The sequence below is a fragment of the Clostridium omnivorum genome (assembly GCF_026012015.1).
GTDB lineage: Bacteria > Bacillota > Clostridia > Clostridiales > Clostridiaceae > Clostridium_AX > Clostridium_AX omnivorum.
Genome location: NZ_BRXR01000001.1, coordinates 1,829,236 through 1,886,906 on the forward strand (window position 1 = coordinate 1,829,236; position 57,671 = coordinate 1,886,906).

The window sequence follows — 57,671 nt, forward strand, 5'->3', positions numbered from 1 at the left end:
TATGAACTAGCTCATGGTCAATGTAGTGCCCTACCTCTACCAAATCCCCATCAGGTATTGGATTTAAAATATTCTTTCCATCCATTCCTCTCAAAGTCTTATATCCTAAATATGAGGAAGGTGTCTGTACTGTATGAATTGATCCCTCAGATAAATGCAGTGCCATTGGCCAGTTGTCAGGAATTGCATTTACAACCTTTGTAAGACCTGCATGCACCGCAGCTTGTGCAGGCCATACATGAGTTGCGACAAAAGGAATATCCTTAGGAAGCTCTCTATATACTGGTGTCATTAACTCTGATACCTTTTGATCTGAAGAATTATAAGTAAGTTTTCTAAAGCCCTCAGAATTTAAAGGCTCCCAAAAGTATTTGTTAAAAAGTGAATACTTCTGCGACCACCTGGAACCCATAGAATACATAGAATTTAAATGGTCTATAACCTTTCCCCCTGTGGTTTGTTTAAAGGAATTTAAATCAAACCAATAAGGAGTATACCCCATGGCATGTGCTGCTGAAGCCATAGCCATAGAAATTCTATAGTGCCCAAAGCCCATTCTAATATTGCCTATTACAATTCCTTTTTCTCTATCTATTGGCTCACTCGTATCTCCAATTACTATATTTTTTACACCTAAAAAGGAGCCTATAGTATCATTATCCTTTACTGAAAGATGATATAAAGTATTAGAATCATCTCCAAACTTTTTCATATGCTTCTTTTTAGCCTTAACTGCTTTATTATATGCCTTTTCAGAAATCTCATTTCCGAAAATAACCTTTGCACGATCCATTATATTTCCCCCTACATTCTTACGCTACTATTACTTGCGTTTACAAACTTGTTAAATTTGCTGGAGAATACTACTATAGCTGCTATAAACATAATTACTGCAGCAACAGGGAAGAAGTACTTAAAGCCTGCAGTATCAAGTATCCATCCCATTACAAGAGTGGCTATCCATTGGCTTAATGAAATAAATAGATTCATTATACCCATAAACTCCCCTAATCTTTCTGGTGGAACTATTTCCGCTAAAATTGCGTATATAGTTACTTGAATACAAATAAAGCCGATTCCTATTAATGAAAGTAATAAATATAAACTTAAAACACTTGTTGCAAAAGCAGCTAAACCAAGTCCTACTGTAAAAATTACAGTTCCAGCAAGTAAAACTACTTTTCTGTTTATTTTATCTGATACAATACCAGCTGGTACCGCAAATAGAGCTCCTACAATAGTTAAAACAAATAGTCCATTGCTTGCTGTAGCATTTGAAAAGTTCAGCTGTTGTGCACAATACTTAACAAAGTAAGGTGTAATACATCCGTAGCTTAAGAATATAAAAAACACTGATGCAAAAAGCATTAAAACTGAAGGATATTTAATAAAATCAAAGGAAATCTTAGTAGGCTTAGTGTACTTTTCTTTATTTTCTTTAATTGGCAGGGTACCTATCATAACTGATATAATTCCTAAAACCGCTGCAGCTAGGAAAGGAAAACTGTGATTCTTGTCCCAAAGCATTGGTCCTGTAACCAAAATAACTCCGCTGCCTAATACGCTTATAATCTTTGAAAATCCATTAGCCAAGCCTAATTGATTGTCATCTACAACTTCTGGAATTAATGTATAATATGGTCCTTGGAAGAAATTCAAACTAAAGTAAAATAAAAAGGCACACACAAACATAAGCACATAACTTTTTGAAAAAGGCAATATCATGATAAATATTGCTGCTATAATTGCTCCACCTAAAATAAAAGGTTTTCTTTTACCCATCTTAAAGTTACTTCTATCACTTATTATTCCAGCTAGATATTGAACAAAAATTCCTGTGAACGCCCCCATTGAAACCAATAATCCTAGCATCCTATTGCTGTCAGTTACAGTACCTACCAGCATAGGTATTAGAGACATGTTCATAGCCCATAAGAGACCTACACTTAAATTAGGAATTCCCACTACATAAGGAACAAACTTTTTTTTCATATTATTTTTACCCCCATTAATAAAATACGGTACTTTTTAATTTATGCCGATATATGATAGTTAAACTATCACCTTAATATATATTATATCATTTTCAGTTTTCATGTCAATAAACGTTTTCAGTTTTTACAAAGCATTTTCTATAAATTTCCTTATAATTAAAATAAAAATACCCCGTAGATAGATTATTCATCACTTAGATGAATTAGAAACCTATTTACGAGGCACTCCATATTTACATAAGCTTAAAAGCTCATACTTTATTCAGCTTTTATTTTTCTATATTCAGAGGGCGAATATACCATATGCTTTTTAAACATTCTTCCAAAATGAGTTATGTCATTAAAGCCTACCCTATAAGCTATTTCAGATATTGAAAGCATAGTATCCCTGAGCATTATTGCTGCCATCCTTACTCTCAATTTAATCAGATATTCCATAACTGACATACCAGTACAGTGGCTAAATTTATCTGTAAGCGTTGTCCTGTTCATATGAAACTCTTCTGTTAACTCTTCAATAGTAATTTTTCTTTCATAATGAGTATGCAAATATAAAATAATTTCATTAACTTCATTTGTGCTCTTCATAACTTCAAATTTAGTTTCATTTTCAGAATCAGTATATATATACTGAAGCAAAAATAAAACTTCTAAAAAGAAAGATCTACTTCTACATCTCCAAAAGTTACTATTAAGTGTGGTTATTTCTTCATCTAAAGAATCAAATAACTTTGATATACGCTTAGCAGTTGCTGGCCCTACTTCAAACTGTCCGTATCCATGTTCTTCATTATAAAGAAATGGCTGCAGAGAAAAATAATCTCTATATTCTGATTCAGATAAATCTTGGCCATCATTTTTCAATTTTTCCTCTGTTAAAGCGTCATTTACTAATGTTGGACTAAAGTAAATTGCTCTAGCACTTAATTCACTTTCCTTATTAAGTTCTATTTTGTCATCAGAATTAAAGCAAAAAATTGTAGGTGCTGAAAACACAATAATATTTTCATTAACACTTACAATACCTCCGCCGTTTTCAACAAGAATTAGTCTAAACATTGAATGATTATCTGAGGAAAAGGGTTCTTTAGTTTCCATATATACCGGCAGCTTTATCTCTCTTTTATCATCAAATGTAAACAACTCCATAACAAAAAAACTCCAATCATCTAAAATATTACTAAATATATTCTAGATGATTGGAAAAATACCTTTAAATTTTCAAATATTTTACTTGTTATAATTTAAAACAACTATTTTTTTCTGACTTGATTTCATTAAATCAGCTTTATTGAAGGCAAAAGTATCAACTTTAGATACTTGCCAGCCTGACATTTTTGCTATGAAATTGTCTACTGGTGCTACATCTCCAAAGTCAGGAATAAGCACTTCTGTTTTATAATGCATAGGTATAACTACTTTAGGATTCAATTGATTTACAACTTTTGCAGCAGCTTCTGCATCTATAGTGTATAAACCACCTACTGGAATCATTAATACATCTACCTTGCCAATGCTCTTAAGCTGTTCTTGTGTTAGTTCATGTCCTAAATCCCCTAAGTGACATACATTTACACCATCAATATTATAGGTATATACAGTGTTTTCCCCTCTTAATGCTCCACCTTCTGTATCATGATAAGTTTTTGTACCTTTTATTTTTATTCCATCAATGTTAAATTGTCCTCTTTCTCTTACAGCTGTAAAATTGCTTTTAACTGCTGCTAGATTATTGTGGTCGAAATGATCATGGCTAACGGTAACTATGTCCGCACGTAGCTCTGGAACTGTGTAGCCTATACCATCTGGAAAAGGATCTGTTACAACTTTAGTTCCCCTTTCGCTAGTAATAGTAAAGCAAGAATGTCCACTCCATTGAATTGTAGCACTCTTCTTCCAGAAGCTGCTGCTTGAATCCCCAGCAAAAGCCACGCCGCCCATCATCATAATAGTTAGTGCAAAGCTTAAAATGAATAAATAACCTTTCTTAAAAGCTTTTTTCATTTTACATCCCCCTTTTATCTAAGCCTCTTGGCTTTTCTTTATAATACTATTTTACTAACTTCTCACATTTCTAAACATAGAGTATTTGCAGCGATTATCAGCTTATTATCAATAATTTTTCATAGAGCATTAAAATATACGTACAAAAAAACTCTTGCCTATAATACACAAGCAAGAGCTTCTAACACTTTTCATATCTTATTTTTATTAATAATGTTCAATATATTTTTATTGCTTATTATAACTCTAGGAACCTTAATTTGACTTTTGGACACTCCTTTAGTAAACAAGGTTTCCTTTATAATATTAAAAGTATTTGGAGCCAAAAGTGTTACTTTTACAGCTCCTAATTTCTTATTATTTCTCGCCCTGTCATAAGCTAAATTTGAATTTCTAATTTCACTATCTAAAGTTTTCTCTAATAAATCAACTTTATACTTTGGCATTTCATCTTTAAACTCAAAATAAAAGACATATCTTCCAGGTGTAATTGAATTATCAGGCAGTGTAGTATAATCTATCAGATTTAAATTCAACTTTTTCATAGTATTCTTTATGGCATTAGTTAAATGCTCTTCATTAGTCTTTTCAGCTACCATATTTAATACTTGATTCTTTCTATATAAAAATTCAATTTCGGGGCAATTATTATAAAAGTCAACCACCCTAATAACATCTCCAAGCCTATATCTATAAAGACCAGCATAATTAGTAATAACTACTTCATATTTTTGTCCTTTTTTTAGTTCATCCAAACAAAGGGTATGTTCACTATATTTGTCTCCTTCATTCACAGGAATAAATTCATAAAAAACAGTGTCAGGAATAATTACATATCTTATCTTATTTGCATAGGGATTAATTCCAATCATAGCCTCAGTAGAGGCATAGGCTGGAGAATAAATAGGCATTGAATCAGTATAATAATTTACCTTATCATCGTATATAGAAAAGTTGGCTCCTGTTACTGTTGCAATATAAGTTAAACTCGTCCATATCCTTCTAGCTATACCTTCAAACCCTCTATTAAACTCTCGTTCTAGCATATCTGCTCTGCTAGCATTTGGAGATAGATGCTTGTTTAAGCTTTTTTTAGTATTATCATCAATATTAATATTGTTATTAATTCTCCCTCTACGTATATCTCTCACCAAATCCTCATGCTTAATCTCTAAAACTCTAAATAAATCTAATATATTAGAAATAAAAACACCACTAATGTACATAAGATTAGTCTCTTTTAATGCAAATAACAAATGAAGGTATAAAGCTGCTTCTTTGTCCTTTATTTTCATAACCTCTATTGGTGAAGTATATAAGTATGGCAGTATGTGCCTTATTCCGTTCATCCCCCCAGAGGTAGCAGCGCATATTGGGATTCCTCCTTTAGTATAAGTTGTCACTACTATATCTGCTATTATCAATCCCTTTCCATAATTCCAATTTTCTTTAAAGTTTTCGTATGAAAATTTATTCATTAAAAGCGCCATGTACTTCGAGGCAATCTTTCTGCTAGCTTTCGTAGCAGGAATCAGCTTTTGTTTACCTGTAGTTCCTGATGTATGTCCAAAATATTCTACCTCATCACAGATTAAAACATTTTTTTCTCCATTTGCCATTCGATTTATATAATCTTCGTAATACTTATATTCTGTTAATGGAACTTGTCTTTTAAAATCCTCTATAGACTTTATATCTGTAAAATTATACTTATTTCCAATTTCACTTTTGCTATTCTCTTTCAATATTTTGAATAGCACTTCCTCATTTACTGCTTTGCAATTTTTAGTTTCTCTAATAAAACTTTTTTCAATTATACCTCCGCTTTCTATTATAATCTTATAAAGTATTTTACTTATTACACCCGTAGCAACGCACTCCTTCGGCAGTTCTTCATATCCAATATATGAAGTTTACCTAGCTGTTGTTCTATTTTGATTAAAGAAAATGCTATAACAAAAGATATTGCTCATTATAAAGCAAAAAATAGTTCGCTACTTAAAACTTTGATTTACAAATAATAAATCCGTAAATGAAACATAATGCCCCCAATATTTCATTTACGGATTTCTATAAGTTTTTTTTATTTATATTAGCATTAATTTAACACAAAACAATTATCTTATACGGTGTGGTTTGTGCTGGTATACTCATAGTAGAAGCCCCATAAGTAACAATTAAATATCTGTTTGAAGGATTATGAGTAAACACCTGCCCAAAAATCATCAATTTTAGTGACGATACCATGAAAAGATTGAAATTTTATCATCTCTACCTCCACACATGTTGACGTTTCTAATGGCATCTGAATCTTCTTATTTCTCTTAGACTCATTCCAAAATATCTCCAAGATCTTCCGTTCCACCTGAAGCCAGCTATAGACCTTCTACCTACAAATGTGAGCCATGCCCAGAATCCAGGACCTCTTCTTGGCCAAATATAAACAAATCTAAAAACACAATGTCTAATTGCACCTTGGTCTATGGCAAAAGGAGCAGCGCCAAATTGCTGTGCCTCAGTCTCCTTTGGTGTATAGCTTGGTGGTGGAGATGGAGGTCTTTGTGGTCCTTGTCTAAAGTCTGGTAAAGGAACCATTTGTCTGTATGGACACTGTAAAGGTAAATCTTCAGTTTCTAGTTCATAGATATCATTTGGATCATAAAAATTGGAATCGTCATCAAAATTAGCGTCGTCATTAATATCTCTAAAGTCATTAATATACATTGAATACACTCCTGTAAAGTAATAACAATATATTATATTAAATTTCATAACCTTTTGCTACATCAATTGAATCTATTTCGTATTAAACATTATATAAAATTATAAATCTTAATAGATACTTATTTGCTTTATTATTATAAAAATCCGTAAATGAAATTTAGGATGGTCTCCTAAATTTCATTTACGGATTTTATAAACCTCTTACATCATTACTTCTTCTATAAAAAGTGTCAAGTTTTTTGGTTCCATTAAATTGCAAAACTTATAACTGTTATTAGTTTCAACAGCTAAAACAGGCCTCGTAGTAAATCCACTATTTTGCATAACCACTACTGCCTTTTGCTTATTATTTAATCTCACTTGCAGTCCATTTGGGTAACAGTACACTGAATCAAGAAAATCTTTGTACACTTCACTACCATACTTACTAATAGCCTCCGCTGTTATTTTTTCTATTGCTACATGAGGGAGCGTTAATTTTTGTCCACTTCCACTTATCTCATTTATATATTCATTACATATTCCAAGAATCTTGGCAAACTCATGTACATTCTCAGCAGGAGTCTTAAACAGGCCATCTCCATCTTCTCTTTCATACATATAATATACAGCCATGTATGTTGTTGACATGATTGCAGAATTTGCCTTTAATAATGCCCTGCCTTTTTTTACATGGGCTTTATCATTAGTAAATAGCTTGCCTATGTCATGCAGTAAAGCAGCCATCCCCAGTCTCATCAATTTCTTTTCATCATATTTTTTACGAATACCTACCATCAAGGTTAACATAGTTACGTCTAAGGAATGTACTGCTAATTTTGATATGTCATCATTCGGCGCTAGGTTGCTTATCATTGTAGCATTCTCGGATAAATTTATATTACTCATAACATCAGCTACAATAGCAGCAGCTTTTTTGTCATCCACATACTCTCTCTTTTGCACTTCTTCAAATATTTCCTTCAGAGCCTTTATTGCACGAAGCTTTATAGGAGCAGGTAACACTTCCTGCAGAGTAATTTCATCATTGCCATCTTCTATATATAAAGTGGTAACATTCATCCTTTTTAATCTAGTTACTACGGACTCAGTTATTTTATTTCCCCTATTTAAGAACATTATTCCATTTTCCATATAAATAGGGTTAGCTAAAACCGCACCTATTATCTTATTACTGGTCATAACTAGCTTCATTTTATCACCCCGTTATCATTATCCGCCCATATATTAATAAAAATAGATTGTAAATCAAACCTTTATAATTATCCCTATTAATTAATAGTACGTTACTTATTCATTTTTTTGTAGGTATTATAAAAATTTTCATATTTCTACAATTTATCTCTTTAATATATATTTTACTTAAATAACAGGTGTTTTGTAAATGGCAAACCAGTAATAAAAAACTATTTTTTAATTAAAATTATAAAACAATTAAAATATTGCTATAAAAAAGGCTCTGCAACACTATTTTTTAGCAATTTGCAGCGCCTTCAAAACTATTCTTTTTTTCCTATTCTAAATCTTTACCATTTGTCTCAATGACTTTCTTATACCAATAGAAGCTCTTTTTTAAGGTCCTTTTTAAAGTTCCGTTACCTTCATTATCTTTATCAACGTATATAAAGCCATATCGCTTTTTCATCTCGCCAGTTGATGCACTTACTAAATCTACACAGCCCCAGGTTGTATATCCCATAAGCTCTACACCATCTTCATTAATAGCATCTCTAATTGCCTCAACGTGCGCTCTTAAATAATCTATACGATAATCATCTTCTACATAATCCTTTTCATCTGGAGTATCTACAGCACCTAGACCGTTTTCTACTATAAACAGTGGTTTTTGATATCTGTCATATAATGCATTCAAAGTAATTCTAAGTCCAAGTGGGTCAATCTGCCATCCCCATTCACTTGCTTTTAGGTATGGATTTCTTAATGTGGGAAATACATTGCCTGAAGTTTGACTATTTACCTTTGGATCAGCACTAGCTAATCTTGAAGCATAGTAGCTAAAGGAAACAAAGTCTACAGTGTTATTCCTTAGAAGTTCTTCATCTCCCTGTTCCATCCTAATGTTAATGTTCAATCTTTCAAACATTTTCTTCGCATAATTTGGATATTCTCCACGAGACTGAACATCAATAAAGAAATAATTATCCCTGTCTCTTGTCATTGCCTTCCATACATCTTCTGGAGCACAGGTATTTGGATAAGTACTAGCACCTGCAAGCATGCACCCAATTTTGAATTCAGGATTTATTCTGCGAGCTATCTCAGTTGCTTTTGCACTGGCAAGCAATTGGTGGTGTGCTGCCTGATACTTTACAGCTTCTTCATTTTCTCCTTCTTCAAACACTAGGCCTGCACCTATGAATGGCAAGTGCAGCAGCATATTAATCTCATTAAAGGTTAGCCAATACTTTACTTTATCTTTATACCTTTCAAAGATTACTTCACAAAGCCTCTCATAATAATCTACCATCTTGCGGCTTCTCCAGGAACCGATGGTTTTTACAAGATGCATTGGTACGTCAAAGTGAGTTATAGTTACTAATGGCTCAATACCATATCTATGGCACTCATCAAAAACTCTATCATAAAACTTTAATCCTTCCTCATTTGGAGTTTCATCATCTCCATTAGGGAATATACGCGCCCAGGAAAGAGAAAGCCTAAAAGTCTTAAAGCCCATTTCAGCAAATAATGCTATATCTTCTTCAAAGTAATGATAAAAATCAATAGCTTCATGACTTGGGTAATAATGCTCCTTGTCACAATTAAGCATCTTCATTTTTCCCTTCATAACAGGAAGGCGATCTTTCCCTGCAGGAATTACATCTACTGTTGACAATCCCTTATTTCCTTCTAAATAGCCGCCTTCGCATTGGTTAGCAGCGGTAGCTCCTCCCCATAAAAATCCTTCTGGGAATCCTTTTATTTTCTCCATATTTACTTTCTCCTTCTTTTATATTAACCAAGTAACCAAGCTAGGTGAAAGCTAGCTTGGTTATTTTAATACTATATTTCAATGATATTTAGTTTGCCTTTTCAGCGGCTATTTCATCTGCTTGAGCTTTTTTATCTATAGCTCTAAAGAATGGAATATAGATTACAGCAGATATAGCTACCATAACTATTTGGAATAAAGCTACTCTCCAAGAAGCTGTTCCTGATGCCATAAAGCCTGACATTACAATTGGTGTTCCTAATGGAATTATAGTTGTAAGTCTAGGAAGGATATTCATTGCAGTTAAAATATAAGCTAATAAACCGGAAGCCATTGGTGCTACAATCCATGGAATTGCCATGTAAGGATTAAGAACCATAGGAGTTCCAAATACTAATGGCTCATTAATACCACAAATATTTGATAGGAATGCAAGCTTTCCTAGTGTTTTATATTGTTTACTTCTTGCTCTTAGCATCATATAGATACATAGTCCTAACGTTAATCCTGAACCACCAGCTACTCCATATACATTAAAGAAGGATCTGTTTATTATATTTGGAAGTGCAAATGCTGATACTCCTGCGTTTGCAGCTGTTAAATTGGCAGTTGTTAAGGATGTCCATAGTGGATAGAATATTGGAAGTATAACTGCTGTTACACCGTGAATACCAAATAACCAAAGAAGCTGAGCAATGAAAATTGCAAATAAGTATGAACCTACATTATTTCCTAAGAATGCTTCCATAGGTGCTTGCACTAGCGTATAAACCATTGAATGTATTCCTGTAATGCCTTTTAAAGGTAATAGTGTTACAGCTCTATCAGCTAGCATGAACAGAATTATAATTACAAAACCAGGCATTAATGCTGCAAAAGACTTTGAAATTGTTGGTGGTACTCCATCAGGCATTTTGATAGCTAAACCTCTATCTAACAATTTGCTGTAAAGTACAGTGGAAACTAGAGCAACTATAATAGCAACAAATAGACCCTTTGCACCTATCCAATCATAAGGTATAACATTAGCTGCTGGAACAGTAACCCCTTTAGCAAGCTCAAGCTTATTAGTTTTTAAGAAGCCTCCTATAATACTTGAAGTATTATTAATTGGAGTAATAGCAAAGAAAGTAATTAAAGCTATAAGTCCTGCACTGGCTTGATCCTTATCATAGTGTTTAGCTAGATTATATGCTATAAAGAATACTGCATAGATTGCAAGAATATCATTTGTTATTGCATTAGGTATTGCTAGTAGTGGTTTTAATCCTATAGATGTTATAAACTTTTGATAAGGTGCTATAGATAATGTATTAAATAGTGAAAAAATGGCACCTATTATTATTACTGGCATTAAAGACATAAATCCATCGCTTACTGCCTTTAAAAATTTATTTGAAGCTATTTTATTAGCAACTGGTAGAACCTTTTCCTGAACAGTTTGTTGGAAACTCATTTATATACCCCTTCTTTCCTAATCGTTTTCACAAAATTTATAATAATTTCAAATTGAATTAAGTCATCATATTAGTTATAATGTACCTGGTACCCCTTTTGCATATATTATTAAGTAGCTCTGGACGGTTGCTATTAATATTAATTGGGGTACTTTATTTATTTTCCTGCTAATTTTAAAGCTAGTGCTAGAACCTTTTCCCCATTCATCATTCCGTAATCTACCATTGGAATTACTTCAACTGGTACTCCTTTTGCATCGCATACCTTTTTTACCTTTGGTAAGGCAAATCCAATCTGTGGTCCAAGTAAAGCTACATCAACTTCATCTAAGCTCTTTTCTAAGGAACTTTCTGGTAGCGCCTCTATATCTACCTCTATTCCCTTGACTTCAGCAGCTTTTTTCATCTTAGTTACTAGGAAACTTGTAGACATACCTGCTGCACAAAACAATCTGATTTTTAACACTGTAAACGCCCTCCTCTAATTTATTAATTCTTATATTATTAAGTGTAAAACACTATTGATGATTAAATATTACTATCAACTGCTGTTATTTTTTCAATAAAGTATTAACTACTTTTCTTAGTTCAATAATTTGCTCTATCAAATTCTTTTCTGATATGGCAGTCATTAAGTGATCTTGTGCATGTACGAATAAAACTCCTATATCCACCTTTTCTCCACTTGCTTCCTTTTGTATAAAGGATGTTTGAAAATTATGAGCTACTTCTAATGCATCATTAGATTTCTTCATTTCTTCATCTGCTGCATCATATTCACCCTCATTTACTTTTCTAAGTGCTTCATAAGCATGAGTCTTAGCCTCACCAGCATTTATTATTATATTCATAATTGATAATTCGATTTCTTCCATCTTTTCTACCTCCATTACTAGCTCTTATTTTAATCTGCTAATTACTATTGTTAATGTATTATAGAGCAACTTTCGTGCCAAACACTAAAGAGTGGTTTGTTTTTTATTAGAATAATAAGAAATTAAATTTATTATTACCTTTACACTTATATAATTAGCAAGTTGTATGCCAAAACACTAAAAATAAAAGCTAAACTATAATGTTTTTTATTATTTTGTGCCATAATTACAGTAAATAAGCTATTCATGGTTTTATATTTTTTTCACAATAATTATTAACTGAAGCTCAGAAAAAAACTAAAGCTGATAATGTTTACACGAATTCATTAGTGTTTGCTTTTACCACACTAGTGTTTGAACTATATTCAATGAAATTTAGTGTTTGACTATAGTGTTTATTTATATTAAACTCTAGGTAGTTGTTATTCTAGAATTAATTTATAATATAATTAATTTATTCGAGGTGAACTTCATGAATAAGAAGGATTTAATATATAACAAACTGCTGGAATTAAACGATGATAAAGGCATTGACGCTCAAACACTAGCTCCACTTCTTAATATGACTAGAGCAAATGTAAGTCATGAATTAAATACCCTATGCAAAGAAGGAAAGGTACAAAAGTCTTCTGGAAGGCCCGTACTGTTTTTTATTTCAAACACTAAAAACAGCATAAGTAAGGAAAGTAAGCTAGATGAATTAGCAAAGCATAACATCAGTTTAAAAAAGGCAATAGAACAGATTAAAGCAGCTATATTATATCCTCCAAAAGGATTGCCATCCTTATTACTTGGGGATACAGGCGTCGGGAAATCTATGATTGCCTCCTTAATGTATGACTATGCTGTAGAGATGAAAGTAAAATCGGAAAATTCACCTTTTATAGTGTTTAACTGTGCTGATTATAGTAATAACCCTCAACTGCTTACTTCACAGCTTTTCGGTGTAAAAAAAGGAACCTATACAGGAGCGGAAGCAGATAGAGTTGGATTAATAGAAAAGGCTGACGGAGGAATACTTTTTCTTGATGAGGTACACAGGCTTCCACCAGAAGGACAAGAAATATTGTTTACTTTCCTAGATACCGGCTGTTTTAGACGAATGGGTGATTTTGAAACAAGAAAATCGGATGTGCTTATAGTTTCTGCTACTACTGAAGACCCAAATTCGTCACTTTTAAAAACCTTCGTCAGAAGAATACCTATGATGATTAAAATTCCATCCTTAAAAGAAAGATCTCTAGAGGAAAGGCTTTATATGGTTAGAAGCTTTTTTAAGCAAGAGAGTGTGCGTCTTAACAAGGATATCTATGTATCATTAAACACTATAAGAGCATTTTTGTCTTATGACTGTCCTAATAATATAGGTCAGCTAAAAAGTGATGTACAGCTGATCTGCGCAAAAGCCTATTCTGAATTACTAACAAATATTAAGTCTGATGTAAGAATAAATAGTTCTAACCTTCCGCTGTATATAAAGGAAGGACTTTATAAGGAAAAGGAACATAGAGTTCTTTGGAATAAACTAGTGGGAGAAGAGATAGAGTATTTCAAGTTCTCAAACTCTATTGAATTTAATAATGAAGAAGCTTATAGCAAGAGAAATAGTATATATGAAATAATAGAGCATAAGCTTGAAAACTTGAAAGCTCAAGGCATATCAGATATAGCTATAGAAAACATTTTAGAAAAAGATATAATACGATATTTTGACAAGAATATTAGCGGAGTATCTGAGGAAGTAACTAAAAGAAATCTGCTCAGTATTATAGATGAGCATACCCTAGACTGCATAGATAAAGTCATCTACTATATGGCTTCTGAGTTAAAAAGAAACTTTAGTAATAATATATACACTGCTTTGGCCCTTCATATAAACACTCTTATTAACAGGGTTCACAGCAACGAATCAATTACTAATCCTAAACTAGACAAAATAAAAGAGCTATATCCTAAGGAATTTAATATAGCACTTAAAGGAAAGGAAATTATAGAAAAGTATATACATCACTCTATACCAGAGGATGAAGCTGCTTATTTAACTATCTTCCTTCTTCCCGAAGAGCATAGAACTAATAAAAATGATGATAAAGTAAAAGTTATATTAATTGCACATGGGGATTCTACCGCAACCTCAATGGCGGATGTTGCAAATAAACTTTTGGGTGAAACCTATGTTATTGGCATAAATGCGCCTATTGACGTAAAACCTTCTATAGTTTTAGATGAACTAAGAAAATTAGTAGCTGAGGATACAAGTGCTGGAGATTACCTTTTACTTGTTGACATGGGTTCTCTTACTACCTTCGCAGATACAATAGTCAAGGAATTTAATATTAAGGCAAAAGTAATACCTCTTGTGTCAACCCTTCATGTGCTTGAAGCAGCTAGAAAGGCTTTACTGGGTCTTCCTTTAGATGACATTTACAGAGAAGTACTTGCCGTAAATTCATACTTTGAAGCGAACCGTACCTTAAAAGAGCCAATTATAGATAATGACAAAAAGAAGGTTGTAATAGTCACCGCCTGTCTTACTGGTGAAGGTGGTTCTGTGGCATTGAAAAGCTTCCTGAATAATAATCTAAAATATGATAAAGACATATTTGAAATAGTTGCTCTTAATTGTTTAGATAAAAATTATTTCAAACAGAGACTGGCAAAAATTCAAGAAGATAAAGAAATCTTGTTTATAGTTACTTCCTTCCCTATTGATATAGATATAAAGCAGTACAGCATGTACGACGTAGTAAACATGAGAGTAATAAATGAACTGCAAGAAAGCATAGATATAAAAACTACCTTAATAAAAATGCCTTTAATATTAAAAGAAAATATAGTTAATGTAGATGGAATCGAACTATATAACGACCTATCTTACACTTTAGACAGATTAGAAAACAAATTATCCATCAAACTAAAAAATGAAAAGCTAATTGGATTAACTCTTCATCTTGCCTTTATGATAAGCAAGCTCATATCTGGTGATAGCTTAATTGAGTATCCTGAAAAGAAGGATTTTATTGCTGAAAATCTAAAACTTTATACTTTAGTAAAAGAATGCTTTATTTTCTTATGCAGCAAATATTCTGCAGAAATATCTGATGATGAAATCTGCTATGTGATGAAATTCTTTTTAGATTAAAAAAGCTGCGTACAGTGCTGGTTAGCTCCTCTAATATGATATAATTATTTATTATTAGAAATTGATGTTTATGGGGGTAATGCTATGAAGATTGGTAAATTTGCCGAAATCAATAGTTTGACTATAGACACTGTACGCCATTATATGGACATGGGCCTGATAATACCTGAAAAACAAGGTGGCCAATATGATTTTGATGACAAATGCGTAAGGGATTTGCAGGATATCCTGTCGCTAAAGGGGATGGGATTTTCTTTAAGTGAGATCAAATCGATTTTTCTGTTTAAAAGATTTGGCAAACTCACCAAGTATCAAGAAAACCAATGCTTTAAAACACTTTTTATAAATAAGGCTAAGCAGCTTGAATTTCAAATGAAAGAAATTACTGATATGCAGCAAAAGCTAAAGGAAAAATTAAGCAGCCTTTCAGATAACGAAACCAGCAATACATTTATTATAGGTGTAGATCTAAAGGCATTAGAGCTTTTAAAATGCTTAAAATGTGAAAATGACTTAGTGCTTAGCGAAGGAACCATAGTAAACAATCAAATTATAAACGGAAAGTTGACCTGTGCCTGTGGTGAGGAATACCTCATTGAAGATGGAATATTGAAGGTAATAAACGAAGCCCCAAATAATGATATTAGCATTAATTTTGATTTTAACTATATAACTGACTACATAACCTCTACTAACATGGATTATTTAGATAATGTCTATCGCGGAATAGATTGGCTTCATAAAAAGATTGATTTTGATAGTTTTAAAAACAAGACAATATTAGAATTAGGTTCTGGAATAGGATTTTTTTTAAGAAGTATATATGAGGATTTGCCTGATAATTCCCTATACATTGCAGTAGATTATGATATAAGCAGACACATATTTTTAAAAAATATATTGCAAACTGCAAGCTGTAAGAAAAATGTGCTTTTTATTTGTTCAGATTTTAAACAAATTCCAATAAAAAATAAATCCATAGATGTGCTTATGGATATTTCAGGAACAAGTAATTTCAGTTTTGATAACGAGGAATTTCTATTAAAATTGGTAGACAATTATATTAAAGAAAAAGCCTATTTAGTAGGTACCTATATTTTGTTTAAAAACTTTGCATTTAACAGTTTAATACAAAATATATATAGAAAGAATTTTATGCTAGAGGAAGTTAAGAAGCAGCTTCTAGAGCTTAAGTACACTATAACTGAAGAAAGCATATCAAAGTACGTAGAAAAAGGCGGAAAGTACGAAAGTTATTTTAAAGATGGAGAAAAGGTCCATTCTTATTTAGCACTTGGAAAAAGATAGGGTTAACCCTATCTTCTTCTCATTTTTATAGTAAAATTCTATATATTCATGTATTGATGTGGTGATAAGGCTACAGCTTATACTAAGGCTATAATATAAAAAAAGCGACATCCTAAAGGAGGGAATTAAAATGTTACTGTCATCCTTATCACCGAAGCGTTCTTTAATAAATAAAGAAATATCAAATATAGTGTTACTTTCAACAGCAAGCTGTATTTCATTAATTGGTACTTCCATATACAATTTTGCCATTGGACTGTATGTGTTAAGGCTCACTGGCTCTGGCTTGAGTTTTGCAACAACACTTGTACTTGGTATTATATCTGCAATCCTTGTAAATCCTTTTGCTGGTGCACTTGCTGACAGGCTTAACAAAAAAATTCTTACCATAGTTACAGATACCTTAAATGGCCTTTTGCTCATAGGAATATATTTACTAACTACTAAATACACTTTAAATCTTCCAATGATTTATGTAAGTACACTTTTCTTGAATATTTTTACTACTATTTACGGTATTAGTATTGAAACAGCAAAACCAAATCTAGTATCCTCTGAAAAACTACTTTCTATGAATTCTATAAGCAAAATCATTGATGCCTCTTCTTCAATAATAGGTCCAATGCTTGGTGGAATAGTATTTGCCTTTTTTAATATAAGAGTATTTATCCTTATTAACGGCTTCTCCTTTATACTATCAGCACTGCTTCATTTATTTATTGATTTTAAATTCAACTATAATAACTGTGAGGTGAAAGATAAGCTTAATTTATTTGCAGATATATTAGAAGGCATTAAATATTTAAAAGATAAAAAGAATATTATAAGTATGTTTGGAATTTATATTGCATTGAACTTCTTCCTTGGACTTTCAATAAGTGTTCCTATGCCCTATATAATAAATAATGTTTTAAAATTAAATGCTAAGTTCTTTGGAATAATAGAGGCTGCTTTTCCCGTTGGTATGATCTGCGGTGCTCTTATAATTAAAAAGATAATGGGAAAATACTCTTATACGAAAATAATAAAATTCAGCAGTATATTACTATCCGCCTGTATGGCAGCAATAGGCATTTCGGTTATTCTAAATTATAAAATTCACATTGCTAGCTTTTATTTAATATATTATATCTTAATTACTATATCAGCAGGCACTGCAATATCCTTTATTGATATCCCAATTTTTTATATACTACAGCAAACCATACCCGATAATTTCAGAGGTAGAGTACTAAGCCTTGGTATTAGCATTGCGAAAATGGTTCTTCCATTTGCACTTATTATGGCAGGCGCCTTGATAAACATTGTACCTACTTATACCTTATCAATAGTAGGCGGTGTTGGTCTTTGTATTTTCAGTATACTATATATTAAATAGAAAAAAGGCCTCAGTGCCAAGATATTTATTAAGCACAATGAGACCTTTTTTAATTGCTGTTTTTGTACACTAATTTAATTCTTATTTTCAGCTATACTTATTTATAATACTATTCTGCGCTCTTAAGTGATTCTATCATATCAATCTTATCAAACCTCTTATACATAGCTAGATTTACCACTACAGAAAATAGTATTGTAAGTAAAACAGAATATAAAAAGTATTTGGGACTGATTTTCTGCAAAAACATTATAACATTTGTTTCTGCAGTTGATAAAACGTATTTATTAAGAAGTATTCCAAAGAGTATCCCTGTTAAACTTCCTATCACAGTTAATATCATGTTTTCTCTGTATATATAAGCAGCTAATTCATGGTCATAAAATCCCAATAGCTTTATTGTGGCAAGTTCCCTTCTTCTCTCTGTAATATTAATATTAGTAAGATTATATATTACAACGAAGGCAAGAACACCCGCTGATACTATTAGCACCAGCACTACTGAATTAACACTGTCAATGCTTTTATTATAATCAACATGTACATTGTTTTTAAAGCCTATAGAATTTATATTATTAATACTCTTTAACATATTTGATGTATTATTCTCATCTGCCTCAGCTTTATTATTGAGTAGTCCGTAAAAGCCATTATAGGCTATAGTACTGCCTGTTATCTTTTCATAATAAGCTGGACTCATATAAATATAATGCTGAATATAATGTTCGGTTATAGCAGAAACCTTAGCCTCTACCACCTTATCATTTAGAGTAATTTCTACTGTATCTCCTACTTTTTTATTAATTAGCTTAGAGTACTTTTTAGTTAAGATTACCCCATTATCATCAAGCTTTAGTTCCTTACCATTCATTGTAAGATTTATATAGCTGTTAAGAGCATCCTTATCTTCAGGAACTATGATATAAGCATCTTCACTTTTTGAGTTTCCTACCTTTACAGAGCTATTTTTTGAATAGATAAATAGCATGGATTTTATATTGGAGTTTTTCAAAGCTTTTTCTTTTATATCGTTCTTATCAGCTTCGTTTATATTTTTGCTGAGATTCCCCTGCATGTCATATCTATAGATACTGCTGAACTGGGTTTCTGTTGCCCCAATTATTCCTTCTTTTAGACCAAAGCCTGTTATCATAAGTCCAGTGCAGGCGGCAATACCTATTACCGTCATAAAGAGCCTTTGCTTGTATCTAAATATATTTCTTGCAGTAACCTTTTCTGTAAAACTGAGTCTCTTCCATATGAAACCAACTCTCTCCAGCCATATCTTTTTACCAGCCTTAGGTGGCTTTGGTCTCATAAGTGACGCTGGTACCTCTCTTAATTCCTCCAAGGTTGCTGCAACTGCTGCTGTAGCTGTAAATAATACAGCAATTATTGATGCTTGAAGTGCAAGCCCTGAATTAAAAGGCGTTACCGAGTTAGGAATTGCATAAAGAGAACCATAAGCATTTATTATAAGAGGAGGAAACAATCTAAACCCAATTGAAATACCAATAATACTTCCAATTACACTGGCAGAAAGAGCATAAATAAGATAATGGGATACTATTGAAGCCCTGGAATATCCTAAAGCCTTAAAGGTTCCTATCTCAATTCTCTTCTCCTGCACCATTCTTGTCATTGTAGTAAGACTTACTAATGATGCTACTAGGAAAAATATTAGCGGGAAGGCCTTTCCTATATTATCAATTCTGTCACTATCCTGTCTATAGGTTTCGTAGCCTACATTTGCAGACCTCCCAAGAACATACCAGTCAGGCTTTTTAATATCATTAAGCTTATCCCTGTTTTTCTGTATTTCTGCCTCAGCATCTTTAATTTGAGTCTTTGCCTTTTCTTCTTCTGATTTTAACTTTTCAGTATTTTCATCAACTTCCTTCTGCCCTTCCTCAAGCTGTTCTCTTCCACTGCTTAGCTTTGCTAACCCTTCTGCTCTACCCTTGTTTAACTGAGCTTCTGCCTCAGTAATTTTTTTCTTGCTTGCTTCAAGTTGTGCTGTGCCGTTATTAAGCTGTACTTCTCCATCCTGAAGCTTTTTCTCATTTATGGAAAGCTGCTCTCTTCCAGTGCTTATTTCAGCAGCTGACTTGTCAAAACTATTTTTTAAGGCTTCAATATCAAAATAAGCCTTTATATTATCTAACAAATTATCACTTTTAAGGGAGCTATACATATCATCGAAGCTTTTTCCCTTGATATCTTTCTCATACATTTGATTAATAGCATTGTACTGATAAATATATACTGGATTTGCGGGAGAAGACTCCATTAGCTTTTTTGCTTTTTCTACCTCAGTTGATATTGCCAAGGAAATCTTTTCTGCTGCTTGCTGCTTGCCAGCATTCAGCTGTGTTTCACCTTCATCAAGCTTTTTCTTTCCCTCTGCAAGCTGAAGCTTTCCATTTTCGATTTCACTCTTCTTACTATTTATTTCATTTTCTCCAGACACAATTTGGCTCTTTCCATCTTCAATCTGCTTTTTACCTTCTGACATCTTTTGATTGAAAAGTGCCTCATTCTTTTTAAGCTCTTCTTTGCCTTTAGTTATTTTATCTTGAGCTGTTGCTAGCTGCTTGTAGCCGTCAGTAAATTTTTCATCAGCTTCTTTTTTAGAGCTGTCTAATTTTGCTTGTGCTTCACTTAATTTATCATTTCCACTTTTTAGGACCTCAGTATATCTTATTTCATTTCTTGATATTCCAATATCCTTAAGTGACTTTTCTATATTCTGAACATAATTCTTATAGTCTGTATTATTTAAGAGGCTGCTGTCAGATTTAGCTCCCGCGGTTCTTACATATGCTTCTGTATAAACTTCACTTTTGAAAACTTCAGGAAGTATATACACAAAGCCTCTTACAGAACCGTTACCAACTGAGCTAAGCTGCCTTTGTGCAGATACATACAGTGGAGACTCTGCAGTTCCCACGATTGTAAACTCCGTATTTTTAAGATTATCCTCTATATTGGTGTCATTTCCAGACTTAAGTACAATTTTATCATTAAGCTTTAGCTTGTTTTGCTCTAAAAACTTTTCTTCTACTATTGCTTCATTAGCCTTTTCTGGCTTTCTGCCCTGTGTAACATTAATACTGTTAATGCCATTTTCTTTTGGCAGCGAGTTAATATTAAGCACCAATTGCCGCTTATTCATCTCTATTACAGCATCTATCGAGTAAGCTCCCTCTGTCTGTGTTACTCCGCCTTGCTTTTCAATTTCAGCTACATCATCCTTAGTAAGTCCAAGAGTAGAAATTAGCTTAAAATCCATAAGATTATTTTTATTAAAATAATAATCTCCAGACATCTTCATATCAGGACTTGTAGCTCTAACACCTGCATAAAAAGCTACTCCTACTGCAATGATTACAACTATGGATAAAAATCTTGAAAGCGACCCCTTTATATCCCTAAATAAATTTTTAAAAAATGTCTTTTTCATAACTACCACTCTATACTTTCTATGGAAACTGGATTTTCATTTTTCTTAACACTTGATATCTTCCCACTTTTCACAGTAATTATTTTATCAGCCATTGGAGCTATGGCAGAATTATGAGTAATAACAATAACTGTCATGCCGTACATCTTAACTGTATCGCTGAGTAGTTTTAAAATTGACTTTCCTGTATTGTAATCCAGCGCTCCTGTAGGTTCATCGCATAGAAGCAGTTTAGGATTTTTCGCAATAGCCCTTGCTATTGACACTCTCTGCTGTTCTCCACCTGAAAGCTGAGAAGGAAAATTATAAAGTCTATCTCCCAGTCCAACATTTTTAAGCACTTCCATTGGATCCATAGAATCTTTGCATATTTCTACTGCAAGCTCTACATTTTCCACTGCATTCAAATTCTGAACTAAATTATAAAATTGGAATACAAAGCCTATATCATCACGCCTATATTTTGTAAGCATTTTTTTACTATATTTGCTTATTTCATTTCCATCTACGAATATACTTCCGTCTGACACATGATCCATACCACCCAAAAGGTTAAGTATTGTTGATTTTCCTGCACCGCTGGCACCAAGAACAACAACAAACTCTCCCTTATCTATTGAAAAGGAAACATCGTCAACCGCTTTAATTATTACTTCTCCCATATCATAGCTCTTTTTTACATTCCTTAATTCTACAAAATTACCCATTAATATGCTCCTCCTTCACAACTTCGTGAACCATGGTTCTCTTTTACTTCAAAAAATACACTTCCTATTAAGGAAGCATAATATTATTCTATATCTTCACTGTCCAATTTATTTGCCATATCTGCATAGAAAATATCAATAAGATTAATTATAAGCCTTTTCACCTCAGCACCATCACAGCGCTCCCTAACTATAATAGCTATGGACTCAACAATACTGTATGAAACAAGGTATATTGTAAAATTATCCTTAAGTCTTTTTCCTCTAGTAGACAATTCATACCCCATTTGCTCCGTAACTATTCTAGTTATAAAATCAACAAAGATACTTTTACAGTTTTCATATTTAGAGCCTTTGCTTTGATTAAGAAGAATAGATATCTCTGCACTGCTGTCATTAAATATCTCCACAATCTCTTGCGCAAGCTCATTAAATATAAGTGCTGCCTTATCGTTAAGCTCCACCTTATCAAACTGGTCTATGTAATTCATAAGCCTATGATATACAGCTCCTATAAGATTTTCATATAAATCTTCTTTTGACTCAAAATATTTATATATATTTCCTACCGATGTATTTGATTTTTTAGCTATGCTTCTTATAGATGCCCCTTCATAGCCCTTCTCCATAAATTCTTTCAATGCTTCTTCAGCTATACTATTCCGAACTTCATCCTTCAAATATTGCATTAGAAAACCCCCGTTCACTTTTGATTTTATGCCAAATTATCACTATTGTCAACAGTTGAAATCTAATATTTTATTAAAATTAATTACTTAAAAGTTTTTTTCTTTTACAGTACTTATATACATTTCATGCTTAAATATATTGAAGACAAAAAAAGAAACCCCTCAACGAGGGGTTCTCATTTCTGAGGAGTCTCTTTATTTTATTTATAAAGGTAGGGCACCTGTTATAGCTAGTGTTACCATATAGATTATAAATACAACCATCATGAATGGGAAACAGAACTTTTGCCATTCGCCTAGGTCTTGATCTGTTAAGTTTAATAATAGGTATATTGATGCAACTAGTGGGCTTAGTAAGTGTACTGCTTGTCCTGTTAATGCTGCTAAACCTACTTGTAAAGGAGTATATCCATATGCTGCACCAGCTTTTAAAAGTACAGGAAGAACACCAAAGTAGTAAGCATCATTTGATAAGAAGAATGTACCAGGTATACTTATTATACTTGTAAGTCCTAGGAAGTGTCCTCCCATGGATGCTGGAATTAATCCTACTATGTGATTTCCCATAGCTTCTGCCATCTTGGACTCTGTTAAAACTCCCATGAATACACCAGCTGCTAGTATCATACCTACAGTATGAATTATGCTGTCAGCTTGAAGTGATATTGCTTCTCTTTGATCTTTTAGTGATCTAAAGTTTATAACTAAAGCTAAAGCTGTTCCTATTTCAAAGGCTACATTAGCTGGAACCTTTTGTGAAAGTAATGCTATAAGAACTAAAACAGTTATTATAAAGTTTACCCATATAAGCTTTGGTCTTCTTAGAGCTTTTTCTTCTGCTGATAATGATGCAGCCATTTCATTTACTGCTTCATTCATTTCAGTAATACCAAGACGTTTACGTTCTTTTTTACCTAACCAATAAGCAACTACTAAAATCCAAATTATAGAAAGTATCATTCCTGGAAGGAAAGGCTTTAAAAGTACGCTACCATCAATATTTGTTACTGCTGCAACACGGGCTGTTGGTCCACCCCAAGGAATAAGATTAAGTATAGTATTCATCATTACTACTAATGCTGCTAAATACATTTTGTTTATCTTAAGTCTGTTATAGATTGGAACTAAAGCTGCACAAACGATTATGTCTGTTGTTGCTCCGTCTCCATCTAGAGAAACTACTGCAGCTAAAATTGCTGTACCAATAAGTATCTTAAGTGGATCACCCTTTACTAACTTTACTACCTTATCAACAAGCGGATCGAACAATCCTACTGTTAACATGATACCAAAGAATAGTATAGCGAAGAATAACATGAATGATGTTGTTGCTACACCCTTTAGACCAGCTTGAATAAATTTAGGAATGTTTGCACCAAATCCACCTATGAAGGCAAATGCTAGAGGTACAATGATTAGTGATGTAAATGGGCTCATTTTCTTGGTCATAATCAATACCATGAAAACGATTACTAGTAAATAACCTAATGCTGCTAAAAATGTCATTTATAATTCCCCCTTTGTTTTATTTTGATATAGATTAAGGCATGCCGTTCTCCTAATATTAACCAACCTATATCGTTTTCAAAACAATGTTTTAATGTGGTATGTACTAATTATATTAAAATCATATCTCAAATACAACGATTTTTTCGACATTTTGTGTTCTTTTTGTGTTTTTTTGGAAATTTTTAAAATCATATTAAAATAATCTTAAAATAATCTTAAAGAATTTAAGTTTTCACGATTTTCAACCACAATTGTAATTTATGTAAAAATATACCATGAATGTTTTATCACTTTTTCATGCATATTTCTCAAAAAATAGAAAGAGTCCTCATTATTTGAGAACTCTTTTTGCTGTAAAATTATTGTTTAAATTTCCTCATTATTGAAAATTACTCACGTACTATTACTTTGAGCTGGGCATCATATCTTCAATCACCTTAATCGCCATATAGCTGCCAGCATCACGATTACATAAAACTGTACATACAGCTTTGCTTTTAGGATAATATACACTTCTGAAGGATACTCCAGGATCACCACCCATAACATGAATTTTAATAACATTTTCATTACATGTATTAAGCCATACACCATACCCGTACGAAACACCCTTATCTCCAGTGCTTACTTGAGGGGTACACATAGCTTGTACAATTTCATAAGAAAGAATTTGGCCATCTAATAGAACATTCCAAAATAAATACATATCTTTAGCTGTGGTATAAGCCCCTCCATCACCACCGCCAATGATTGGCACAGAATAGATATTGGCTTTTAAACCACCCTTTCCATTGTCTGTATAACCTACTGCTGTGTTACCCGGTAGACTGTCCATGAAAAAATAGCCACTATCGCTCATGCCGCTTACATCAAAAATATACTTCTGAATAAAAAGAGGAAAATCCATTCCTGAAATCCTTTCTACAATCATAGAGAGTATTACAAACCCTCCATTATTGTACTTAAAACGAAACCCAGGCTCAAATTCCATTTGTTTATTTTGGAGTAGTATTAAAAAATCATCAGGTGCTTTCATAGTATACATAGGAATCTTACTCCATACATTATCATAACTAACATCTTCATCATTTTCTTCCTCATCAAAATAGTCACAAAAACCGGATGTATGGGTAAGCAGATGCCGAACTGTCACTCTTTCATCCATATAGGGAAAATAATTTGGAAGGCATTCTGAAACAAATGCATCTAAGGATAATTTCCCCATCTCAACTAATTTTAATATTGCAGCAGCGGTAAAAATCTTACAGCCAGAAGCTGTAGGAAATCTTGTATCTTCCCGATTTGCAATATGTTCACTTATATTAGCTTCTCCAATAGCTTCCTTCACAATGTTTTCGCCATTGATTGAAAGGGATATGACCCCAGAAAAGTCAGGTTTCTTTTCTAATATTTTTGATTTTATAATATTAGCATCCATACAATTTACACCCCCTCTTATTTATATTCTTAAAAAATTTAGGGATTTACCTTAAAATAAATAATCATTAATACTATTAAATGTTAGCCCTAATCATGCTTTCTACTAAAACTAGATAATCTCCTTCATATTCTATGCTCCTTTTAGCAATTAATATTGCTATTCCATGAACCATGCTCCATAACGTTAATGTTTTTTGCATGTATATCTTTTTATCCAATTTTATTTCCTTGAAAAATCTTTCTGCACTATCTTTAAAAACGCCAAATGGACCAACTTTATCATCTGGTAATTTATCATCTTCTATTTTTACAGTATATGCATTATCCGACAGGAACAAAAACTTTAAGTATTCTGGATTTTCCACCATAAACCTTACATATGCTTTTCCCATCTCAACAATTTGCAATTTAGGGTCATTAGGATATAACTCCGTTACCTCTAGTAATGCCACGTAAAATTCCTTACTAACTTCTTGAATTATTTCACTAATAAGTTCATCCTTATCTTTAAAATGCTTATAAGGTGCATTATGACTCACACCACACATCCTTGCAACCTTTCTTAAAGAGAAATCCTCAATACCTTCATTATTTAACAAAAGTAACCCATTATGTATAAGCTCTTGCTTTAAATCACCATGATGATATGCTTTTGTGCCCATCAATTCAGCCTCCTTAATATCTAGCATATATTTTTAATTATTAATATAAAAAAATTATACCATTAAATGTTGACACTGTAAACTTAGAAAGATATAATTAAAGTAAGTTTACAGTGTCAACATACTTTTCATAAAATACTTTCGCAGTAAATACAATTAATTTTCCTATAAAAATTTTTAAATTATTGAGGTGTTAAAATGAAAATAGTAGTTTTAAATGGAAGTCCAAAGGGTGACATCAGCGTTACTATGCAATATGTTAACTATATTCAAAAAAAGTTTGCGGAGCACGAATTTGAAATAATTAATATTTCTCAAAGAATAAATCAAATAGAAAATGATAATGAAATCTTTGAAGAAATAATTAACGAAATTAGATCTAGTGACGGAGTTATTTGGGCATTTCCCGTTTATGTTTTTGCAGTTCATTCAAGTTATCAAAGATTTATTGAATTGATTTTTGAAAGAAAAGTTCAAGATGCTTTTAAAGGAAAATATGCTTCGATTATTACTACATCTATTCACTTTTATGATCACACTGCATTAAATCACATAAATTCTATATGTGATGATTTAGATATGAACTATACTGGTTACTTTTCGCTGCATATGTACGATTTACAAAAAGAAGATATCAGAAAAAACTTGCAGATTTTTGCACAAAACTATTTTGATGCAATTAGAAATAACTCCTTTACTTTTAAAAATTACGATAAAGTTAAATATACTCCAATTGAATATACTCCTTCAATTACTTATGATAAGCTGGACACTTCAAATAAAAAAATAGTTGTAATAGCGGATTCCTTAGAAAACGCTAATCTAAATAAAATGGTAAATAAATTTACAAGCTCCTTTTTAAAAGATATAGAGTTAATTAATCTCCAAGATGTAGATATAAAAGGCAGCTGCTTAGGCTGCATGAAATGTGGATATAACTATGAGTGTGCTTATACTGGTAAAGATGAATATATTGACCTTTATAATAACAAAATAAAAACTGCGGATATAATAGTTTTTGCTGGAGCCATTAAATACAGATATTTATCTTCTGAATGGAAGAGATTCTTTGATAGAGGGTTTTTCAATACACATACCCCAACTCTTTTAGGTAAGCAAGTAGGCTTTATTATCTCTGGTCCTTTGAAGCAAATATCAAATTTAAGACAGATATCAGAATCTTACCTTGAATGGCAACAAGCTAACTTAGTTGGATTTGTCACTGATGAGCACAGTTCAAATGAAGATATTGATAAAGAATTATACGCATTAACATGCAACCTTATTAAGTTATCAAATATTAATTACCGTAAGCCTTCAACTTTTCTTGGTGTGGCAGGTATGAAAATATTTAGAGATGAAATATGGGGAGAATTAAGATTTCCATTTTTAGCTGATCATAAGGCTTATAAAGCACTTAATGTATATGATTTTCCACAAAAAAAATATAAAACTAGAATAATAAATTCAATATTAATACTGATGACTAAAATTCCAACCATAAGAAAAGCCATTTATTCAAGTAAAATGAAATATAACATGATTGAATCCTTAAAGAAAATTGTTGAAGATCCAACTACTTAATGGATAAAATAAGAGGCAGAGATTAATTAAATTAATTCTCTGCCTAAAATTATCTATTTACATATCCGCTGATTTTGATTTTGTATTAGAAGCACCTTTTAAGAATGTAAATCCTCCATGCTTAGAGTATAATACAGAAACAACAACCACTACTGAACAAATAATCAAAGTAGTTATCATACCAAAATCAGTTGCTTTATACTGTACAAGTACTGGAGCTGCAAGCAAGGATACAAGATTCATTACCTTTATCATAGGATTTAATGCTGGACCAGCAGTATCCTTTAGAGGATCGCCTACTGTATCCCCTACAACCGCAGCCTTGTGAGCCTCAGAACCCTTTCCACCATAAAGTCCATCTTCTATTGTCTTCTTAGCATTATCCCAGGAACCACCTGCATTGGACATAAACACTGCAAGAAGCTGTCCTGAAACAATTACTCCTGCAAGAAAGCCTCCAAGAGATTCTACACCAAGTAAAATACCTACAACTAGAGGAGTCAAAATACCCACAAGAGCAAGTCCTATAAGTTCTCTCTGAGCTGCAACGGTACATATATCAACAGCCTTCTGATAATCTGGCTTAACCTTTCTCTCCATAAGTCCTGGTATTTTAAATTGTCTTCTAACTTCCTCAACAATCTTTGATGCAGCACGAGTTACTGCATTTATGATAAGTGAAGAAAAGAGCCAAGGAATACATGCACCTATTAAAACACCTATAAATACCTTAGGCTCTGAAACACGAATACCTGTAGAAGCCAGCCTTAATACTTCATCTATCTTCATTTGAGCTTGAATCTTAGTTACATCTGTTAGGAAAGAACCAAAAAGGGATACCGCGGCAATAACAGCTGATCCAATAGCAACACCTTTAGTTATGGCTTTTGTAGTATTACCTGTTGCATCGAGATGGTCCATAACCTTTCTTGCATTTTCATCAAGACCTGCAAGCTCTCCAATTCCATTTGCATTATCTGAAATTGGTCCAAAGGAATCCATTGCAACGTTGTTTCCAGTAAGAGTAAGCATTCCAATACCAGTCATAGCTACGCCGTATAATACATAATTAACTCCCATTCCATTATATATAAGAATAGAGGTAAAAATAGTAACAGCAATAACTATAGTCTGCCATACAGCACTTTCATAGCCTTCTGCAATACCTCTTAAAATCAGTGTTGCAGAACCTGTTTTTGATGCAGCTGCTATATCTTTTACCGGCCTATAGTGAGTATCTGTAAAATGCTTTGTTATTTCATCCAACACTATTGCTAGTATTATACCAACGCCAACTGATAAAAAGGCTCTCCACTCGTTCATATAAAAATGTGCCAGCAGTGCAAATGATACAAGGCTAATAGCTGCCGAAACATAAAAACCTTTATTAATTGAATTCATAGCATTATTGTTCTTTAAATCTTTTGAGCCTCTAACAAGATATGTTCCTACCATAGAAGAAAGTACTCCTATTCCTCTAACAAGCAGCGGGAATACAATCCACTTTAGCTCACCATGATTCATATTCATAAGAGCTAAACCTAATATAAGTCCTGATACTATTGTAACTTCATAGGATTCAAATATGTCAGCTGCCATACCAGCACAGTCTCCAACGTTGTCCCCTACAAGGTCTGCAATAACAGCTGCGTTTCTCTCATCATCCTCGGGAATACCAGCCTCAACTTTTCCAACCAGGTCTGCACCTACATCAGCAGCTTTTGTATAGATACCTCCACCTACTCTCATGAAAAGAGCAAGCAATGTGCCACCAAAGCCAAAGCCAAGCAGAGCATCTGGAGCTGCTATACCAAACACCATAAAAATAAGGGTTCCTCCAAGGAGTCCTAGACCATCAGTAAGCATTCCAGTAATAGTTCCTGTCCTATAAGCAATCTTAAGTGCCTCTCCAAAGCTTCTAGTAGATGCTGAAGCAACACGTACATTTCCCTCAACAGCCATTCTCATTCCAAACTGACCAACCATTAATGAGAAGCAAGCACCCATAACGAAGGCTATAGCTCTTCCAACACCTATAATAACTTTTACATCACCCTCAGATTTTCCTGCAAAACGTCTCATTGCTTCTTCTGACGGTGGAACTACATAAACAGACAAGAATAAAACAAAAGTAAGTACAACAATAAGCGGCACTATTGTTCTCAATTGTCTCTTTAGATAAGCATCGGCTCCAAGCTTAATAGCGCCCCACACTTCCTGCATTTTTGCAGTACCTTTATCATGTTTCATGATTTGTTTTCTTAGAAGTAGGGCATAACCTAATCCTAAAAAAGCAATCAGGAGAACGCACCATATGGCGACAATCTCAAAGGTAGTGGCATTTGTAAGACTAAACATAAAGATCAACCCCTTTGTAGAAATAGAAAAATTTGTAACCGATTATATTATATACCTTTTAAAGCTACAAAATCACTAGTAAATGCACCATTTTACTGAAATATGTAAATATTCTGTGAAATAACTAAACCATCAACTGTTCCTTTGGTACATCCTTCAAAAGTGTTATACTAATTTATAAATATACTACTATATACAAAAGGACTCGCCTTTATAGACAAGCCCTTTTGTATTATATTATGCATATTTATCATTTTTACCTATTATATATACATCAAGTAATCACTCTTTTACCCAGTAACTGCTGCAATCATTAGACCTTTCAATAAAGCCATACTCTACCATGGCCCTTCTAATTGTAGCATAATCCTCAAATATCCTTTGCAAGATTCTGTTTATCTCTCTTTCAGAGTACTTCTTTCCTTTAGAAAAATTCTTAACTACTTCTGACAAAATTATTATTTTCTTCTTTTCCTTAGCAGGAAATGTTTTTATAGCTCCACTTTCATCCATATAATTTTTGATTGTACTTTCTCTTTCCTTATCAGTAATATTATATCTATCATCTATCGTAGTTGCTGTCTTATGTGCATCACGAAGAATATCCTTATCTAATATATTTACTTTCTTCTGTGTATTTTCTGATATTAATTCCATCATGGCTAAAAATAATCTTGCCTGCTTTTCCTTCTCTCGTAATTTAAAGCGGTGATTTCTTATGGTAGATTGTGCTACTCCAAGCTTTATTGCAATCTCCTTATCAGTTAATCCAGAAGCTATTAGTACTAACAGTTCTCTTTGAATCTCTGTTAACCCCGTAAAGGTAGGATTCATACCTAATAAATATTCTAAGGTTGAGCTATGCTTTTCTAATATATGAAGTTCAACAGCCTTTCTTGAATCATAAAGCATAGATTCCACCTGATATATTCTTCCTTTTATAAATTCTTCCTCACAAATTATACATTTGTAGCATTCTTCTGATTCAGTATACCCTTTTTTTATTTCTTCAGTAGCTGCATCCCAAAATAATTCTTTATTGTTCTCATTCATATTTTTCAACACCTCTATAGTTCGTTTATATATTTATTATATACACATATTAGCGTTTTGTCTACATATAAACAAACATTTTTAGATTATGTCTACATCGATAATGTTTTACTCCATTTTAATTTTTATGCTTCTGGTTTGTTTTCTCCAGCATTAATGATATAATACATTTAGCGTATTGGGGGTGTTTTTATGAAGGTCTATGCTACATTCAGCTCTAAATCAGCTTGCTCCTTGCAAAGACTACAACAAAGTCAGCTATGCTTTGTTTGGAGCCTAAGCTGTATAGTTTAGCTGTAATACGTACATGTTTAGGTTCTGTAACACATAGCTTTTTTGTATTCTTTGCTTTAATACTTTTATAAGAGTAAAGGAGTAAGGAAATGAAGTATGTGAAGGCACATGATGTGTTACCAGAGGAAATTGTTAAAATACTACAAGAATATATAGACGGAGAATATCTTTATGTACCCAGAAAAAATGAAAATCATAAAGCCTGGGGAGAAAAGAGCGGTATAAAGAATAGTCTTAAGGTAAGAAATAGTGAAATTTATAAAAAGTACCTTAATGGAGCTGCTATTTATAAACTAACTCAAGAGTATTACCTGTCAGAAAAAAGTATACGTAGAATAATAGGACAACAAAAACTTATATGCTCACAATCATTACAGAATCATTTAATAGATTGAACGCTTATTTTAAACCATGTTATGCTTTTATTGTGGAAATCCAATAAAAGTGATCATATCTCATTTAAAACAAGGTTCAGAAATTAAACTGATTGTGAATATATATTACGTTTTAAATTATGATGATTATTTTTACTTTAAGTTGGAGTAATAATAATCATCTTTTTATTTGTGGACTTATATGCATTAACTTACATTAGCTATAAAAATAACAAAAATAAGAAAAGAGGACTAGATTTTATGGATGCTTTTATAAAAAAATATCAATATAACTATATAAAAAAATGCTTACATGATTTAAATACTACTTATGGAACTTGTGCAGATAAAAATATTATTGAAGCTAATAAATCATATATATGTGATAAAATATTATACCTTTTCACTGATTTATCAGAGGAACAAAAGGAGCTCCTTGATATTAGTAAAATAACTGAAGCATCGCACATTGATAAGTATTTATCTGACTTAAGTAAATATGTATACGAAATGCCACCCGTTACCAGCACACAACTTAGTAAATTGTTTAAGAAGGAAAAGAAGCTTAAATTACCAAACTTAGATGATGAAGATTCAAAAAATGTATATTTAGGATGGGTTGATACAGCTACTAATAAATTATTTGTAGCTTATAACCTAGATGATAAACTTATAGGTATGGCTTGCAGGATTACAAGTCAAGGTTCTAAAAACACTCGCATGTGTACCCTTTGCAATCGTATAGCAGGAGAAAATGAAGTAGCCTTTGTTTCTCCTATCTGTAAAACAACTAATGCTTCAGAAGGTGCATACAGGTCAATAGGCTTTAATATTTGTTTAGATAGCAAAACCTGTAATGAGCGTATTGCATCTGTGGAAAAGCTTGAAAAAATATTAAAGAATGTGAACAATATAAAGTGATAGTGACATCCCTATCTAAACTGCCTTCACAAATGAAAAATGAAATGATAAACCTAATTGAGGTTTCCCAGCCTAAAGCAAATTATATCTGCTTTAGGCTACTTTTTATAATATAAGTTCCATATAACCACACTTGATGTGCTATAATCTCTATAGAAGCTATCAAAAATAAGACTTACAATTCATAAAAATATGCCATTCTCCAAAATTACAGTTATGAATTCATCCTATCTGATAAAAACACAGTGTTCATTAACATTCTTTCAACTTCCTCATATTGATTATTAGATTTTGTTTGCTGATGATTTTCTTCATCTAACCTTAGACATCCACACCATTTTTCATAAAAATATTCTAGATAGTGATTATATCCATTTTCTCTCCAACCATCAATTAAGGACAAAAAGTGTTTATCTTCACTATCATACTCTAAAACTATTTTTTCTAATTCTTCACTATTCAACCTTTGGTATTTACTAGGATGTATTATTCCCGGACCACTTAATCGACCTTTCTTTGTTAATTTTGATTTTTTCTCATCTGAATAACCAAGCATCAATGCAATTATTGGGAAACAATATTTTTGTGGCAAATTTAGAAGTTCATATATTCTATTAATATTTCCTCTGTGCACACAATTACTGAAAAAAGAATCAATTCCAAGCGATTTTGCAGCAATAGCAGCAGTTTGTGCAGCAAGAATTGTATCCGTGCTGCCTGTTATAAAGTCTACAATGGATACTTCATTTTTATATTGAAACCCTAAATATTCAGCAGCATCAATTACTCTATTAAAGTCAACACAAAAGAGAAGCATTTTGTTTCCAACATATCCTATCTTTTTCATAACTTCTTTATCATCTACAACTATAATCGAATAAGTTTGTCTAGCTGATGCTGTAGCTGCATTTACACATGATTTTAATATAAGTGATAAATGTTCTTCTGGAATACTTTTATCCGAAAACTTTCTAACTGTTTTAAGATTTTCTATTACTTCTATAGTTTTATTCATTTTAACATCTCCCCAAATACATCTTTCATTTTATAGTACAAAATTTAATTAATTAATTTATGTCATATTGTATTCCTCCTTTATGCAGTTCGGCACCGAACTACTACTGTAAAAAAATTATCGAGTAAAATTATTTATTACCCGATCTAATAACAAAAGAAAAGTTTCAGCTTCCTCTTCTTTAAAATCTTTAAAAAATTCTCTTATTACATCATCTGAAATTTCTCTGAAATCTTTTTTTATGTTTAACCCTTTTTCAGTTAAAACTATATAGGAGAATCTCTTATCTTCTGGGTTTGATTCTTTAGTAACATATCCATCTTTCAATAATTTATCTACTAACTGAGTAACTGTAGACTTTGAACGATTGATTCCTTTGCTTATTTCTTTCATCGTTAATTTTCCATTGTTATCATAAAGTATATCTAATATATTACCATGTGATACAACAAGGCCTTCAATGCCGCGTCTTTTAAGTTCACACTCAATGTAATCAAAGACTTTACTTCTTATATTTGAAATTTTGGATATAGCCAAATATTTATTCATAATAAACAAAGCCCTCACTTTTGTTAGCTAATGATACTATAAGTATAGTTCGTTACCGAACCAATGTCAATCTTATCTTCTTCAATTAGTTCCAATATTCTATTGCCTTCATTCCTAAATCATATACATATTCCCACAGGTTATCCATAACTTTAAAAACTCGAATATACTATAAAAAAAAAGAATAGCAACTCTGTACAAGAGCTGCTATTTTTAATTCTTATTAATCAATAACTTAAGCAAATCATCTACCCTATATTCTATCTACCTTCTACACCTTTTAAATTATTAGCATGAAAATCACTTATTAAAATTACAACTAAGCATTTATTTTTGTTAAAAGCCAAGTCATGTTTTCACCAATAGACTCCATATTTTTCATACCTTCAGTATCATTAAGCACTTCCCCAACTTCTTTTCCATACACCATATTCCAATAGGTGCCGCCAACTAAGTACATTTGATTATAGTGTAAGAAATAATTCATAGTATCAAAGGCTCGTGTTGCTGCACCTCTACGAACAGCTACTACAGAAGCACCTGCTTTATGTTTGAAAAGATTGCCATTAGCACTAGATACCATACCAATCCTTTCTAATAAAGCTTTCATATTTGCTGTAACATCTGCAAAATATACTGGAGAAGCCAAAATAATACCGTCTGCTTCAATCATTTTCTCTATACATTCATTTACAATATCGTTATTAAAAATACATTTATTATCCTTGCTTTTAAAGCAATTTCCACAACCCACACATCCACTTATTTTATTATTAGCTAGACTAATAGTTTCAGTTTCTATACCTGCCTTTTTTAACTCACTAAATATGGCTTCTATAATTATAGAAGTATTTCCATCCTTCTTTGCACTTCCGTTAATAGCTATAACTTTCATTTATATATCACTCCTATTTTAAATCATTCTATTTTGTGTTAAAATCAATTTAATATGTTGTACAACATAGTTTTATTATACTTTGTAAATTTAAATTCGAATAATATTAAAAATATATATGTATATAACTTAAAGTTATATCAGGAGGAAAAATGATTAGTGTAGATCAAATGAAATATTTTATAGAAATAGTTGAACAAGGTAGTTTAAATAAAGCTGCCCAGCACTTATATATTTCGCAGCCTGCACTTACAAAGCAATTAGGAATTTTAGAAAAATCCATGAAATGCAAATTATTGATAAGAACGCCTAATGGTATAAAATTAACCGCATCAGGCAGATATTTATATGAGCGTTCAAATATAATTATTTCTATGATTAATGAAACTATAAATAGTATTGAAGGATTTAGTAACAAAGATGTAATTAAAATTGGTGCTCTGCCAAATTTAATAACATATTTTTTGCCCAAGTATGTTGATAAATTCAAGTGTATGAAACATGAGGTATTTATAGATGCGATGAGTACAAACAATGAATTGATATCTAGTTTGAATGATAATTTATTCGATATAGTATTTATATCTGATGCAATTGAAAAGCCAGACTATGTTACTATTCCATTAGTTGTTGAACCTTTTTTCGTGGTTATGAGTAATAAAAATTATTTAGCTAAATTTGATGAAATTGATTTTTTTTCAATAATGAAAGAACGTTTAATATTGTATAAGGATCCATGCCCAATTAGAGCAAAGATTAGAGAGCATTGCAACCTTATGAACCTTATTCCTAATATTATATTAGAACTTGATGAAACAGAATCAGTTATAAAATATGTTGAGCAAGATTTAGGTATAACAATCTTACCTAAAATGGTTATCGAGAATATAACCAATCCTTCAATACTAGTACGAGAAATCAAAAAGTTCCCTATTCACAGAGTAGTTTCAGCCGTTATAAAAAAGGAGAATAGTTCTGTGTTTTTGCCAATGTTATTATGATAAATAGTAGCAATAAGGTTAAGGTAAAGTATTGCAATGTTTTTACACAAAAAAGTCTACGTAATTTATGGTATGCTGAACCGTAACGGGTATAACATAAGTTTATTATACCCTAATCTGCATTTAGCACTTTTATAGGGTTCTCCGTTAATAATTTATGAAAGATCTCATGTGAAATTCCATTGTGCTCACAATATGGAATAAACTCTTTAAATATTCTATCATAAACCAAAATGCTTTCTTTATCATTTTTTTCTCCGAAATAAAAAGTACCAGCATCTTGAGAGAGCAATAATCTATCAATTAAGTCGTTCTCAATTAAATTTTTAAGTGCCTCTAAGTGCCAATTGAATTCCTTGCATCTTCCTAAATAGTCAAATTCTACCCATATCCCTTTTTTAGCAAGTTTCATTATAATTTCAGAATTTTGTTCTACATCTCCATGTACCCAAATAAATTTATTTAGTGGTAATTTTTCTTCTTCAATAATTTCAACTGCTTTAACTGCTGAATTTGCTGGAATAGTATGACACTGTATAGGCAACTTAGTCTTAATGCTTGTTCTAGCAGCTGCTCTTAGTATTTTTTCTTGAAATTCAGTTATCACTCCAGTATCGCCCAATGCTATTTTAATGTATGCTGGCTTTACATTAGTTCCGTCAATTCCATTAAGAAATTCTGCTGTCCAAATATCTACTATTTCCTCAATATTTTTCCCTTTAAGCATAGCGGGAATAAACTTTTGTTCCACATTACTTCCATCCCATGCACCAATATTAGTAAGTATGTTTAAGCCTGTCCTCTTTGAACATTCTATTAGTATTTTTATATCTCTACCTGATCCAAAAGTAGTTGCATCAACAAAAGTATCGCACCCTGACTTCTTCAAATCCAGTAAATATGGAAGCATTGTATTTACAACTTCTTCAACACTGTAATTATTGATACTTTCTGCCCCACTTCTATCCCAAGTTATATGTTCGTGCATAAGTGTCATTCCCAAATTATTACTATGTATCTCACCAAGTACTGAATTTATCATACTCCCGTCTTCTCCTTTAACTATATAAAATTTGATACTATATAACAAACAAGAACTTATTGTCACAATACTAACAATTATAACATATTTAACCAATTTATTGTATATACTGCAAATTCATCCTTAACCATCATAGTAACTTATATACTTATAGCGAAAACAAAAAAAGAAGACTCTCTTTATCATCTGAGAGTCCTCTTTCCTTAGCTTAAGATATATATTACTTTTTCTTTAAAACAAGTGATATATATTTTAAATTAGAGCCTACGTCATTTATGATACGGTTTACCGTAACGGGTATAACGTAGACTTTTATCCTATTATAAAAAAAACATAAGTTTACTGTAGATTATGTCTATTAGTTATGGTATTCAAGAATACGAACTATTCTATATTCCATTTCTGCAATAAAGTATCAACTTGACCATCAAGCCATCCGTTTATTCTTTGTATTCTCTCTTCCTCTTGCTTATTACCATTCCAAATTAACTGATTTAACTCATGTTCTAGTTGATAGATTGTTAGGCGTTTTTCTATATTGGGCACATTCGAGGCAATCTGTAGATTTTTAACAACGGATTTTAATAATAATCCAAGATTATTACCTGGAATTGATGGATAGATGCACCAATGAAAAAGATGAGTTAATTCAAAGTCCGATTCGCCAAACTGTGAGCACTCCCAATCTATTATTCCAGCCAATCTACCTTCGTGCACAATAATATTTTTAGGGTGAAAATCATTATGTAATAGTTTAGCTCCCCTTTGAAATTCCAAGGAGTTGATATTTGTATAGATATAATCAAATGCTTTTGAAACTATTTTTTTACTTTCTATCTCTATATCAATCTCAGAAAGACCGCTTCTTAACATTTCGATGTATTCAAGGTGTCCATCTTTCCATGACTTTGTACACCTCGGAATTGTAGCAGTATAGTGGCCAACGTCATAAGCAGCACCGGTTATTGAATGTAATTCACTGAGGAATTGTGCAATTTCCCTTCCAACATTATTTTTTTGTTCATCTGTAAGATTCTGAATAACACTCCATAAATCATTGCCTTGCACATAATCAGTGATTAAGTAATAGTATTTGTGGCTAGAAACAGTAAATGATCCAGATGAATGAATTTTAGGTACAAGCAATAACGACTTTATTCTATTATGCTTTATTTGATTATCCAACGTGGATTTTGATATTCTTAGAATGTATTTGTGATCTAATAAGTAATCAATAACCCGACCGTTCTTTTGATAAAACTCTATCATGCCTGTAAAAATATTCTGAGCCTTTAAGACTTCAAGTATCTCATTTGTTTCAATCATTTCCATGATAACTTTCCTCCTATAATTTAGTATAAAAAGCGAGGTTAATTAACTGATTAATACCCTTAATATAAACTTTAAAACAATCTTTATCAGTAATTAGCCTCTGTATTATCTGTATAAATTAATTTCCATGAACAACTTTCTTTTTTTCTCATAAGAGGTGTAAATACATCAAAAATAAACTTCCCATTCGGTTTTAATGCTTGATATATTTTTTTCAATAAAGTAAGCCTATCCATAACTGATAATACAGCATTTTTAAACCGTTCTGCATATAATCCAGGACCGCAGCCTAAATCGAGTAAAAGTTTATATTGAGATTATGGTGCTATTTTTGAAATCCAATTTACTGATCTATCGAGAAACTCATGCTTACGAGTTGCTGCATCCCAATTGGGATTTAGATGAGCTGCAAGCATACCTTTAGAGATATGTTCATCATCCCAAAATTTATTTGTACTAGGAGTATATAAATTAGGTTTATTTGTATATTTTTTAAGTTCATTAAACATTATTGAATCTCCTTTTCATATAAATTTATTGTAAAATACAACCTCACTAAGGCTCTTTTTTTCTGTAGTATTTTCATTATTAACTGGATAGCCGAAAGCAATAATTTCGGAAGCAATATAGGACTTAGGCAGATTTAAAATATTCGAAAGTTCATCTACATTAAAATAAGAAATCCATGTGGAGCCCAGACCATGTTCTAAGGCAGCTATAACCATGTGGGTTCCTGGAATTTTTGTTTGATGTTCTTTCATATGTAGTCTTGTATAAATTTCATCCTCCATGTCCTCTATGATTTTAGCATGGCTTGGAAATCGTGATTTTTGAATATCTCTGCCACCACGTGATTTATCTCCATTATAGGTACAGAGAACAACCAGAAAATTCGCCGTCTTTATCCAGTTTTGGTTGTAAGCTATTTGAGATATTTCATTAATTAATACATTATCTTTTATTAATCCAAATTTCCACGATTGCGCGTTTCCACCAGATGGTGATAATCTCCCAGCTTCAAGAATATAATTAATTACTTCATCTGAAACATCTTTTTCAGTAAAATTTCTTATACTTTTTCGTTGTTTAAGCAAATCTAGCATCATATAATGTATCCTTTCTATAAATTGGTAAATTTACGTAATGGCATGATTAATGCAAAAATAAAAAGCCGTAGATTTACTCTACAGCTTTACATTCTAAAGGAAATAGTAAAACACGTATGGAGAGTAAACATAAAATCAAAACAAATAAATTGGCAACACACAAGAACCGTCTTACTTAACAAAAACAGCTTTGCCAAAATATTGAATTATGATTTTATCTTACTTCTCCGTGCTTGCTTATGCATTATGATTATACTGCACTAAGCTTGCCGAACGACATTCCACCTTCCATAATCAAACCATTACATATGTGTATATAATACCACTAATGTTATTTAGTGTAAATAATCATTTCTGATTATTAGTAGATTATACATTGTGTTAACAGTCTACGTCATTTATGATCCGGTTTACCGTAACTGATATGACATAGGCTTTTAATTAATATAACATTTTTTTAAGATCTTATGCTTACCTTGATTTAGTATTATTAAACCATTCAATAGTAGCTTTTCTATTCTCCTCAGGAATTTTATTCTTTAACTGCTCATGTAGCCATGCTAATGTCTTTTTCTTCAGATACTGCCTCATTTGTTCCTCTGCTTCTAACATTACAACTTTTATTAAGCAAGGACACTTTGTATGGGTATCAGGTAAGTTATTTTTATCAATCAACAACTCCTTTTGCCTAATCTCCGCACACTGAAATAATGGCGAATTTCCTTCTATAGCTTCCACAACATCCCAAAATGTTATATTTTCTGGTGAAAGAGCTAGCTCATATCCTCCATTAACACCTGGAATTGACTTCACAATACCTGATTTTTTTAACTTTGTATATACTTTTGACAGATAAGTCTCTGAAACTCCCTGATATGTTGCTAAATCTTTAATTCCAACAGATTTTCCTGATGGGATATCTACCATATATAATAAACAATGCAATGCATACTCTACACCTATTGAAAATTGCAATCAAATCACCTTCCTAAATAACAATATAATCTCCCCACATAGTACTTTATTATTTTTTATTAGTCAATATCTATCCACCAAATATTGTAGATAAAACTTATCTGCATTATATATTTATTGTTGACTTTTAAAAAAAGTCTCTATATAATAATTATAGATAACAGTTATCCATGATATATTTAATTGTATAATTAGAAAACTGTATTTCTTAATAACTTTTTAGGAGGAATGTTTAATGTTTACAGAAAAATTTTATGACGTGCTAAAAAAAGAAGGTGTAGTTTCTATAGTATCTTGCTCAAACAATGAAGCCCATGTGTGTAATACCTGGAACAGCTATTTAGTAATTGTGGATGATAATAAAATTTTAATACCTGCAGCTGCTATGATTAAGACCGAAGAAAATGTTAATGCTAATCCTAAAGTTAAATTAACATTTGGCAGTAAAGAAGTAATGGGGTATAACTATATGGGAACTGGATTTTTACTCCAAGGAACTGCCAAGTTTTTAAAGGATGGAGATAACTTTAAAATGATGAGAGAAAAATACCCATTCCTTACAAGAGTATTAGAAGTTACAGTTGACTCCTGCAAGCAAACACTTTAATTAAAGGAGAAAACTATGCCTAGAAGAATTAACAAATCAGATTGTGCTGGGTGTGGAACTTGTCAAAGAGTATGTATTGTGGGGTGTATAACACAAGAAGAATATAGAAAAAGATTAGTAAATGAATCTGCATGCGTTGATTGTGGAGCATGCCAATATGCTTGCCCTAAGAAATGCATATCCCAAAATTAAATTTTCTAAAATAGTTTTTCAGCACTATAGTTTGTTAGAAATAGTTTAAAAATCTACACCAAACAATGGTAAAAAACAAAAAATTAAGTAAAAGGGGATGTAGCAATACTGTTTAATAAATATTTTGCACATCTCCTCTTTGATATCGTAAAATGAATTTGAAAACCAACTTATTAAAATTTCAATTACCCATTTATTTTTCTTAAAATCCAAGCCAAGTTTTCACCAATACACTCAATATTTTTCATACTTTTGGAAGTAATATTTATCTCCTATTATTAAGCATATTCTTCATGAATCATTTCGGAAAAATTCATTCTATAAATTAAAACTTCTAAATAGCTTAATTTATCTATCTTATTATACTTTATCATATTATATATTTCCTTAGAGTAATGTTTATTATGATCTGTAATTCTTGAAAATGAATATACAACTTCTATAACATTACCCTGACTTAATCCTTTATTAAAGGAACTTATTCCTATAAGTATTGTTTGAATCAAAGAATAATTAACTATCATCATTGAATAAATCTCTAAAATACTGTTGGACTTCGATAATGCCGTTGCATTACAAAACACATAATATACAAGATAATTTTCAAAAATGTGTTCATTCTCTTTTATAAAATCCTCATAATAATTGAAATAAGCTTCTTTTAATTTTTGAGATGAAGATTTCAATTCCATTATGGATGATATACCAAGTGCTGTCATATAATTATCTATAATATTGTTAAACTTTTCAGCTACCATATGCTCTAAATCTAATAATCCCAAAACCTTCTGAAGCAGCTCCAATTGTAAAGTAAAATCACTATTCTTTAGTGAATTATGCTCAATTTCATCAGTAAAATCTTCAGTACATTTAGCAACTATTGCATCCATATCCAAACTGCAATTTTTATTTATCCTTACTTGAATTTTATTAACAACCCTGCCTAGTAAAACAAGTCTTTCCTCTAGTCTATAGCTTCTATTTTGGATAATATCTATCATCGTACCCCTAATAGAGTAAAATAACTCCTGGTGGATTTTACTGCTTGGCATTATAATTTTATCTATTCCATAATCTACTGGAGAAGTAATAGTAGTTTTTACAAATTTCATTTTTTCAGATTGTAAAATAACATTCCTAGCTGCCTCTGGACAAGATAAACTCAGCGAAGCCTCTAATTCACCTAATACTAAATTTACTTTTCTGGGATACCTATTGCATGTTTTGCTCAAATACGACTCACCCAATTTTTTATGAACAATGCATAATCCTCCACGTAAAAAAGGGCAAGATCCAAAACTATTCATTTTTATAGTTGCATACTTATTATCATTATAATCTTCAGTAACCTTCCTAACATTATAAGATATAAGATTACTTAGAGATGGTTGTTTTATTTTTTTATATTTATTATATGTTTTTCTATCAACAAATATAGTCCAACCAGCACAGCAGGTTGCTTCACAATCCTTTCCGATACATGTAAATTCAGAAAAATTCTGTTCTGTAAAAGCGTCAAATTTAAACATTTTTTATACCCCTATCATATTTTTACATGTGCTATATCGCAGTACAAAGCGAATATCACATACCTCATTACATTTTATTGAAAAACATATCAATTATAATATTTGTTCAATATAATTACAAATGTCCATTATATTTACATATAATCACACTAGCTAGTGTAATACAAAAAACCGCATTAAATCTCTTTAATGCGGTTTTTATCTATTTATAAGTTATATTGACATTTTAATGATAATGTAGAAATACTATGTACACTATTGATTTTAAGTTTTTTATCCTATATTTTTAATCTATTGTTTAGATCACAGCTTCTGGCACAGTAAGCTTTCGAATTTTTCGTCGTGCGTAAAAGAAGATGCCTACTTGTCCAAGTCCTGCCAATGCCCAGGTGACTGGGTAACAGGTAAAGAGTACAACCTCTGTTGGATACCAAGTAAAAACTGTAGACAGCCAAACGATTCGCATGAGGCATGCACCTACCAATGTGGAAATCATAGGGGATATGGAATAGCCCATAGCACGGGTCAGGCCCGGATATACGTTCATGATGCCGCAGGTGAAGAATGCAATCATCATAACCTTAAGTCGAAGCATGCCCAGGTTAATTACCTCCGAGTCAGACGTAAAGATACCTAGCAGCGGCTTTCCGAAAAGCACTGTGGCACCTCCTAGTAAAATCCAAGTTGCGAAGACTAATACCGTACACACCTTTGCAATGGTGTCAATTCGATCATACTTCTTGGCCCCCATATTTTGACCAGTAAAAGCTATGGCTGCATTATAATAGGCATTCATTGTAGTACCTATATAATTTTCAACATTTCCTGAAGCAGCACTAGCCGCTACCATAATGGAGCCGAAGGAATTGACAGCTGACTGAATCAGCACATTTGAAACGGAAAAAAGCAATCCCTGCATGCCTGCAGGTAGTCCAATCCTCACAATGTCCTTCAGCTTATGGCCGTCAATATGCAGCTTCCGTGGTATAAACCGTATACCTCCATCACATCTGGACAGGCACATCATAATAAGCAGCACAGAAAGATACTCGGAAATAACTGTTGCAGATGCTACTCCTGCCACACCCATGTGCAGAACAATTACGAAAAACAGATTGAATATAACGTGTATAGTACCTGTAATTATCAGGTAGTACATTGGGCGGCGGCTATCACCTGCAGCACGTAGGATAGCTGCAGCAAAGTTATATACCATGGTGGCAGGCGCGCTGATGAAGTATATCTTCATATATAGTACCGACAGATCTATAATATCCTCAGGAGTTCCCATCATGTTCAGCAAAGGCTTGCAAAGGACAATGCCCAGAATCATGACAATCAGCCCTCCGATGATGCTGACGGCAATAGAAGTATGTACGGATCGGCTCACGTCGTCAGGTCGATCAGCACCACAGTCCTGAGCCACAACCACAGTAGTACCTACCGATAAGCCCATAAACAAGGTAATAATCAGGTTAATCAGTGAACCTGTTGCTCCAACTGCAGCCAAAGCCTTGCTGCCCGAGAAACGCCCCACCACCACCATATCTGCTGTATTAAACATCAGCTGCAAAATATACATTGCCATAATTGGCAAAGCAAAGATCAATATTCTACTAAACAGGGGACCGCTGCACATATCTACGTTGCGATTTCGAGAACTCATTAGCCATCCACTTCCCTTACATTAATTATTTTGTATATTAAAAAGTTGCTTAATATATGAAATCATATTTGCAGTAACATCTACATAATATACAGGCATAACGATTTTACCCAATATGGTTACTGTGTTATTCCATGAAATGAATAATTTATGAGTTTTTTTACAAAGGTCTCATCAAGTGCTTCCCCAGTTATTAGCAATCTATAAAATATAGGTCCCCAAATTAGATCCATAGTTACATCTAAATCTAAATCCTTTGCTAACTCTCCTCGTGAAATTCCACGCACTAAAATTTGTTTTGAAATTTCCCGACGTGGAGTAAAATATGCTTTACGATATATATCAGCTAATTGAGAATCATGTTGCCCTTCAGCTATTATTTCGGCAATTACATTTCCTTTTCTTGTGGTTAGAAATTTTACAAAATTATTAACTTGAATAAACATATCTTCAATGGTTGACCCAGTATCAGGCATTGGCAATTCAACACTAGTAGCATTTAAGTAGCCATCTATAATAACAGCTGCTTTGTTGGGCCACCATTTATAAATAGTAGCTTTGCTTACTTTTGCCTTTTCAGCAATTTTTTCAACAGTTATTGCTGCAAAGCCATTTTCAATTAGCAAGTCATATGAAGCATTAAGTATATCCATTCTTGTTTCTTCGCATCTAGGGCGTCCTAATTTTTTTTCCATCATAAATACCTCCATGATATATGGGTGTATGCAATTAATAAACTATACGTTTATTATATATTTATTTTTTTTTGATTTCAACCTAAATAGCACTTTATATTACTGAACGTTTAGCTTATTGTATAATATCTATCTTTGCAAAAGTTGATAACAAAAAAACACCGATTCCTTAATGTTTTATATAAGTAATCAGTGTTTTTTGGTTTTAAATTTTTATTTTCGCAAAATCTTATCCATCGCTTTTCCCTTTGCTAACTCATCGATCAGCTTATCCAAATAGCGAATTTCCTTCATAGTAGGTTCTTCAATGTCTTCCACTCGAACACCACAGACCACCCCTTTGATTAAAGTCCTCAAAGGATTCAGCTTAGGAGCTTCTGCAAAGAATGTTTCAAAATCAGTCTGCTTTTCAAGTTGGGTTTCTAACTCCTCCTGACTATATCCTGTCAACCAACAGATTATTTCATCTACTTCTGTTTTCGTACGCCCTTTTTTCTCCGCCTTCGCAACATAAAGGGGATAGACACTTGCCACACTCATTGTATAGATATGATGTTTCATCATTATACATCCTCGCTTATGTGATTTTCTTTATTATATCACGACTAATAGTCTGAGCAAACGAAAGTTAACTTTATTTTTTTATTCTTTATAAGCGGTTTATCCCCTTGGACTATTGGTGAATATTTCATCATAGTTAGGGGGTTGTATTGGATATTTTTACTTGTTCCAATTCTAACGGTTCAAGCGATAATATTTCTTTACCTAATGACCTTGCATATTCGATTTCATTTCTTGCGCTATTACCAATGTAACCATTAACATTGACTACATAAACAGCATCACTTATATCTATTTTTCTGCGATGGATTTTGCCTAATAATTCAGTGTCAATGCCTTCATATTTTTCTTCATCCACATTATAGACACATTGAATTACTGCATATCCATCTTTTAATTCTAATTCCTTTGAAATCTTCATCATTTCTCTTGAAAATCTCATACTCCCACATATTGTAATTACTTTAATATCATTCATAGTAATACCTCTTTTCCAAATCTAATCTAAACCTTTGTTTTTTGATAACATTTTTATAACATTATTCATTTCTACCATCTCTACAAATTACTATTTATCTACCTTACTTGGTCTTTCATCTTATCAGAGTTAATATACTGCTTCAATATTAAATTTAACTTTTCTTTTACACCATTAATTAACTCAATTGGTTTAATAACAATTGCATCTACGCCAAACCCAATAAAGTAATCTGAGAAAAAGTTTATTTCCTGTCTTGATATACTGCCCTTTAAAAACCCAGTACCATCTTCATATTTATATAATTCAATATTGGGCCATCTGGAAGATAAATGCTTCTCCACGCCTTTGCCAGTCAACTTTACAAATAACTCTAGTGATTGTTCATTATTATTTACAATTGAAAAGCGATTTTTTAAATTAATGCCTGACAAATCAACGGGTTCTGTATTTTGATCTAATTCTACAGATTTTATTCGATCACATCTAAAAACTCGATAATCTTTTGTTAAGAAGCAATAGGATGGACAATACCACTTTCCTTCTTTTGCATATATGCCGATAGGTTGAATACTCCTCCTGCTGACTTTTTCCTTTGTTTCATAGTCAATAATAATAGCTTCCTGATGTATTGCTGCATCTAAAAGTTGCCTTAAAAACGGTACTTCTTCCTGCTGATATCCAGACAAAAAATCAATCCTGTCTTTAATTCTGTCTATGGCGTCTCTAGTATCCCCGGTGAGATTTAAGTAAAATTTCTTTTTAATGGATTCATACTCAATATTAAATGGAAGAGATATATAATGTCTTAGCGCATGAATAGCAAAGAATATGGATTTTGCCTCATCCTCGCTAAATGAAATTGGTGGAAGAATTCTTTCTTTTAAAACCTGATAGCCCCCATGGGGCCCTACTTCAGAATACAATGGGATCCCCATCTCGCACAGCTCCTGTAAATCCCTCAAAATAGTCCTATTTGAAACACCAAACTCTTTTGCCAATTCACCCACAGTAAATCTTTTCTTTCTATTGACCATCATAATCATTTCATTTAATCTTTTTGCTTTTGCCATATGAACCTCCAAAATTACTATGACATAGTTTGTCACTATTATAATATATAATTATAAATAGATACACAATTAATCACATATATTTTAGAACTAAGAGAAAAATAAAGAAAAAACAAAGGAGATGTATATTATGTCATACCAACTAGTTCCTTACCTTTTAATGAATGGAAGAGCAAAAGAAGCCATTGAATATTACCAAGAGGCATTAAATGCAAAAGTTCTGTTTCAGCAAACTTTTGGTGAAGGCCCAGAAGATGACTCTTTAAAGCTCACAGAAGATGAGAAAGAGCTTATAGCACATTCAATTTTGAAAATTGGTGATACAAAAATTATGATTGCAGATATGATTCCCGGACTTACAATTGGCAGCGGCAACCAACTTTCTATTTGCATCACAACCGATGATATTACACTTACAAAACAACTTTATGAGAATTTGAAAAAAGAAGGTAAAGTTCTTATTGAACTAAATAAAATCCACTTCAGCCCTGCATGGGGCATGGTGACTGATAAGTTTGGGGTTACCTTTCAAGTTTATACTAACAGAAAATAAGGGTGATGTATGGAGAATACCGGAAATAAAGATTATATAATAAATCAAATTTGCGAATTTGTTGAAAGTAGCCCTCTTAATGCGCTTGCTTCACAAAACAATATAAGGATTTACGAAACTCCCATCATTGGCATTGCCTCAGCAGATGACCCATATTTTAAGGAGTTTTGTAAACCTGGAATTGTGGGGCCAAAATTTATTTTGCCGGAAGAGTGGGTTCCTAATGCAAAATCCATTATAGTTTACTTCTTGCCATTTACCAAAGAGATAAGAAATTCAAACCGACAATGCGGTTTACCTTCTGATGAGTGGATTTCTGCAAGAATAGATGGAGAAATTTTCAATAACAGAATAAGAGCTTTTCTGGTAGATTTGCTTAAAGATCTGAATTCGGATGCAGTATCTCCAGGTATTGATTCACGTTTCAGCGTTGAACAGAATATTTCTAACTGGTCAGAACGGCATGCGGCCTTTGTTGCTGGCCTTGGAACCTTCGGGCTTCATAGATCCCTTATAACCTCCAAAGGTACGGCTGGAAGAATTGGCAGTGTCATAACAACATTAGATCTTACTGCAACGGCTCGAAACTATACTCAGTACTTTGAATATTGTCCATATCTCACACATGGGAGATGTGGAGCTTGTATTAAGCGCTGTCCCCCTTCAGTTATTACAAAGGAAGGAAAAGATAACAGGAGTTGCGGCGATTATATTAATAAAGAAATATTATCTGTATTTGTGCCACGGTATGGTTGTGGCAAATGCAATATAAACGTACCTTGCGAATATAGAATTCCTGAAATTTAAGTCCTGCTACCATAGTGAATATTCCGGTTAAAATTAAATTATGCATATATTACTTATAACTTATAAAAAGAGCCTTAGCCAAGTAAAATTCCGGTTAAGGCTCTTTTCGCATTTACTTATGATACGGTTCACTTTTCATAATTCTATGCCCTTATAACAAATAAGTTTTAACATCATAACCTTAAAGCAAAAGTGCTTTTAATATTCTAATTCATACCATATTTATTGCTGACTATATAAAAATACCACTTTGAAACATATACCACAAATGGTAGAATTAATCATATACGCTTGAAACAATTTGCATTAACACCAGCTTAGGTATGGGAGGGGAAAATATATGATAATTAAAACAAACCTTAGCAAACCAATATATGACTTTTTAAATAAGAATAGGCTTATTAATCTTAACTTAATTGGTTTCTTAGAAAATGTACCTGATGCAGAGGTATATGTTGATAACGAAACTTGTCCTACTGGAGTAGTAGCAAGAAAAGACTATTTCAGCAGCTTATATACTGAGAACGATGACTTTCTTAATGAAGTTCTTGATACCTTGTATAAGGATGGCTTTTATGGGTTCAGAGCAGTACACAGGCCTATCGCAGAAAAAATAAGAAGCAGATTTATCGTTAATTGGGAAAGCTTAAATGCACTTTATTATCTTCCGGAAAAAGAAGTTGATTTAAGCCGAATAAAGAATCCTGTAAAACCAATTGATATAAAGGATGCAGAAATTATAAACCATTACTACACCTACAAGGATGAGATAAGCCTTAACAAAATAAAGGATGATATAGAAAATAGACCCTCTTCTGCAATATATGTTGACGGTGATATTGCCTCCTGGGTGCTTATTCATAACGATAACTCAATGGGTATTATGTATACTAAGGAGGAATATAGGGGAAGAGGATATGCAGAAGAGGTTACCCTTGACCTTGCAAACAAGATATTAAAATCAGGCCGTGTGCCCTTTCTTACAATAGTTGATGGAAATAACATGTCCCCAGGACTTGCAAAAAAATGTGGGTTTGTACATGAAGGTGTTTTCACTGACTGGTTTGGAATTATTTCAGGAACTCCTAAAGAACTAATTCACTGGCATGATGACTGTGATAAAAAATTTGAAAAAGCAATTGAAACAGTAAGGGAACAACTATCAACCAATACAAACAAGCTGGATTGCATGTATATTATTAACGGTATGGCAAATAACCCAATGTTAATTCCAGAGAACCTCCAAATTGAAGTTGCTGAGACCATGGAAGAAAAGCTTATTTGGTGTACCACTCTTGCAGAAGGATTAGATATAAGCAGTGACAAAAGAAAGGATTTCATTGAAAAGGTCATGAGCATTGTAACAAGTAAAGAATATGAATTTAAGTTGATTTTAGGAACTATTGATGGAAAGCCTACTTCTACTACAGCATTTTTAAGGCTATTTGATGATCTTAGCGGCATTTATATGAGTTCTGTAACTGTAAACGCTGATAAAGATAAAATTCTTGCAGCAACCTTATCTAAAGCATTAAAGAAGATAGAAGAGTATAATATGTATTTGTCCTTTGTAAATTCCGATGAATCAGCACTGGATTTATACAAAGAAATAGGCTTTACTCATAGTCATTACAGGAAACTATAAAAATTTTCACATTAGAGGAGATATTATCATTTTTTGAGCACATAAAAACACTTAAACATTGCTTTGTACCGATCCAATCTGGTAAAATATCCGTTATCTCAGGTTGTAATGTAAGAGCATGTAATTGATCCAATAAATTTTAAATTTACTTATACCACCATAAATTGCTTTATATTCTACTTAAATAATATCAACAGGTACAGTAATATCTCAACCTTAAACATTTTTGTGAAATAAGAATGCGCCATTAGCATTTTGCTAATGGCGCATTCTTTATTGATTATATCCAAATGATTCTAATATTTTAATTACGTTAATCATTTTATCTGAGTTCTTATCAGGCATTGTTATTTCTTTAATACCATTAATATTTGATATATTGCTGTCTATTTTAATAGAACCTTTACCTTGATTATCTTCTATTTCTATTATTGCATTAGTCTTTGTAACATACCCATCTTCAATTGTAAATTTAAAACTAATATTTATATTTTTAAGCTCATCTATAGATTTATTAAACCTTTCAAGCATTTCCTTTGATGAAAGCTTACTTATATCATTTTGAGAATCCTTAATTTGTTTTAAACTATTTGAGTTTTGGATTAAAGCTTTAAAATTATTAAAATACTTTTCATTACCTAAATACTCAGAAACAATATTTTTAACATCATCCTTGCTTAAAGTGAAAGTAACAACACCATTTTTAGAAGTATCTTTTTTATCAATAGCTTCAAATTTTTCTAATTTCTTTTTATCTTTGTATTTATTAAATACGGATATTATATCATTACCAACTTGTTCTCCAATTTTGTTATCAGCATTGCTATTCCTAGTATTATTATATTTTGTATACTCTTCCTGTGATAAGTTTTTTTTCATTAATCCATCTAAATCTTTACTTGATAAATAAAAACTATCTGCATTAGCAAAAACCTCTCCTAAACTTTTCTTTAATACTCCTGGAACACCAACAAAAAAGTCAAAATCCTTACCCTTATTATATGTATTAATAAATATTGGAGCTTCTATTGCTGCTCCTTCAGAAGATAGTTTTAAATTTCCACTTACTTTTTGGCTTTGCTCTTCTTTTTTAAGATCGCCTTTTAAATTAATGGATGTATTTCCTTGATTTATAAAATTCTCTGCTGGGTTATTTCCAACTTTTTTAGGATTATTAGGAATATTCATGGTAACATTAAACTCATATGAACACGAGCTAATTTTCCCGTTATTCAAAATTGCTGTACTTAATTTTATCTTTTGACCACACCCTGATAAAATTATCATCATTATGCACATAATGATGGACAATAAACTTAACTTTTTTTTCATTAGTAAAATCCCCCTAATAGTCAATAATTTTCAATGCTTTCCATATTACATTTTATTATGAATTACTACATTTTTCAACCATTACATACATTCTTTTCAAAAACTAAAGAAAGGTGAATTTAATCTTTTTATAAATAAAAATGAGCCAATATGATAAAGACCATAATGACTCATTATATTACAATTAAATCTCATTTACTTATGGTATGGTTCACCGTAAATACTACAATTAGGGTTCTATATAACAGAATCGATACTTTATAATTTAAATCTATATCCAACACCCCAAACAGTTTCAATATACTGAGGCCTTGCTGGATTTACCTCTAGTTTTTCCCTTAGCTTTCCTATATGAACGGTAACCGTAGCTATATCTCCGAGAGAATCAACGCCCCAGATCCTTTCAAAAATTTCATTTTTACTGAATACCCTATTAGGATGCTCAGCTAAAAATGATAGCAAGTCAAACTCCTTAGTAGTAAACATAATTTCATCATCATTTAAAAACACCCTTCTTGACAGCTTATCTATATAAATCCCCCTAATTCTTATTTCTTCTTTCTTCTCTTTTTTATCTCCAATAAGTCTGTCATACCTAGCCAGGTGAGCTTTTACCCTTGCTACTAACTCACCTGGACTAAAGGGTTTTATAATATAGTCATCAGCCCCAAGACCAAGACCTCTAACCTTATCTATGTCCTCTTTTCTTGCGGAGACCATTAATATAGGAATATTGCTTTCAAGCCTAATCTGCTTGCAAATTTCAAACCCATCCACCTTAGGAAGCATCAAATCAAGTATTATTAAATCATATTCCCCGTTTTTTGCCCTTCTTAGCCCACTATCGCCGCTATATTCAATATCCACAGAATAGGAATTAATCTCAAGATAGTCTCTTTCAAGTTCCGCAATACTCTTTTCATCTTCAATGATAAGTATTTTTTTCATTTTTTCCTCCTACTTTTTAATTGTTTTGAGAGTAAAAAAGATACTTGTTCCTTTTCCCTCTTCACTCTCAGCCCAGACCTTGCCTTCATGCTCCTCTATTATTCGTTTTACAATTGCAAGTCCCAGTCCACTTCCTCCTGTCAAACTGCTTCTAGATTTATCTGTTCTATAAAATCTATCAAATATACACGGAATATCTTCCTTTGGAATTCCCTGGCCATTATCCTTGATTTCAATAATTACTTTATCATCATTCTCTTCAAGCCTTATATCAATTTTTCCTTCTTCTTTATCCATGTACTTTGAGGCGTTTTCAACAATATTGATGATTACTCTCTTTAACTTTTCATTATCAACTAGAACAAAAGGATTAGTAATCTTTTCAGTATTCAAATTCAAGGATATATTGTCTTTTTCTAAGCCTAAACTCAATTCCTGTACACAATCCTCTAAGTATTCTTTAATATCCACCTGTTCAAAATTAAAGGTTAGATTATTTAAGTCCAGCTTGGAGAATAAAAATAATTCATCTATGAGTTTATCTAAATCAGACGCTTTAGCATAAATTGTTCTGATATACCTTTCTGTTTTTTCAGGAGTATCAGCTACACCATCTAAAATCCCCTCTACATAACCCTTAATAGCCGTTACAGGGGTTTTTAAATCATGAGAAATATTGCTTATGAGTTCTTTTCTATTATTCTCATATTGCATCTGTAGATTAATAGATTCCTTTAGTTTCACCCTCATTTTTTCAAAAGCAGTACATAATTCTCCTATCTCGTCCTCTGAAGCTGGTTTAACCTCAAATTCTAAATTTCCTTCCTCTATCTGATTTGCAGCATTCTTTAATGTTTCTATTGGTCTTAGTACTCCTTTAGACACATAATAGGTAAGTATTCCATCTGTAGCTATTAAAATTAGCAAAATTACTACGCACATGTATAAAACAACTCTTCCTACTCTCTTCAAAATTGGAGTCATATCTGTTATAAAAAATACAGTGCCTTGACTTTTATCAGTAAAATAAAAGTCCTGGTGCCTCATAAAAGTGACTTCATTTCCTAAAAGAGCGCGTTCATAGCTTCCACTAGTTGCTGAGCCAAACTCAGGTAAGACTTCATTCAAGTCAAGCCGCTTTAAGTTATTAGACGAATATATAATATTGTTATTTATTCTTACTACTGCGCTGGTATTAAGCTTATTTAACTCTTTTTCCAAATTTTCAAGATACATTTTATCTCGTAGCACATCTGGATTTTCAGATGCTACTACTTTGATATTATCAAAGGCCTCCTGATTTTTCTCCATAACCTGTTTTACTGGATTACCTTTAAATTCGAAGCCATAGGAACCAGCTACAGCTCTTACATTAATTACTACCATTACAGCCGCTGCTATAATGGTAAGTATTATAGGCGCAACAAACATCACCACATAGGACAATATCAATCTTGTTTTAAAGGACATGACTTCAACTCCTTATATCCCTACTAAGCATGTATAATTAAATAAATATCTTTTCAATTCCATTCAATCCATTTGCATATAGTATATACATATTTTGCTTACATCTATTCCCTTTTATCTGCTCCTTCTTCCGTTGTTATTTTCATTAGTTTCCACCATTACTCTTAGATGCCCATGGCCCCTACTACCCAACTATTACTATTAAAATCTCTTACTTTCCTTAATAGCAATACCACATGCAACAAGGGCAATAACAAGTCCAATTTCTTGTATCCAGGTTCCCGAAAAAGCACTTATTACTGCTGGATGGCTCAGGCGGTCATATAATCCTGGTGCTATGAAGCCCATGATAAAAATAAAAAGTGTCATAATTTCGGTAACAATCAGTGTCCATCTCCATCTTCCAAATCCAATAAGTACTGCCTCTGCTAGTAAAATTATAGTTCCAATAGGAACTGATTGATTAATCCATCCCGTCAGAAATAAGGTTAAAATTCCTGCTCCTCCGAGAACTAGACCAACTACTGCCAGTTTAACTGATGAAGTTAATTGTAATCTTTTATTAATATTTTCTTTATTGTTCATGCTTTCTCTCCTTATAATTTGCCTGTTCCTTAGACTTTATTTTTACTACGACTTCATTATACGAGACAGGTATAAAACTGATATAAAGCAAATATAAAAAAAATCTAAAAAAAGCTTACCATTTCATAAATATCTTCAACTATCATTAGGACAATTTCTTTCTAAAGTTTTTATATATTTTTATTTTAGTTTAATAAATGTTTTATATGGATTTTATTATCTTTCTATATAATAAAATTCATGGAACACAAAATAGATTGTTCCTTATTAAACTATTACAAATATGAAGGAGGTAATTTCTATGTTTAGAGCAGGCTTTGGCTTCCCAGCTTTTATGCTTTTAGCAATGTTTTTAAGACTCATATTCATTACATTATTGATTGTATTTATGGGGAGACGTTTTAGAAAGTTTGGCAGATGTAAAAATAGCGCTCTAGTTATGCTAGATAATAAATTTGCCAGTGGTGAGATTACAGAAGATGAATATCTCAAGAGAAGAAGTATACTAACTCAATAGAAGTTTTCATAAAAACTACATTGAAACAAAAAACTATCGAAGTTAAATTCGATAGTTTTTTGTTTTATCTATTTATGGTACAGTCCACCTTAACGGGGATAACTAAGGTTTATTAAAGCAGCTTCTAATAATAGTTGTAAATATACGCTTACACATATGGCCATCATATGGTATTACTTTAGTATCAACATATTCTATTACAGCTTTATATGGAATATTCTCAGATTTGCAATTATATTTGTATTAGCTGATTTGGCTTATAAACTATCATTAATTACTGCAACTTTCATTACTCTATTTCCTATCCTTCATTTTTATATTTATTTATATAACTGTAGGTTCTCTCCTTGGCTTTCAATCCATATATTTAAAAGTTCTTTTAAATCATCAACCTTTTCCTTATCTGTAGAGCCTTCATTAGGTTTAAGTTTTTCTACAACTTTGAATTCAAAGGCATTTTCTCCATAAGCAGCCCAATCCTCTTGTAACTTTTTAATTTTAAATCTACCCAAATTTAATTGAAATTTAATAGATTCAAAGGGCTTATATAAATTTGCACATATATCTACATAAGAATACCCATTACCCGTATTATGTATTTGAATTATGCCCATCTCTATTTCTTGCTGCTTATAGTTTTTAATAATTTCTTTTTTATTTATATTTTTCATAAGATTTTCCTCACAATTCTTATAATATTTGCTTCCATCATTGTTTCTGCTCAAGTACCCATAGTCAACCAGGTACCGTCGTATTATTGCATCATCTTCATAAATAGTTTTAATGATTTTCTTTACTTCTGCTTCCGTATATTCTCTATCAGGCTCAAACAAATCAGCAAACCTTGGTAATAATGCTTTTCTCTTCTCTTCCTTAACAGGGAAAACACGCAGCTTGGGATTTGTTATTTGAGGCATCTTTTCCTCAGCTAATTCCATAACAGCCAAAAATGCCCGTGCTTGTCTTGCCCTTTCTCTCAATGCAAATCTCATATTTCTTACTGTAGATTCTGCACATGCAAGCTTCATCGCTATTTCTTTATCACTATGTTTATTAGATACCATATCTAAAAACTCTTTTTGAATTTCAGTCAATCCTGTGTATTTTTTATCCAGCATCAGAAGCCTTTCAATGGCATTTCCATGGTTTGTAGTGTGAATACTAACATCATTTTCACCAATATATTCTCCACATACTAAACAAATAAATTCTGCCTTTTTACCATCCCATACATAACCTCTTTTAAAATCTTCTATAGTTGCATTACGAATAAAGTCGTCCATATATTTCTCCTGTCTATTAATTTCATAGACAATATAACACTTTTTCTTTGTCTTTGTCAACTACACGTTTATATTAAATAAAAAAACTCTTACCAGTATTGCTTTGGTAAAAGTCTCTATAAATATAATTATATCTTTTTGTTATACTATCTTGAATCCAGCTTACACTATCACCTTTTTAGCACCAACCCAAATTGTAAATAAAAATGAGCCACCTAAAGCAAATTAGGTAGCACATTCTATGTTAATGCACTTTTTCATTTCTGAAACAATTCTTTGTATAGTCTTAGGTGACAGATAATACTTCGCTGAAAGTAATTGTGTAGACATTCCTTTTAGATAATCTTCATATATACTTGTATTCCTCTTCAAAAGTTCATTTTTACTCTCGGTTAGTTCACCCCATGCAATCTTATTTTCCTCTTTCTTCGGTATATAAATGTATTCACCGTCCACGTATTTTTGAATTATTTCTAATACCTCATTAGGGAAAATATCTCTCGCATTTGAATAGCTCATTTTATGCTCCTCCTAAATATAATTTTATTTTAGGATTAGCAAAGGCTATTATATAATCTTAATCTTTAAACGTTATGCAATAGCCTCTGCTATGCATAAATAACATATCTTCTCATAAAAAATAATACCCCTTTCCTAACTGCAACTGTATAATTTCACTAAAGCACACAAAATAATAGCAATAGCTACTATAACTTGTTCTTCACATATATAATTGTATCATATATATCCAATATATGTCTAAAGATTACAAGTGATTTTTTATTCTACACTAAACCTTCTATATCTTAATTGAAGTCATACATTTTAATAAAGCAGCTTATATTATAGCTTGTAAAACTTCTATATTCTCTACTTCCTTCAAAACATGTATCTCCATCCCATCTCTTACTTTTATATCTAATGAA

General features: G+C 32.0%; 53 protein-coding genes (2 of these 53 only partly in view). 13 read left to right on the top strand and 40 right to left on the bottom strand.

The genetic code is table 11. From position 1 onward, the window contains the following. The 11 genes from bsdE14_RS08600 to bsdE14_RS08650 form a co-directional block, all read right to left on the bottom strand. A protein-coding gene (locus bsdE14_RS08600) for a DUF6937 domain-containing protein (protein ID WP_264849525.1) crosses the window boundary here: on the bottom strand, nucleotides 1-793 show its 5' portion. 668 nt of this gene lie to the left of the window's left edge; the window shows 793 of its 1,461 coding nt (coding positions 1-793); its start codon is at nucleotides 791-793; its stop codon lies beyond the left edge, outside the window. Nucleotides 794-804: 11 nt separating this feature from the next. Then, nucleotides 805-1,992: an MFS transporter gene (locus tag bsdE14_RS08605; protein ID WP_264849526.1), complete on the bottom strand. Its 1,188-nt coding sequence runs from the start codon at nucleotides 1,990-1,992 to the stop codon at nucleotides 805-807. Between the two features lie 260 nt (nucleotides 1,993-2,252). Further along, nucleotides 2,253-3,143, bottom strand: a complete 891-nt coding sequence (locus bsdE14_RS08610; RefSeq protein WP_264849527.1) for an AraC family transcriptional regulator — start codon at nucleotides 3,141-3,143, stop codon at nucleotides 2,253-2,255. Between the two features lie 81 nt (nucleotides 3,144-3,224). After that, nucleotides 3,225-3,998 carry an MBL fold metallo-hydrolase gene (locus tag bsdE14_RS08615; protein WP_264849528.1) on the bottom strand — a complete coding sequence of 258 codons (774 nt, stop codon included), beginning with the start codon at nucleotides 3,996-3,998 and terminating at the stop codon, nucleotides 3,225-3,227. Between the two features lie 191 nt (nucleotides 3,999-4,189). Next, nucleotides 4,190-5,857, bottom strand: a complete 1,668-nt coding sequence (locus tag bsdE14_RS08620) for a GH3 auxin-responsive promoter family protein (RefSeq protein WP_494337213.1) — start codon at nucleotides 5,855-5,857, stop codon at nucleotides 4,190-4,192. A 436-nt stretch (nucleotides 5,858-6,293) separates the two neighbouring features. Further along, complete coding sequence (locus tag bsdE14_RS08625; RefSeq protein WP_264849529.1) at nucleotides 6,294-6,722, bottom strand: hypothetical protein; 429 nt, start codon at nucleotides 6,720-6,722, stop codon at nucleotides 6,294-6,296. A 201-nt stretch (nucleotides 6,723-6,923) separates the two neighbouring features. Next, the gene (locus tag bsdE14_RS08630) at nucleotides 6,924-7,916 is read right to left on the bottom strand and encodes an HD-GYP domain-containing protein (RefSeq protein ID WP_264849530.1); all 993 of its coding nucleotides are present in this window, start codon (nucleotides 7,914-7,916) and stop codon (nucleotides 6,924-6,926) included. Nucleotides 7,917-8,235: 319 nt separating this feature from the next. Next, nucleotides 8,236-9,675, bottom strand: coding sequence for a 6-phospho-beta-glucosidase (locus tag bsdE14_RS08635; protein ID WP_264849531.1), 1,440 nt, complete (start codon nucleotides 9,673-9,675; stop codon nucleotides 8,236-8,238). A gap of 88 nt (nucleotides 9,676-9,763) precedes the next feature. After that, nucleotides 9,764-11,131: a PTS sugar transporter subunit IIC gene (locus bsdE14_RS08640; protein ID WP_264849532.1), complete on the bottom strand. Its 1,368-nt coding sequence runs from the start codon at nucleotides 11,129-11,131 to the stop codon at nucleotides 9,764-9,766. Between the two features lie 158 nt (nucleotides 11,132-11,289). After that, complete coding sequence (locus bsdE14_RS08645; RefSeq protein ID WP_264849533.1) at nucleotides 11,290-11,598, bottom strand: PTS sugar transporter subunit IIB; 309 nt, start codon at nucleotides 11,596-11,598, stop codon at nucleotides 11,290-11,292. Nucleotides 11,599-11,683: 85 nt separating this feature from the next. Further along, on the bottom strand, nucleotides 11,684-12,007 hold the full coding sequence (locus bsdE14_RS08650; RefSeq protein WP_264849534.1) for a PTS sugar transporter subunit IIA: 324 nt from the start codon (nucleotides 12,005-12,007) through the stop codon (nucleotides 11,684-11,686). A gap of 472 nt (nucleotides 12,008-12,479) precedes the next feature. Between bsdE14_RS08650 and bsdE14_RS08655 the strand changes: the two genes are divergently transcribed. The 3 genes from bsdE14_RS08655 to bsdE14_RS08665 all read left to right on the top strand — a co-directional run bounded on the left by bsdE14_RS08655 (nucleotide 12,480) and on the right by bsdE14_RS08665 (nucleotide 17,835). Continuing rightward, the gene (locus bsdE14_RS08655) at nucleotides 12,480-15,149 is read left to right on the top strand and encodes a sigma-54-dependent transcriptional regulator (protein WP_264849535.1); all 2,670 of its coding nucleotides are present in this window, start codon (nucleotides 12,480-12,482) and stop codon (nucleotides 15,147-15,149) included. Nucleotides 15,150-15,233: 84 nt separating this feature from the next. Beyond that, a complete protein-coding gene (locus tag bsdE14_RS08660; protein ID WP_264849536.1) occupies nucleotides 15,234-16,457 on the top strand; it encodes a MerR family transcriptional regulator in 1,224 nt (407 codons plus the stop codon). Between the two features lie 130 nt (nucleotides 16,458-16,587). Next, complete coding sequence (locus tag bsdE14_RS08665) at nucleotides 16,588-17,835, top strand: MFS transporter (RefSeq protein WP_264849537.1); 1,248 nt, start codon at nucleotides 16,588-16,590, stop codon at nucleotides 17,833-17,835. Nucleotides 17,836-17,944: 109 nt separating this feature from the next. On the opposite strand, the gene bsdE14_RS08670 is transcribed toward bsdE14_RS08665, so the two are convergent. From bsdE14_RS08670 to bsdE14_RS08695, 6 genes are all read right to left on the bottom strand, one after another. Further along, the gene (locus bsdE14_RS08670; RefSeq protein WP_264849538.1) at nucleotides 17,945-21,298 is read right to left on the bottom strand and encodes an FtsX-like permease family protein; all 3,354 of its coding nucleotides are present in this window, start codon (nucleotides 21,296-21,298) and stop codon (nucleotides 17,945-17,947) included. Nucleotides 21,299-21,300: 2 nt separating this feature from the next. Beyond that, a complete protein-coding gene (locus bsdE14_RS08675) occupies nucleotides 21,301-22,005 on the bottom strand; it encodes an ABC transporter ATP-binding protein (protein ID WP_264849539.1) in 705 nt (234 codons plus the stop codon). Nucleotides 22,006-22,088: 83 nt separating this feature from the next. After that, a complete protein-coding gene (locus bsdE14_RS08680) occupies nucleotides 22,089-22,694 on the bottom strand; it encodes a TetR/AcrR family transcriptional regulator (RefSeq protein WP_264849540.1) in 606 nt (201 codons plus the stop codon). Between the two features lie 204 nt (nucleotides 22,695-22,898). Then, a complete protein-coding gene (locus bsdE14_RS08685) occupies nucleotides 22,899-24,200 on the bottom strand; it encodes a CitMHS family transporter (protein WP_264849541.1) in 1,302 nt (433 codons plus the stop codon). A 406-nt stretch (nucleotides 24,201-24,606) separates the two neighbouring features. Beyond that, entirely contained in the window at nucleotides 24,607-25,641 is a 1,035-nt protein-coding gene (locus tag bsdE14_RS08690; RefSeq protein WP_264849542.1) for a serine hydrolase domain-containing protein, read from the bottom strand. A gap of 76 nt (nucleotides 25,642-25,717) precedes the next feature. Continuing rightward, nucleotides 25,718-26,305: a TetR/AcrR family transcriptional regulator gene (locus bsdE14_RS08695; protein WP_264849543.1), complete on the bottom strand. Its 588-nt coding sequence runs from the start codon at nucleotides 26,303-26,305 to the stop codon at nucleotides 25,718-25,720. 198 nt (nucleotides 26,306-26,503) lie between these two features. Between bsdE14_RS08695 and bsdE14_RS08700 the strand changes: the two genes are divergently transcribed. Further along, complete coding sequence (locus bsdE14_RS08700; protein WP_264849544.1) at nucleotides 26,504-27,889, top strand: flavodoxin family protein; 1,386 nt, start codon at nucleotides 26,504-26,506, stop codon at nucleotides 27,887-27,889. Between the two features lie 57 nt (nucleotides 27,890-27,946). Here bsdE14_RS08700 and bsdE14_RS08705 read toward each other — a convergent pair whose 3' ends face one another. Together bsdE14_RS08705 and bsdE14_RS08710 are read right to left on the bottom strand one after the other, a co-directional pair. After that, entirely contained in the window at nucleotides 27,947-30,247 is a 2,301-nt protein-coding gene (locus bsdE14_RS08705) for a sodium-translocating pyrophosphatase (RefSeq protein WP_264849545.1), read from the bottom strand. Nucleotides 30,248-30,529: 282 nt separating this feature from the next. After that, nucleotides 30,530-31,300, bottom strand: a complete 771-nt coding sequence (locus bsdE14_RS08710) for a DUF2087 domain-containing protein (RefSeq protein ID WP_264849546.1) — start codon at nucleotides 31,298-31,300, stop codon at nucleotides 30,530-30,532. 383 nt (nucleotides 31,301-31,683) lie between these two features. Between bsdE14_RS08710 and bsdE14_RS08715 the strand changes: the two genes are divergently transcribed. Then, complete coding sequence (locus bsdE14_RS08715; protein WP_264849547.1) at nucleotides 31,684-31,989, top strand: CD3324 family protein; 306 nt, start codon at nucleotides 31,684-31,686, stop codon at nucleotides 31,987-31,989. Between the two features lie 240 nt (nucleotides 31,990-32,229). Further along, nucleotides 32,230-32,889, top strand: a complete 660-nt coding sequence (locus bsdE14_RS08720) for a FusB/FusC family EF-G-binding protein (RefSeq protein WP_264852248.1) — start codon at nucleotides 32,230-32,232, stop codon at nucleotides 32,887-32,889. Between the two features lie 214 nt (nucleotides 32,890-33,103). On the opposite strand, the gene bsdE14_RS08725 is transcribed toward bsdE14_RS08720, so the two are convergent. From bsdE14_RS08725 to bsdE14_RS08735, 3 genes are all read right to left on the bottom strand, one after another. After that, nucleotides 33,104-33,904 carry a nitroreductase family protein gene (locus bsdE14_RS08725; protein ID WP_264849548.1) on the bottom strand — a complete coding sequence of 267 codons (801 nt, stop codon included), beginning with the start codon at nucleotides 33,902-33,904 and terminating at the stop codon, nucleotides 33,104-33,106. A 117-nt stretch (nucleotides 33,905-34,021) separates the two neighbouring features. After that, complete coding sequence (locus bsdE14_RS08730) at nucleotides 34,022-34,453, bottom strand: MarR family winged helix-turn-helix transcriptional regulator (RefSeq protein WP_264849549.1); 432 nt, start codon at nucleotides 34,451-34,453, stop codon at nucleotides 34,022-34,024. A 319-nt stretch (nucleotides 34,454-34,772) separates the two neighbouring features. Then, complete coding sequence (locus tag bsdE14_RS08735; protein WP_264849550.1) at nucleotides 34,773-35,348, bottom strand: flavodoxin family protein; 576 nt, start codon at nucleotides 35,346-35,348, stop codon at nucleotides 34,773-34,775. 152 nt (nucleotides 35,349-35,500) lie between these two features. Between bsdE14_RS08735 and bsdE14_RS08740 the strand changes: the two genes are divergently transcribed. Further along, nucleotides 35,501-36,349: a LysR family transcriptional regulator gene (locus tag bsdE14_RS08740; RefSeq protein ID WP_264849551.1), complete on the top strand. Its 849-nt coding sequence runs from the start codon at nucleotides 35,501-35,503 to the stop codon at nucleotides 36,347-36,349. Nucleotides 36,350-36,461: 112 nt separating this feature from the next. On the opposite strand, the gene bsdE14_RS08745 is transcribed toward bsdE14_RS08740, so the two are convergent. The 5 genes from bsdE14_RS08745 to bsdE14_RS08765 form a co-directional block, all read right to left on the bottom strand. After that, nucleotides 36,462-37,391, bottom strand: coding sequence for a phosphotriesterase family protein (locus bsdE14_RS08745; RefSeq protein ID WP_264849552.1), 930 nt, complete (start codon nucleotides 37,389-37,391; stop codon nucleotides 36,462-36,464). A gap of 384 nt (nucleotides 37,392-37,775) precedes the next feature. Beyond that, nucleotides 37,776-38,723: a phosphotransferase gene (locus bsdE14_RS08750; protein WP_264849553.1), complete on the bottom strand. Its 948-nt coding sequence runs from the start codon at nucleotides 38,721-38,723 to the stop codon at nucleotides 37,776-37,778. A gap of 317 nt (nucleotides 38,724-39,040) precedes the next feature. After that, nucleotides 39,041-39,232: a hypothetical protein gene (locus tag bsdE14_RS08755; protein ID WP_264849554.1), complete on the bottom strand. Its 192-nt coding sequence runs from the start codon at nucleotides 39,230-39,232 to the stop codon at nucleotides 39,041-39,043. Nucleotides 39,233-39,247: 15 nt separating this feature from the next. Beyond that, the gene (locus tag bsdE14_RS08760) at nucleotides 39,248-39,829 is read right to left on the bottom strand and encodes a nitroreductase family protein (protein WP_264849555.1); all 582 of its coding nucleotides are present in this window, start codon (nucleotides 39,827-39,829) and stop codon (nucleotides 39,248-39,250) included. A gap of 471 nt (nucleotides 39,830-40,300) precedes the next feature. Beyond that, a complete protein-coding gene (locus bsdE14_RS08765) occupies nucleotides 40,301-40,804 on the bottom strand; it encodes an RrF2 family transcriptional regulator (protein WP_264849556.1) in 504 nt (167 codons plus the stop codon). Between the two features lie 235 nt (nucleotides 40,805-41,039). On the opposite strand from bsdE14_RS08765, the gene bsdE14_RS08770 reads away from it, so the two are divergent. Together bsdE14_RS08770 and bsdE14_RS08775 are read left to right on the top strand one after the other, a co-directional pair. Continuing rightward, a complete protein-coding gene (locus tag bsdE14_RS08770; RefSeq protein WP_264849557.1) occupies nucleotides 41,040-41,411 on the top strand; it encodes a pyridoxamine 5'-phosphate oxidase family protein in 372 nt (123 codons plus the stop codon). A 15-nt stretch (nucleotides 41,412-41,426) separates the two neighbouring features. Next, nucleotides 41,427-41,603: a 4Fe-4S binding protein gene (locus bsdE14_RS08775; protein ID WP_264849558.1), complete on the top strand. Its 177-nt coding sequence runs from the start codon at nucleotides 41,427-41,429 to the stop codon at nucleotides 41,601-41,603. A 278-nt stretch (nucleotides 41,604-41,881) separates the two neighbouring features. Here the strand turns inward: bsdE14_RS08775 and fliB are convergent, their stop codons facing one another. From fliB to bsdE14_RS08805, 6 genes are all read right to left on the bottom strand, one after another. After that, nucleotides 41,882-43,132, bottom strand: coding sequence for a flagellin lysine-N-methylase (gene fliB, locus bsdE14_RS08780; RefSeq protein ID WP_264849559.1), 1,251 nt, complete (start codon nucleotides 43,130-43,132; stop codon nucleotides 41,882-41,884). Nucleotides 43,133-43,430: 298 nt separating this feature from the next. Then, on the bottom strand, nucleotides 43,431-44,720 hold the full coding sequence (locus bsdE14_RS08785) for an MATE family efflux transporter (RefSeq protein WP_264849560.1): 1,290 nt from the start codon (nucleotides 44,718-44,720) through the stop codon (nucleotides 43,431-43,433). A 197-nt stretch (nucleotides 44,721-44,917) separates the two neighbouring features. Continuing rightward, nucleotides 44,918-45,493: a TetR/AcrR family transcriptional regulator gene (locus bsdE14_RS08790; protein ID WP_264852249.1), complete on the bottom strand. Its 576-nt coding sequence runs from the start codon at nucleotides 45,491-45,493 to the stop codon at nucleotides 44,918-44,920. 213 nt (nucleotides 45,494-45,706) lie between these two features. Beyond that, nucleotides 45,707-46,057, bottom strand: coding sequence for a DUF2200 domain-containing protein (locus tag bsdE14_RS08795; protein WP_264849561.1), 351 nt, complete (start codon nucleotides 46,055-46,057; stop codon nucleotides 45,707-45,709). A gap of 133 nt (nucleotides 46,058-46,190) precedes the next feature. After that, nucleotides 46,191-46,532 carry a hypothetical protein gene (locus bsdE14_RS08800; RefSeq protein WP_264849562.1) on the bottom strand — a complete coding sequence of 114 codons (342 nt, stop codon included), beginning with the start codon at nucleotides 46,530-46,532 and terminating at the stop codon, nucleotides 46,191-46,193. A 98-nt stretch (nucleotides 46,533-46,630) separates the two neighbouring features. Beyond that, a complete protein-coding gene (locus bsdE14_RS08805; RefSeq protein WP_264849563.1) occupies nucleotides 46,631-47,605 on the bottom strand; it encodes a helix-turn-helix transcriptional regulator in 975 nt (324 codons plus the stop codon). 130 nt (nucleotides 47,606-47,735) lie between these two features. Here bsdE14_RS08805 and bsdE14_RS08810 point away from each other — a divergent pair, with 130 nt between their 5' ends. The 3 genes from bsdE14_RS08810 (at nucleotide 47,736) to bsdE14_RS08820 (ending at nucleotide 50,610) form a co-directional block, all read left to right on the top strand. Continuing rightward, entirely contained in the window at nucleotides 47,736-48,158 is a 423-nt protein-coding gene (locus bsdE14_RS08810) for a VOC family protein (protein ID WP_264849564.1), read from the top strand. A 9-nt stretch (nucleotides 48,159-48,167) separates the two neighbouring features. Continuing rightward, nucleotides 48,168-48,965 carry an epoxyqueuosine reductase gene (locus bsdE14_RS08815; RefSeq protein ID WP_264849565.1) on the top strand — a complete coding sequence of 266 codons (798 nt, stop codon included), beginning with the start codon at nucleotides 48,168-48,170 and terminating at the stop codon, nucleotides 48,963-48,965. Between the two features lie 340 nt (nucleotides 48,966-49,305). Further along, nucleotides 49,306-50,610, top strand: coding sequence for a GNAT family N-acetyltransferase (locus bsdE14_RS08820; protein ID WP_264849566.1), 1,305 nt, complete (start codon nucleotides 49,306-49,308; stop codon nucleotides 50,608-50,610). A 273-nt stretch (nucleotides 50,611-50,883) separates the two neighbouring features. Here bsdE14_RS08820 and bsdE14_RS08825 read toward each other — a convergent pair whose 3' ends face one another. The 4 genes from bsdE14_RS08825 to bsdE14_RS08840 all read right to left on the bottom strand — a co-directional run bounded on the left by bsdE14_RS08825 (nucleotide 50,884) and on the right by bsdE14_RS08840 (nucleotide 54,945). Continuing rightward, nucleotides 50,884-51,942, bottom strand: a complete 1,059-nt coding sequence (locus tag bsdE14_RS08825; protein WP_264849567.1) for a hypothetical protein — start codon at nucleotides 51,940-51,942, stop codon at nucleotides 50,884-50,886. A 258-nt stretch (nucleotides 51,943-52,200) separates the two neighbouring features. Further along, complete coding sequence (locus bsdE14_RS08830; RefSeq protein ID WP_264849568.1) at nucleotides 52,201-52,890, bottom strand: response regulator transcription factor; 690 nt, start codon at nucleotides 52,888-52,890, stop codon at nucleotides 52,201-52,203. Nucleotides 52,891-52,899: 9 nt separating this feature from the next. After that, complete coding sequence (locus bsdE14_RS08835) at nucleotides 52,900-54,360, bottom strand: sensor histidine kinase (protein ID WP_264849569.1); 1,461 nt, start codon at nucleotides 54,358-54,360, stop codon at nucleotides 52,900-52,902. Between the two features lie 201 nt (nucleotides 54,361-54,561). After that, entirely contained in the window at nucleotides 54,562-54,945 is a 384-nt protein-coding gene (locus tag bsdE14_RS08840; RefSeq protein ID WP_264849570.1) for a hypothetical protein, read from the bottom strand. A gap of 301 nt (nucleotides 54,946-55,246) precedes the next feature. Between bsdE14_RS08840 and bsdE14_RS08845 the strand changes: the two genes are divergently transcribed. Further along, nucleotides 55,247-55,462, top strand: coding sequence for an SHOCT domain-containing protein (locus bsdE14_RS08845; RefSeq protein ID WP_264849571.1), 216 nt, complete (start codon nucleotides 55,247-55,249; stop codon nucleotides 55,460-55,462). 320 nt (nucleotides 55,463-55,782) lie between these two features. Here the strand turns inward: bsdE14_RS08845 and bsdE14_RS08850 are convergent, their stop codons facing one another. From bsdE14_RS08850 to bsdE14_RS08860, 3 genes are all read right to left on the bottom strand, one after another. Continuing rightward, nucleotides 55,783-56,745 carry a DUF2087 domain-containing protein gene (locus tag bsdE14_RS08850; RefSeq protein WP_264849572.1) on the bottom strand — a complete coding sequence of 321 codons (963 nt, stop codon included), beginning with the start codon at nucleotides 56,743-56,745 and terminating at the stop codon, nucleotides 55,783-55,785. Between the two features lie 225 nt (nucleotides 56,746-56,970). After that, the gene (locus tag bsdE14_RS08855) at nucleotides 56,971-57,264 is read right to left on the bottom strand and encodes a CD3324 family protein (protein WP_264849573.1); all 294 of its coding nucleotides are present in this window, start codon (nucleotides 57,262-57,264) and stop codon (nucleotides 56,971-56,973) included. Between the two features lie 319 nt (nucleotides 57,265-57,583). Further along, on the bottom strand, nucleotides 57,584-57,671 hold the end of the coding sequence (locus tag bsdE14_RS08860) for a DUF1062 domain-containing protein (RefSeq protein ID WP_264849574.1). Its footprint extends 530 nt past the window's final position; 88 of the gene's 618 nt are visible here — the last part of the coding sequence; its start codon lies beyond the right edge, outside the window — the gene reads right to left on this strand; the stop codon is at nucleotides 57,584-57,586.

Bases quoted from the DNA above. Each gene is read 5' to 3' on its own strand.
- bsdE14_RS08605 (WP_264849526.1), bottom strand. From the start codon at position 1,992: ATGAAAAAAAAGTTTGTTCCTTATGTAGTGGGAATTCCTAATTTAAGT.
- bsdE14_RS08610 (WP_264849527.1), bottom strand. From the start codon at position 3,143: ATGGAGTTGTTTACATTTGATGATAAAAGAGAGATAAAGCTGCCGGTA.
- bsdE14_RS08615 (WP_264849528.1), bottom strand. From the start codon at position 3,998: ATGAAAAAAGCTTTTAAGAAAGGTTATTTATTCATTTTAAGCTTTGCA.
- bsdE14_RS08625 (WP_264849529.1), bottom strand. From the start codon at position 6,722: ATGTATATTAATGACTTTAGAGATATTAATGACGACGCTAATTTTGAT.
- bsdE14_RS08630 (WP_264849530.1), bottom strand. From the start codon at position 7,916: ATGAAGCTAGTTATGACCAGTAATAAGATAATAGGTGCGGTTTTAGCT.
- bsdE14_RS08635 (WP_264849531.1), bottom strand. From the start codon at position 9,675: ATGGAGAAAATAAAAGGATTCCCAGAAGGATTTTTATGGGGAGGAGCT.
- bsdE14_RS08640 (WP_264849532.1), bottom strand. From the start codon at position 11,131: ATGAGTTTCCAACAAACTGTTCAGGAAAAGGTTCTACCAGTTGCTAAT.
- bsdE14_RS08650 (WP_264849534.1), bottom strand. From the start codon at position 12,007: ATGGAAGAAATCGAATTATCAATTATGAATATAATAATAAATGCTGGT.
- bsdE14_RS08655 (WP_264849535.1), top strand. From the start codon at position 12,480: ATGAATAAGAAGGATTTAATATATAACAAACTGCTGGAATTAAACGAT.
- bsdE14_RS08660 (WP_264849536.1), top strand. From the start codon at position 15,234: ATGAAGATTGGTAAATTTGCCGAAATCAATAGTTTGACTATAGACACT.
- bsdE14_RS08665 (WP_264849537.1), top strand. From the start codon at position 16,588: ATGTTACTGTCATCCTTATCACCGAAGCGTTCTTTAATAAATAAAGAA.
- bsdE14_RS08670 (WP_264849538.1), bottom strand. From the start codon at position 21,298: ATGAAAAAGACATTTTTTAAAAATTTATTTAGGGATATAAAGGGGTCG.
- bsdE14_RS08675 (WP_264849539.1), bottom strand. From the start codon at position 22,005: ATGGGTAATTTTGTAGAATTAAGGAATGTAAAAAAGAGCTATGATATG.
- bsdE14_RS08680 (WP_264849540.1), bottom strand. From the start codon at position 22,694: ATGCAATATTTGAAGGATGAAGTTCGGAATAGTATAGCTGAAGAAGCA.
- bsdE14_RS08685 (WP_264849541.1), bottom strand. From the start codon at position 24,200: ATGACATTTTTAGCAGCATTAGGTTATTTACTAGTAATCGTTTTCATG.
- bsdE14_RS08690 (WP_264849542.1), bottom strand. From the start codon at position 25,641: ATGGATGCTAATATTATAAAATCAAAAATATTAGAAAAGAAACCTGAC.
- bsdE14_RS08695 (WP_264849543.1), bottom strand. From the start codon at position 26,305: ATGGGCACAAAAGCATATCATCATGGTGATTTAAAGCAAGAGCTTATA.
- bsdE14_RS08700 (WP_264849544.1), top strand. From the start codon at position 26,504: ATGAAAATAGTAGTTTTAAATGGAAGTCCAAAGGGTGACATCAGCGTT.
- bsdE14_RS08705 (WP_264849545.1), bottom strand. From the start codon at position 30,247: ATGTTTAGTCTTACAAATGCCACTACCTTTGAGATTGTCGCCATATGG.
- bsdE14_RS08710 (WP_264849546.1), bottom strand. From the start codon at position 31,300: ATGAATGAGAACAATAAAGAATTATTTTGGGATGCAGCTACTGAAGAA.
- bsdE14_RS08715 (WP_264849547.1), top strand. From the start codon at position 31,684: ATGAAGTATGTGAAGGCACATGATGTGTTACCAGAGGAAATTGTTAAA.
- bsdE14_RS08720 (WP_264852248.1), top strand. From the start codon at position 32,230: ATGGATGCTTTTATAAAAAAATATCAATATAACTATATAAAAAAATGC.
- bsdE14_RS08725 (WP_264849548.1), bottom strand. From the start codon at position 33,904: ATGAATAAAACTATAGAAGTAATAGAAAATCTTAAAACAGTTAGAAAG.
- bsdE14_RS08730 (WP_264849549.1), bottom strand. From the start codon at position 34,453: ATGAATAAATATTTGGCTATATCCAAAATTTCAAATATAAGAAGTAAA.
- bsdE14_RS08735 (WP_264849550.1), bottom strand. From the start codon at position 35,348: ATGAAAGTTATAGCTATTAACGGAAGTGCAAAGAAGGATGGAAATACT.
- bsdE14_RS08740 (WP_264849551.1), top strand. From the start codon at position 35,501: ATGATTAGTGTAGATCAAATGAAATATTTTATAGAAATAGTTGAACAA.
- bsdE14_RS08745 (WP_264849552.1), bottom strand. From the start codon at position 37,391: ATGATAAATTCAGTACTTGGTGAGATACATAGTAATAATTTGGGAATG.
- bsdE14_RS08750 (WP_264849553.1), bottom strand. From the start codon at position 38,723: ATGGAAATGATTGAAACAAATGAGATACTTGAAGTCTTAAAGGCTCAG.
- bsdE14_RS08755 (WP_264849554.1), bottom strand. From the start codon at position 39,232: ATGTTTAATGAACTTAAAAAATATACAAATAAACCTAATTTATATACT.
- bsdE14_RS08760 (WP_264849555.1), bottom strand. From the start codon at position 39,829: ATGATGCTAGATTTGCTTAAACAACGAAAAAGTATAAGAAATTTTACT.
- bsdE14_RS08770 (WP_264849557.1), top strand. From the start codon at position 41,040: ATGTTTACAGAAAAATTTTATGACGTGCTAAAAAAAGAAGGTGTAGTT.
- bsdE14_RS08775 (WP_264849558.1), top strand. From the start codon at position 41,427: ATGCCTAGAAGAATTAACAAATCAGATTGTGCTGGGTGTGGAACTTGT.
- fliB (WP_264849559.1), bottom strand. From the start codon at position 43,132: ATGTTTAAATTTGACGCTTTTACAGAACAGAATTTTTCTGAATTTACA.
- bsdE14_RS08785 (WP_264849560.1), bottom strand. From the start codon at position 44,720: ATGGCAATGTATATTTTGCAGCTGATGTTTAATACAGCAGATATGGTG.
- bsdE14_RS08790 (WP_264852249.1), bottom strand. From the start codon at position 45,493: ATGGAAAAAAAATTAGGACGCCCTAGATGCGAAGAAACAAGAATGGAT.
- bsdE14_RS08795 (WP_264849561.1), bottom strand. From the start codon at position 46,057: ATGATGAAACATCATATCTATACAATGAGTGTGGCAAGTGTCTATCCC.
- bsdE14_RS08800 (WP_264849562.1), bottom strand. From the start codon at position 46,532: ATGAATGATATTAAAGTAATTACAATATGTGGGAGTATGAGATTTTCA.
- bsdE14_RS08805 (WP_264849563.1), bottom strand. From the start codon at position 47,605: ATGGCAAAAGCAAAAAGATTAAATGAAATGATTATGATGGTCAATAGA.
- bsdE14_RS08810 (WP_264849564.1), top strand. From the start codon at position 47,736: ATGTCATACCAACTAGTTCCTTACCTTTTAATGAATGGAAGAGCAAAA.
- bsdE14_RS08815 (WP_264849565.1), top strand. From the start codon at position 48,168: ATGGAGAATACCGGAAATAAAGATTATATAATAAATCAAATTTGCGAA.
- bsdE14_RS08820 (WP_264849566.1), top strand. From the start codon at position 49,306: ATGATAATTAAAACAAACCTTAGCAAACCAATATATGACTTTTTAAAT.
- bsdE14_RS08825 (WP_264849567.1), bottom strand. From the start codon at position 51,942: ATGAAAAAAAAGTTAAGTTTATTGTCCATCATTATGTGCATAATGATG.
- bsdE14_RS08830 (WP_264849568.1), bottom strand. From the start codon at position 52,890: ATGAAAAAAATACTTATCATTGAAGATGAAAAGAGTATTGCGGAACTT.
- bsdE14_RS08835 (WP_264849569.1), bottom strand. From the start codon at position 54,360: ATGTCCTTTAAAACAAGATTGATATTGTCCTATGTGGTGATGTTTGTT.
- bsdE14_RS08840 (WP_264849570.1), bottom strand. From the start codon at position 54,945: ATGAACAATAAAGAAAATATTAATAAAAGATTACAATTAACTTCATCA.
- bsdE14_RS08845 (WP_264849571.1), top strand. From the start codon at position 55,247: ATGTTTAGAGCAGGCTTTGGCTTCCCAGCTTTTATGCTTTTAGCAATG.
- bsdE14_RS08850 (WP_264849572.1), bottom strand. From the start codon at position 56,745: ATGGACGACTTTATTCGTAATGCAACTATAGAAGATTTTAAAAGAGGT.
- bsdE14_RS08855 (WP_264849573.1), bottom strand. From the start codon at position 57,264: ATGAGCTATTCAAATGCGAGAGATATTTTCCCTAATGAGGTATTAGAA.